The following is a 57,671-nucleotide window of genomic DNA, read 5'->3' as shown; positions in this document are numbered from 1 at the left end:
CGCGCTCGGCCATCCCGCCGCCGACCCTCGGTCGGTGCCGGACGAGCTGGTCGAGCGCGACGCTCGGCCACGGACCCGCACCGGCGTCGACTCGTTCGTCTGGCGTGGCCACGTCGGAGGGCCAGCTCCGAACGGCTCCTGAGCCGCGAGTCCGGCTCCTTCCGGCTTGCACCGATCGCTCGGTGCGGCGGACCCTGGTGCGCTGTGCGCTCGTCCCGGGCCTGGGTCGGCTGGGTGTGGACACGACAGCACCCGCCGGTGGTCACCTCCGTCCACACCGTCGTGGCGTCGTGCCACCGCATCCTTGGTGTGGACATGCCCGGGCGCGATGGCTGGCGCTCCTGTCCACAGCGAGCCCCTCACCCGGCCGCCAGCCGGAAGGTGTGGACGGAAGGGATCGTTCCACCCGCGGTTTTGTCCACACCTCCGGGGCACCCGCGGTTTTGTCCACACCTCCGGGGCGGGGAGACTGCGATGCCAGCATCGGGTCAGCCGGGCGGTCACGACGTTTCGCAAAGGCCATACTCGAGACAGCGCTCTACGGTGACGACACTACTCACAGTGTGCGGGAGGTGGCGCAGTGGACTCAACGACGCGGCTCGGGTCGCTCGCGGTACAACTCAACGTGGAGGCGGAGGGACTTCGCCGCGCCGCCTCGCGGCTGGACGAAGCCACGAAGGTCGCGTTGTCCGAGATCGCCCCCGACCTCGAGAGCTCCACCCTCGAGCTTCGCGCTCGGGCCGATCAGCTCGAGGACTGTGCCGAGCTCCTCCACATGTACATCCGCCAGACCCAGGACAGCGCGTAGGAGGCCCACCCGATGACCTCACGCCCGATGGTCTCGCGCCCGCACCCGCACGTCCCTCGTCCGCCCGGTCGGGAGTCCCGATCTGCGCCCGCCGCCTTCCCGGGGCACGGGTGGCCCGGCTAGGGTGGACGGTCACCAGCCGCGCGGAGGATCCCGTGCGGAATCGCGAGGTCCAGGGAGCAGTATGGAGAGCGACGAGACCCGTCCCACCCCCGCCCGTGCCGAGGATCGCGTGCTCGTGGACGGCATCCCGAGCCAACTGCCCGACTCGGATCCCGACGAGACCGCGGAGTGGCTCGCGTCACTCGAGGCCGTCGTGGAGCACTCCGGCCGAGAGCGTGCGCGTCACCTGCTGATGCAGGTGCTCAAGGCGCAGCACGCCCACGGGGTCGGCGTGCCGATGCTCACGTCCACGGGCTACATCAACACGATCCCGCCCGAGCAGGAGCCGCACTTCCCCGGCGACGAGCACACCGAGCGCCGGATCCGCGCGTTCATCCGCTGGAACGCGGCGGTCATGGTGACCCGCGCGAACCGCCCTGAGATCGGGGTGGGCGGACACATCGCGACCTACGCGAGCGCGGCGAGCCTCTACGAGGTCGGCTTCAACCACTTCTTCCGCGGCAAGGTTGCGCCCGACGGCAGCCGCCGGGCGGGGGACCAGATCTTCTACCAGGGCCACGCCTCCCCGGGGATGTACGCCCGGGCGTACCTCGAGGGTCGGCTCACCGAGGAGCAGCTGGACCTCTTCCGCCAGGAACAGACCCCCGGAGGCCTCGCCAGCTACCCGCATCCCCGCCTCATGCCGGACTTCTGGGAGTTCCCCACCGTGTCGATGGGGTTGGGGGCGATCGGTTCCGTCTACCAGGCGCGGTTGAACCGGTACCTGCTCCATCGCGGCATCGTGGACACCAGCGATAGCCGTGTCTGGGCCTTCCTGGGCGATGGCGAGATGGACGAGCCCGAGTCGATCGGCGGGCTGCTTCCCGCCGCTCGCGAGGGTCTCGACAACCTGACGTGGATCGTGAACTGCAACCTGCAGCGGCTCGACGGGCCCACGCGCGGCAACGGCAAGATCATCCAGGAGCTGGAATCGCTCTTCCGCGGCGCGGGCTGGAACGTCATCAAGGTCATCTGGGGCCGCAAGTGGGACGAGCTGCTCGCGCACGACCACACCGGCGAGCTCGTCGAGAAGATGAATTCGACGCCCGACGGCCAGTTCCAGACGTACGCGGCCTCCGGTGGTCAGTACATCCGTGAGAACTTCTTCGACTCACCCGAACTGGAGCGCATCCTGCAGGAGTCCTCGCTGACCGAGGACGACCTGCCGGTGCTGGACCGCGGCGGCCACGACTACCGCAAGGTCTACACCGCCTTCAAGCGTGCGACGGAGCACACCGGCGCGCCGACCGTCATCCTCGCGAAGACCATCAAGGGCTGGACGCTCGGGCCGGACTTCGAGTCCCGCAACGCCACCCACCAGATGAAGAAGCTCTCGGAGAAGGCGCTCAAGAAGTTCCGGGACCGCCTGTACCTGGACATCAGCGACGAGGAACTCGAGGGTGGTCTTCCGCCGTACTACCACCCCGGGGACGACTCGGAGGAGATGCAGTACCTGCACGAGCGGCGGCGCGAGCTCGGTGGTTACCTGCCCGAGCGTCGGGTGCAGGTGCACGGCCTCGAGCTTCCGTCGCGCGATGTCTACAGCGAACTGAAGCAGGGATCGGGCAAGAACGAGATCGCCACCACGATGGCGTTCGTCCGCCAGGTTCGCGACGTCATGCGCCACGAGGGGATCGGCGACCGGGTCGTCCCGATCATCCCCGACGAGGCGCGCACGTTCGGGATGGACTCGCTCTTCCGCGAGGTGAAGATCTACAACCCGCACGGGCAGATGTACGAGCCCGTCGACCGCGAGATGCTGCTTGCCTACATCGAGGGGCGGGACGGCCAGATCCTCCACGAGGGGATCACCGAGGCCGGCAGCGTCGCCTCGTTCACCGCCGCCGGCTCGAGCTACGCGACCCACGGGGAGTACCTGCTGCCCGTGTACGTCTTCTACTCGATGTTCGGGTTCCAGCGCACGGGAGACTCGCTCTGGCAGGCCGGCGACCAGCGGGCGCGCGGCTTCCTCGCGGGGGCGACCGCCGGACGCACGACCCTCAACGGGGAGGGGCTCCAGCACGAGGACGGTCAGTCGCTCCTGCTGGCTGCGAGCAACCCGGCCGTCGAGGCGTACGACCCCGCGTTCGCCTACGAGATCTCGGTGCTCGTCGAGGACGGCGTGAACCGCATGCTCGGCGACGAGGGGTGGGAGGACCCGCTGGCGCGTCCGAACGGACGCGACGTAATGTACTACCTCACGATGTACAACGAGCCCACCGTCCAACCCCCGATGCCCGAGGGCCTGGACGAGCTCGACATCGTTCGCGGCGTCTACCGCTACGCGGAGGCCCCCGACGATGCCACGCACCGCGTGCAGCTGCTCGCGTCCGGTAGCGCGATGAAGATGGCCCGCGAAGCCGTCGACCTGCTGCGCGACGACTGGGAGGTCGGCGCCGACCTCTGGAGCGTGCCCGGGTGGGTGCCGTTGCACCGGGACGGAGTGCGCGCGGACCGGTGGAACCGCCTGCATCCGCACGAGGAGCGCCAGGTCCCCACCGTCGAGCGCGTCTTCACCGATCCCCCCGGCCCCAAGATCGCGGTGACCGACTTCCAGAAGGCGGTCCCGAACCTGATCGCCCCCTGGATGCCCGGGCGCTTCGTGGTGCTGGGCACCGACGGTTGGGGGCGCAGCGACACCCGCGAGCTGCTCCGGCGTCACTTCCAGATCGACGCGCCGCACATCGCGGTGGCCGCCCTCGCCGAACTCGCCGAGGCAGGGGAGGTCAAGACCGACACGGTCGCCGAGGCGATCGACCGCTACGAGCTCGACCCAGAGGCCGGCTTCGACGTGCCCTAGCGGCTCCGCGAGAGCCGCACCCCGGGTCTACCAGCGGCCCATTCCGGTCCGCCCGGGCCGCTCCCGCCTCCCCGCAGCGTCCGAGGCGACCGGAGCCTCGGGGCGCCCCCCATCGGCAGGCCCGCTCGTGGGGGTCGGTGGGGGCGATCCCTGATCGCCCCCACCCCTCCATCGTGCGATCGTGAGCTCGTCACCGAGGCGCGGCCGATCCCGTCGCGCCACCAGCACACCGACGAGCGAACCGGAGGAAGTCTCGTGCGGGTCACCTTGCTGCTGCTCATCGTCGGCGCCCTCCTCGTGGGTGGCTGCACCGTGCCCAGGGCGTCGCTTGGGCCCGAGGAATCCCACAGCGTGCCCGTCACCGACGTGGACGCCCTGCGGGTCAGCGGGGGAACCACCGTCGAGGTCACGCTCGGTGAGGAACCCTCGCTGGAACTCAGCGGGCCCCGGCGGTCGCTGCGGCGGGTGACGGTCGAGGTGGAGGGCGACCGGCTCTCGATCCGTCCGGGCCGGACGTTCTGGTGGGGCGACGCGGGGCACATCCGGGCGACCCTCACCCTCCCGGACCTCGCCGCCATCGACGCGTCCGGGGCCGCCGAGGTGGACGTCGCAGGCGATCTGGAGGGCCATGGGGTCGACGTGCGGGCGTCCGGAGCCAGCGATGTCCGCGCCGGTGTCACGGCGAGCACGACGCAGGTGCGTGCGGGGGGTGCCTCGAGCATCGCGCTGGTGGGCGAATCGGGGGACCTCGAGGCTCGTGCCAGCGGGTCGAGCACCCTCGATCTCGGCGCGTTCGAGACCGAACGAGCCGCCGTGGAGGCCAGCGGCTCGTCGGACGTCGCGGTGCAGACGCTCGAGGAGCTGGACATCGAGGCCTCCGGCGCCTCCTCGGTCGAGTACGCCGGCGATCCGGGGGTGCGCCAGAACCTGAGCGGCGCCTCCGAGGCGCGGCCCACCGCGAGTCGGTCCGACCGGTAGGCGACCGCGACGCGGTCACGGTCCCGCGAGCGCGGTCGGCCGCGCGAGTGCGGTCGGTCTGCGAGGGTGCCGCCGTCAGACGAGTTCGCGCGGGATGACGAGGTCCCAGGTCTCGGCGAAGACCCGCCGGCCGCTCTCGTAGGCGTCGAGTGTCGCGTGCACGAGGAAGTTCTCCTCGTCGCAGGAGAGGTGGGTGCGCGCGACGGTCTCGGCCGACCAAGGGCCCCGGGAGAGCGCACGTGTGGTCAGTACTTCGCCCTCGACGCTCGTGAAGTCGTCGGCGGTCGAGCGGTACCACTCGTAGGTCTTGCGGCGGACCTCGAGTCCGTGGGCGCGGATCCGCCAAGCCCCCTGGTCCTCGATCACCTCGAGTTGGGAGCGGTCCGCGGCGAGGTCCCGAGTCACCAGCCAGTTGTGCTCGCCCGTCTCCACGGTCTCGGTCTCGAGGGGCGACGTGCCCATGGGCGGTCCGAACTCGACCTCGTCGTCGAGCTGGACAGCCGGACGCTCGGGGAGGAGCAGGGCGCTCTCCTCGGGGTGTACCTGCAGCGTCACGGGGCGAGGCGGTGGCCAGGCGAGCGGCCAGTAGGAGGTCGACAACGCGAGGCGGATCCGATGGCCCTTCGGGACGGCCTGGGCCACGTCGTTCAGCTTGACCGCGACGCGGACCGGAACGCCCGGCTCGAGCGGGCGGGGTGCCTCGTGGCCATCCCGGTGGCACAGGTTCAGCAACCCGTAGGTGATCCGGGTGGCCTTCCCGTCGGGCGCGACGTCGATCAGGCGGACGGCGATCATCGCGACGGGTTGGTCCGGCACCAGGACGAGGTCGGCGACCGCGCGCCCGAGGATCTCCAAGCGCTGGGGGAGGGGTTCGGTGTCGAACACGAGCGCGCCGCCGTCCTCCTCGCGTTGATCGTGGGGCAGGTCCGGGGCTGCCGCGTAGCTGCACCACTTGCCCGCGAACAGGCCGAGGGACAGCGGGGACTGGATCGCGCGTGGCTCGAGGGCGCCGGGCGACTCGCGCGGCTCGAGGATCCGGCCTCTGGTGAGGGGATGTCGGCGGGTCACGATGCGGGGCGTCGGCCAGACCGACTCGGCGACCCAGCGGCCGGGTCGGTGGTCGTAGGTGGCGACCGGGCGAACCGCGTCCTGCATCCACGCGCGCAGCATCGGCTCGTCGTCGATCCCGTTCTCGATCCCCTTGAGCCACCGGTCGAACCACCGGACGACCTCCTGCAGGAACCCGATGGCCGGCCCGGGCGTGCCGAGGTGCGGGTAGACGTGGCTCCACGGACCGATGAGTCCGGCGCGGGGCACGTCGAGGTTCTCGAGGAGGCGGAAGACCGCGTTCGAATAGCCGTCCGCCCACCCGCTGACGGCGAGGACGGGGCAGTCGATCGCGGCGTAGTCCTCGCACACCGAGCCGTGGCGCCAGTACGCGTCGCGGTGCTGGTGGCGCAGCCACGTCTCGAGCCAGAGACCGGACCCCTCCAGACGCTGGTGCCACATCGCGCGCCAGCGGTCACCGACGAGTGCGGGATCGGGTGGCAGGGCGTTGTAGGCGAACATCGTGGAGGCCCACGACAGGTTGTCGCCGAGCAGACAGCCACCCATGTAGTGCACGTCGTCGGCGTACCGGTCGTCGGTCGACGAGCAGGTCACGATCGCCTTGAGTGCTCGCGGGCGACGCGCCGCGAGCTGCAACCCGTTGAACCCGCCCCAGCTGATACCGATCATGCCGACCGAGCCGTCGCACCAGGGCTGCTCGGCGATCCACGCGAGCACGTCCTCGCCGTCGTCGAGTTCGCTCGGCAGGTACTCGTCGGTGAGCACCCCCTCGCTGTCACCCGAGCCGCGCAGGTCCACCCGCAGCGCCGCGTAGCCGTGGCCGGCGAAGTAGGGATGCGTGCGCTCGTCGCGTTTGCGCGTGAAGTCGCGCTTGCGGTAGGGGATGTACTCGAGGATCGCCGGGACGGGATCGTCCTCGGCGCCCTCCGGGATCCACATCCGCGCGGCGAGCCGGGTGCCGTCCCGCAGTGGGATCCAGGTGTGCTCGACGACGCGAGTCTTGTGTGGCAGATCGGTGACGGTCTCCATGCTCGCGGCAGGGCTCCTTGCAACGGGATGTGGTTGCGCCGGTCGGGGGCCACTTGCGCGCCGCCCCGCGCGAGCGGGTGGCGCGGAGGTCCACGTGTCAGTCCGGATCCTGCAAGCCGAAGGCCAGCTCCTCCCGGACCGCGTGCCACCGCGCCAGCAGCTCGCGGTTGCTGCGCGCACCCAGGTAGACCTCGGCGAGTTCGAAGCTGTAGGCGTCCTGGTCCTCGAGGTCGGACAGCTGGGTGCTCTCCTCGACGAGCGCGCTGATCTTCGTGCCGGGGATGCGCTCGATGATGCGCGCGATCTGCTGCTCGCTGGGCACGGCTGTCACCCGCGCATCGCGATACGCACGCAGGAAGAACTTCGCCGCGATGTCGTAGCGACCCTGCCCGCTCTGCATCTCGGGCGGCCGGCCGAGCGCGACGTCGGTCATCACCTGCAGATGGCTCACCCCGTCGACGAGGTCGAACAGGGGGGCGTGGCTCTGCGACAGGCGGGGGTTGATCTCGAGAACGGCGATCGTGTCGCGCCGCGCGTTGTAGAACAGCTCCATGTTGAAGGGGCTGTGGTCGAGGCCGATGGAGGTCATGACCCGCTCGGCGATGTCCACGATGCGGCGCTGTACCGGCGGCGGCAGCGACGACGGGTACTGGTAGCGCGCGAAGGAGCTGCGGTTCGGCGCGCGGACGCTGTCGACGATGCCGTAGACGTGTGGGACGCCGTGCTGGACGTAGCCCTCGACCGTGCAGAGCCGGCCGGAGATGATCTGCTCGGCGATGCAGACCTTCCCGCCGAGCTCGGCCAGGCGCGGGGGTAGGTCGGCGTACTTGAGGACCGACTCGAAGGGTGCGGCCAAGCGGGGCAGTTCCTCGCGGATCACCGGCAGAGCCGCGTAGAGGTCCTGGGGCTGATTGATCCTGAAGCCGAGGTGGCTGCGGAACGCGTTGAGCGGCTTGACCCAGATCGGGGGCTCGAGCCCCGTCGCGGCGAGGGGGTCGTCACCGTAGGGGTCGAGGATCGCATAGCCGGGCACCGCCTCGGGCGCGGCCTCCTCCTGCAGTTGGCGGCTCCAGTACTTGTGGTTGCAGGCCAGGACACCCTCGAGGCTCGGGGTGTGCAGCCCGCGTGGTCGGGCGAGCAGCGGGACGAACTCGGTGGCGGGGAAGTCGATGATGGTCGTGATCGCGTCGATCGACCCCTCGAAGTTGTCGAGCCGTCGTTCCGCCTCCGCGAGCAGCTCGGGGATGGGGAAGTGCTCGACGCCTCGCAGTTCCTCGAAGCTGAGGAGTGGGTGGAACGTGCAGTCGCGGGCCGCGGGCAGCAGCTCGAGCAGCGCTCGGTTGGGCTCGTCAAGCCCGATCACGAAGACGTTGCGCGGCATCGCGTCCTCAGGCGCCGAGAGAGGGGCGGGGCACGGATGAGCGTAGCACCGGCCGGGCTCTTTACCGCCGGGTCGGGAGGCATCTCGTGGGGCGTGCGGTTCCACGCTCGGCGGTACACTCGTCACCACGTATCGAACTGACGTTCCCCCCCTAGGGTGCTCCAGGGTGCCCCCAGGGGCGCCCCAGGCAGGTCAGGCAGGTCAGGCAGGGGCAGTGAACCGATGGGCCGACGAGGTGATGCGCGCGTGGAACCGTTCGTCCATCTCGCTGCGCGTAGTTGCTGGTCGATGCGCGACGGGGTTCTGCGGCCCGATGAGCTCGCCGAGGCCACGGCCGCGCGAGGCATGGCTGCGGTCGGGGTCGCCGATCGTGACGGTCTGCCTGGTGCGGTGCGGTTCGCCCGGGCGTGCGAGCGCACCGGGGTGCGCCCGATCTTCGGCGCCGATCTCGCGCTCGCACCGTACGGGCCCGATCTCGCGGCTTCGGGGGCGTGGCGTGGGCGACGCACGGGACGGCACCGAGCCGAACGGACTTCGTGGCCGCGGTCGGGGCCCTCGTGGCTCGAGGGCGACCCGGCTCGGGTCGTGCTGATCGCTCGTGACGCGATCGGCTATGCCGCACTCTGTCGGCTCGTCTCGGCGCATCACCTCGACAGCGCTCCGGCGATCGGTGCCGGAAGCCTCGGTGGGGGCGCCGGGACCTACGAGCCACGAGCGAGTCCGGCTCATCTGACGACCCATCTCGGGGGCGCGAGGGGGCATCTGTTCGTCCTGTTCGGCAACGAGTCCCCGTGCGCGCGCCTGCTCGATGCGGGGGAGCGTGATGCGGCAGCGCGAGAAGCCCGGTGGTGGGGTGACCTCGTCGGCGCTGACCACGTGCTGGTCGGTGTGACTCACCACCTCGCCCGCGGTGACGACGCGCGGGCGCGGGAACGGTTCGCGCTCGCCGACCGGCTCGGGCTGCGTGCGGTCGCGCACCAGGAGCCCCGTTACCGGGATCCCCGCGATGCGGCGGTGGCGGACACCCTCGACGCGATCCGTCAGCAGGTACCGCTCTCGGCGCGTCATCACCAGCGTCGCAATGCCGAGGGGTACCTGAAGAGCCCCGAGGAGATGGCGGCGGTGTTCGCGGAGCGACCCGATGCGCTGACCGCGACGGCGTGGGTCGCCGAGCGCTGCGAGGTCGATCTGGGGCTCGACCGTCTGCGCGTCCCGGAGCTCGCCGACGATCCGTCCATGGCGGAGCTCGGGGCCCGTTGCCGCGGCGGGCTCGACGCCCGCCGCCCGTGGGAGGACCCCGGTGAGGACGCTCCCCGGACGACGTACTTCGAGCTGCTCGACCGCGAGCTCGCGATGGTCGCCGAGCTCGGTCTCGCCGCGTACTTCCTCACCGTCGCCGAGGTGGTCGACCGGATCCGCGCGAAGGACGTGCTCGTCGCCTGCCGCGGGTCGGCGGCGGGCAGCGTCGTCTGCTACGCGCTCGGGATCAGCGATGTCGATCCGGTACGCCACGATCTCTGTTTCGAGCGGTTCATGAACCCGTACCGGGACGAACTCCCCGACATCGATCTCGACGTCGAGTCGGCGCGTCGGGAGGACGTCTACCGTGATCTGCTCGCGACCTACGGGCCCGAGCGGGTCGTGTGCGTGACCATGGTCGAGACGTTCAAGGCACGGATGGCGGTTCGCGAGGTCGGCAAGGCGATGGGACTGCCCGTCGCCGAGGTCGACCGGATCGCGAAGGCGTTCCCGCACATCCGGGCCCGGGACGTGCGCGCGGCGATCGACCACCTGCCCGAGCTCGCGGGGCGGGGGCTCGACGCGGCGCATCTGCAGCTGTTGTTCGACGTCGTCGAGCGCCTCGACGGGTTGCCCCGCCACCTCGCGCTGCACCCCTCGGGGATCCTGCTCGGGCCCGAGCCGAAGGCCCCGGGATCCGGGGATGGGCGCGGTGGCGTGGGCGCGGGATCCGGGGATGGGCTGCGCGACCTCGTGCCCGTGCAGCCGAGCGCGGCGGGCTTCGCGATGGCGCAGTTCGACAAGGACGATGTCGGGGCATTGGGCCTCTGCAAGCTCGACGTGCTCGCGGTGCGGATGTTGTCGGCCATGGCGCATGCGCGCGAGGAGGTGCGCGTGAGCCGCGGGGTCGATCTCGATCTCGGCGCGTTGCCCGATGGCGACCCGGCGACCTATGAGCTGATCCGCTCGACCGACACGCTCGGGATGTTCCAGATCGAGTCCCCCGGCCAGCGCGAGCTGCTCGGGAGGCTCCAGCCGGAGCAGCTCGAAGATCTCGTCGTCGACATCTCGCTGTTCCGCCCGGGGCCGGTGAAGGGCGACATGGTCGGCCCGTTCCTCATGCGGCGGCTCGGGCAGGCCGAGCCGGTCGTCCCGCATCCCACGCTCGAGCGCGCGCTGGGCGAGACCTTCGGGGTGATCGTCTACCACGAGCAGGTCATGCGCTGTGTCGCGGCGATCACGGGGTGCGACCTGTCGACCGCCGATCTCGTGCGCCGGCGCCTCGGGGATCCCGAGGAGGTGCCGAGGTTGCGAGATTGGGTGCTCGGCTGTGCCGCCGAGCGGGGCATTCCCGAGGGAGTGGCCACGTCGCTGTGGGACGCGCTCGCGCAGTTCGCCTCGTTCGGGTTCTGCAAGGCGCATGCGGCGGCGTTCGCGGTGCCGACCTACCGGTCGGCGTACTTGAAGGCCCACTTCCTGCCCGAGCTCGTTGCGGGGTTGCTCACCCACGACCCGGGGATGTACCCGCGGCGGTTGTTGCTCGAGGACGCACGCCGGTTCGGGGTGGCGGTGCTCCCGGTGGACGTGAACCGCTCCGAGCGCGCCTATCGCGTCGAGCGTGTGCCTGCCGCCCAGGCCTGGGCCGCGCTCGGCGTCGATGCCGGCTCGACCTCGCCGGAGGCGCAGGATGCAGCCCTTCCGCTCGGGTGGATCCGTGCGGACGACGGCATGCCGGTGCCACCCGGGACTCGGCGGATCGGCCGCGATCTCGGCGCCGTGCCCGATGCGCCGGGGGAGCGGTTCGCGATCCGCGTCGGCCTGCAGGACGTCGCGGGCATCGACGACGCGATGATCGACGCGCTGCTGGCGGGTCGACCGTTCACCGGTCTCGCCGACCTGCGGGAGCGCGGCGGGCTCAGCCGCCCGGTCGCCGAAGACCTCGCGCACGTCGGGGCGTTGGACGGGCTCGCGCACCCGGGGGCGTCCCGGCGCGACGTCCTGCTGGAGGTCGCCGAACGGTGGGCGGGGGCACGGAGACGTCGTACCGAGGCCGAGGAGCCCGAGCAGCTCGACCTGCTTGGGCCCGGACCGGCGGCGGGGCTCGGCGACTACCGCCCGAGTGAGCAGGTCCGCGCGGAGCTCGAGGTGCTCGGGCTCGACGTGAGCCGGCACGTCATCCGCTTCTACGAAGGGTTGCTCACGGCGCTCGAGGCCACCCGGGCGGTGGATCTGGTCGACTGTCGTGACCGGCAGCGGGTGCGGATCGCGGGCGTGAAGGTGGCGACCCAGACCCCGCCGGTGCAGTCGGGGCAGCGGGTGATCTTCCTCTCGCTGGACGATGCGACGGGTGTGGGGGACGCGGCGTTCTTCGAGTCCGTGCACGACCGCTGCGCCTCCACCGTCTTTCACTCGTGGTTGCTCGTGGTCGAGGGGATCGTTCGGCGCACCGGTGCGCGGGGGGTGTCGCTGAACGCCGATGCGGCGTGGGACCTGCGAAGGCTCATGCGTGCTTGGCGTGCCGGGAGGCTGGCCGAGGCCGTCGCATCGGGTCGGCGGGGTGACCGCAGCACCTTCGCGGCCGGGGAGGCACGGCCGGTGGACCCCGAGGCGGTGCGCTCTTCCGCGGCTCGGCTGCGGGTCCCGCGCACGAACCCGCACGGCGGGCCCGTCCCGGAGCCGGAGGGGGCGTCGGAGGGGCCCGAGGAGTTCACAGCGCAGCCCCCTCGTCGGTTGTGGCACCGGTCCCCGGGGTCAGCCGGATGAGTTCGTCACGGCCAGAACAGGAACGCGAGCGCGACGAACGTCACCGGTATGTTCGTGATCAGGTGCGCGAGCACGAGCGGCATGAGCCGCCGCTGCCGCAGGTAGATCAGCCCGGCTCCGCCGCCCCAGAGCAGGAAGGCGCTGGCGTAGGCCACGGCGCCCAGGGCGCTCGGCGCGAAGAGGAGGTGCTGGAGGCCGAAACCGATGCTGGGCACGGCGACCGCGAGCCAGGCGCGGCCCGTCGCGGCGTGCAGGCGCGGTTGGACGTACGCGCGGTACTGGAGCTCCTCGACGGGGGCGTTGAGGAACGGGAACACCGCCATCCACACGGTGAACAGCCCGAGCGTGAACGGCCCGAACGCAGTGCTCTCCATCTCGGCCCAGACCCCCACGAACGCCTCCTCGAACACCGAGCCGTCGGCGATCCCGGAGGGGCCGCCCGCGAGGAGCAGGGGAGCGAGGAAGCCGATCGCGAACGCCGCGTAGAGGACCACGAACCAACACAGCCCCCATGCGAGATCGCGGCCGATCCGGGCACGGTCGAAACCCAGCAGGTCACGCAGGCGCGCCTGCTCGCGGCGGAGCAGGTGGACGAGCAGCAGCAGGCAGACGATGTTGACCAGGTTCATCGCGAGCGAGGCGCCGAGTGGCAGGTGGAACCCGTCGGCCTGGCCGCTCGCGGCGAGCAGGCCCCAGACGAGGGCTGCTCCGAGCAGCATCAGGGGCAGGCGCACGAAGGCCATGACCACCGGCCAGCCCACGGTCGCGCCGGGGGTGCGGATGCGGGCGCTCGTCCCCTCAGCCACCGCTCTCCCGCTCTGCTCGGCCGGGTCCCGGTGTCCGGGGCACCGCGTTCGTTCTCCGAGGCCCCGTGTCCCTCGGCCTGCGCGCGGAGGTGCCGGGCCGTTCGCCGGAGTTCATCGGGCCGGAGTTCATCGAGTAGTGGTGTCGGTGAGCATCGCGACGAGTTCGTCGATGCGGTCGACCACGCATCGAGGGCCCGCGGTCTCGAGCCACTCGCGCTCGTGGGCGCCGGTGGCGACCCCCGCGGTCGACAGACCCGCGGCGCGCCCGGCCTCGAGGTCGTCGGTGGTGTCGCCGATCATCCACGAGGTCGGAGACGGCGCGGTCCCGAGGCCGTCCAGCGCCGCGAGGACCACGTCGGGGGCGGGTTTGTCCGGCAGGTCGTCGGTCCCCTGGACGTAGTCGACGAGCTCGCTCACGCCGAGTGCGGCACTGACACGACGCGCCATGTCGGTCCGCTTCGTGGTCGCGACCGCGAGCCGCCAACCGTCTGCCCGCAGGGAGGTGAGCGTCACGCGGACCCCGGGCATCAGTCGGGTCTGGTCGGCACAGTGTCGCCAGTAGAGCATCCGGTAGCGCGCGACGAGTTCGGGGACTTCGCGGGCCGGCACGTACCGTGCGAGCATCTCCGGCAGTGGCCGTCCGATCAGCGCGCGCACCTCCTCGTGGCTCGGGGCGGGCCGTCCGTGTGCGACGAGTGCCGCGCGGAAGGCCGCCGCGATGTCGTCCGCGGAGTCGATCAGGGTCCCGTCGAGGTCGAACACGGCCGCGTGCATGCCGCGCAGGCTACGACGCCTGGGGGGTGGGAACGAACGCGGCTATCCCGCGGTGCGGTTGCCCGCGCCGGCGCGGGCAACCGCACCACCGTTCCGAGGCCCACGATGCGTACCCTGGTGCCGTGACCGGGCAGCGGCCCCCCGAGCCGATCCTGCACCTCGACATGGACGCGTTCTACGCGTCGGTCGAGGCGCTGCGAGAGCCGTCGCTGGCCGGTAAGCCGCTGCTCATCGGCGGCACCGGCGGGCGCGGGGTGGTCGCGAGCGCGTCCTACGAGGCGCGGGTGTACGGCATTCGCTCGGCGATGCCGATGGCGAGCGCGCTGCGGCGCTGCCCCCACGCGATCGTCCGCCCTCCCGACTTCGCGGCGTACACCGACGTCTCGCACCGGCTGATGGAGCTGCTGCGATCGGTCACCCCGCTCGTCGAGCCGCTCTCGCTCGACGAAGCGTTCCTCGACGTGGGCGGCAGCGTGCGCCTGTTCGGGGAGCCCCCGCGGATCGCTGCGGATCTGCGGGAGCGGATCGCCGACGAGCTCCAGCTCCCCGCGAGCGTCGGTGTCGCCCCGAACAAGTTCCTCGCGAAGCTCTGCAGCGAGCACGCGAAGCCCGACGGGCTCAAGCATCTGCCGGTCGACGGGGTGACCGCGTTTCTGGCCGGCCTCGAGGTACGGGAGTTGTGGGGCGTGGGGGAGAAGACGACCGAGCAGTTGCACCGCTACGGGTTGCGCACCGTCGGCGACATCGCTGCGACCGAGCCGGCTACCCTCGCGCGGATCGTCGGGCAGGCCGCGGGCGCGCACCTCTCCGAGATCGCGCGGGGCCACGACCCACGCACGGTCACGCCCGACGAGGCGGCGAAGGGCCTCAGCGCCGAGGAGACCTTCGAGACCGACGTGGACGATCCCGAGATCCTGCGCACCGAGCTCCTGCGACTCGCCGAGAAGGTCGCGCAACGGCTCCGGGGCGGCGGGGTCGCCGGTCGCACCGTGACCCTCAAACTCCGGTTCGCGAACTTCCAGACGCTCACCCGGTCCCGCACCCTGCCCACGCCCACCGATCAGGCGACCGTGCTGCACCGTGAGGCCACCGCGCTGCTCGAGGCGCAGCGGCTCGAGCGGGTGCGTGTCCGGCTCGTCGGCCTGGGCGTCGGGAACCTCGTCGACGGTGGGGCGGCGCAACAGCTCGATCTGCTGGAGAGCGACCGCTGGGAGACGCTCGAGCACGCCGCCGACGACGCGCGGGCCAGGTTCGGGGATACGGCGGTGACGCGAGGGGCGTTGCTCGCTCGCGATCCACGGGCTGGTCCCGGTCCGGACGAGGGGTGGCCCACCCGTGACGACACGCGTGGAGGGTGAGTCGCGTGCGTCTTCTGCGGCGGAGCCGGTCCTCCACGCGCCGTGAGGGTCGCTCGAACACAAGAAACCCCCCACTTCTCGGGCGCGTGGCGCGCCGAGTCGCTACGATCCCGTACACCGGTCGCCACCGAACGGGCCGGGCCCGAGCGAGCGGGCGGGTCGTCCCACTCGATCGGGTGTGGGGGTTAAGCTGAGCGGTCATGATGCGACAGGTCTGCCAGCTGTCCCCGCTGGGGACCCTGATAGCAGAGGCTGACAACAGCAAAGACGGGACGACGCGGAGCCGCCAATGCCACTCTCCGACCGTGAGCAGCAGATCCTGAGCGACATCGAGCAGCGTCTTCGCGCCGACGACCCGAAGTTCGCGAAGACCGTCGGCGAGACGACGGTCTCGACGCAGGTTCGGCGACAGATCAAGCTGGCCCTCGCCGGTTTGATCGTGGGCTTCATCCTGCTGCTGTTCTTCATTGCCAGCCTGTGGTTCGGCGTCGCCGGGTTCGCTCTCATGCTCGGCAGCGCGGTGTACGGAGGACACCAGCTGAAGCGCCTCGGGGCGGACCAGACGAACCGCCTGGGCGGGCAGCTTCGAGGCGGGTTCGACCGCTACATGCGTGACAAGCGCGAGCGGGGCGAGGGCTAGCGCGCCGAACTCCCGGGACACGGCCGGTCTGTCGTTAGTCGGGCCTGTCCCGGTCGAGTCGGCCGGTGAGCCGCCCGAGCGCGCCGCGCGTCACCAGCCACGCCCGATCCCAGGGTTTGGGCGCGAGTTCGTCGGCGATCGTGTCCGCGGCTCGCTCGGCCTGCTCGACGAGGCTCGCCGAGGGCTCGGGCGCGAAGCGCGCGGCGGCCGCAGCGTTCGCGAGCGCGACGCTCGGACCCCACACCCGTCCGTTCTTGACCGCGAGCCGAGCCATCACGTCGCGATCGGTCTCGTGCTCGCGGGCGCGGACCCCGAGGCCGGCTGCGAGGTGCTCGACGCGACGTCTCGCCGCCAGCACCCGGCGGTACGGCGGTGCGGTCGCCCGCAACCGGAGCCGCCAGCCGATCCACGCCGCCCCCACCAACCCCACCCCCGACAGGGCTGCGAGAATGCCCACCCCCGGGCCGCGCGAGGCATCACCCGCGGTTCCCGCCGCCCCGTTCTGCTCCTGTTCCAGCCCCATGTCGTCGGGGAAGTCCGGTTGGTCGTCGGGTTGGCTCGGATCCTGTTGCCCGTCGACGTCCGTCTCGGCGTCGGCCTCGGCGGTGGCCTGATCCTGTGCCACCGTGTCGGTGGGGGCGAGGTCGGTGCGGTCGGGCACGAGGATGTTGCCGTCGTCTCGAGGGGTCGGCTCGAAGTCGATCCAACCCACGCCGGGGAACAGCACCTCGACCCACGCGTGCGCGTTCTCGTTCGTGATCTCCCAGCGGTTCTCCTCGGGATCGGCGAGCGTTCCGGAGGTGAACCCGACCGCGACTCGGGCCGGGATGTCGAGGGTGCGCAACATCACCGCCATCGCCCCGGCGTACTGCTCGCAGTACCCGACCCGGTGGTCGAGGAACGCGGCGAGCGCGTCACCGTCGTGGCCACTCGGTGGCGTCAGGGAGTACTCCCAGGTCTGGAGCTCGTCCTGGATCGCCAACGCCTGTTCCAGGGGGGTGTCCGCGTCCGCGGCCTCGACGATCTCCTCGGCGAGGTCGTACGCCTCCTGCGGAACGTCGTCGGGGAGCTCGGTCAGCTGACCGTCGGGGTCGTAGCCGGCCGCCTCGGCGACGCGGTCGGGATCGGGGTCGGGGATGGTGGCGGTGACCTCGTAGCTGTCCCCCTCGGCGAGGCTCGCGTCGCCGGCGAGCGTGACCGTGCCCGTTCGGGGGTCGAACAGGAAGTCGTCGGCCGGTTCGCCCTCGATCGCGGTGGGCGGAGAGGGAGTCGGAACGAGCCGGTCCACGGGTTGGACGACCTCGACGTCGGCGACGACCTCCTGCCCCCCGACGACCTCCACGTCGTCCAGCGGCGACCCGTCGCCGAGCGGTTGGCCCCCGATGCGGCGACCCTCGGCGGTCCATTGCTCGGCGTCCTGGTACACCTCGAGGCCCGTCGTCCGCAAGTAGACCGGCTGCGGGCTCGTGACCTCGATCACCGTGCCGGTGTCCTGAGCGGTGAGGCTCGGGCGCAACCCCACCATCGGGTTCGCGGTCACCGCGGTGCCACCCGCGCCCGTGAGCTCGTAGAGCGCGGGCTCGTTGTATCCGGGCAGGTTCCCGGACAGGGGCACCCCGGCGACGATCGCGAGCAGCCCCACGGCCAGTCCGGTCACGACCGATCCGCCCGGCCCGCCCGGGGTGGTGCGGCGCGGTGCGGGCGTGGCACGGTCACTGCTGGGGGCGAGCAGCGTGAACAGGGCCGCCACGAGGAACGGCAGGATCCAGGGCGCGGGCGTGCCCGCGAGGCCGGGCTCCGCCGGGACCGAGACGATCGCGAGGGGCACCGAGGCCAGGACGAGCGCGGCCAGGATCCCTCGCAGGGGGTGGCCGCGGACGACCACGGCGTCGTGGACGACGATCGCGATGGCCCAGACCCCGGCCACGATGAGCAGCAGGACGGCGGGCTCGGGGTCGATGGGCGCCGCCTGCTCCTGGATCGAGGCGAGCCCGGCACCGGTGAAGTGCCGGGCGAAGGTCAGCGTGTCGAGTGTCGGTACGACCCCCAGCACGCCGGTCCCCGGGAGCAGGACGGCGGTCGTGAAGCCGATCCAGCCGAGCAGGCTGGCCATGGCACAGCCGAGGCTGCCCGCCCCCAGCTGGTGGGCGGCCCACGCGAGCCCGATGGCGACGAGAACCGCGCCGACCAATGGGCGCAGGGCTCCCCACTCTCCGAACACCCTGCCGAACGGGACGAGCGCCGCGGCGAGCAGGGCGCCCGCCGCCAGCACGCGCCACGCCTCCCCGGTTGCCTTGCCTCGGGCAGGGGGGCCGTGGTCGGCCTCGCGATCCGGCCGCGACCTGCTCGATCGCTCGGGGCGCGACGGCGCGTCCTGCGCGGGAGGTGCGCTCATGAGGCTGCACCCACGGGTCGGCGGCCGCGACGGATCTGGTGCCAGCTCTGTTCGAGCTCGGCCTCGACGTCCGCGATCCGCCAGCGCCCGGAGCCGGCGAGCAGGGCCCGAAGCGCATCGGGCTGGTAGCCCCCGACGAACGCGATGCGGGTCGGGAACGCCCGTCCCACCTGGCGCAGGGCCCGGATGTCGTCGTCCTCGGTCACCGGGAGCCGCCGCCGCGTCCCGACCACCGCGACGAGCACCCCGGCGGTGCCGGCACGGCGGAGACCTTCCAGCGCCACCCGTTGGGCCTCGCCCCGCGCCGGCTCGACCTCGGCAAGGCGGGTGAGGTGTTCGCCGATGCGGGCCGGGGCCGGGGGACGACCGTCGGACGGGAGAACGAGGCGGGTCTCGTACCCGTGCGCCGACAGGGCGGACAGCACGCTGGCCGCGACGATGACCGCGCGTTCGAAGCCGCGGTCGCGACCCGTACCACGGTGCGCGTCGACGCGCGTGTCCAGGAGCACCGTCGCCTGCGCCCGCCAAGGCAGCTCGTTCTGGCGGACCATGAGCCGCCCGCGGCGCGCCGTCGTCGGCCAGTGCACCTGACGCAGGTCGTCGCCGTGCTCGTACTCGCGCATGGTGTACAGCTCATCGCCGGTGTTGAACAGTCGGCGCTGGTTGTGGGTGCCCTGGCCGTGCAGTCCTCCCCGGGGTGGCGGGCCCGCCAGCGGGACGACGGTGGGATAGACGAGCAGCCGGCTCGTGCTTCGGTAGCCGCGGCGTCGCTCGGCAAGGCCCAGTGGATCGCGCAGCCGGAGGGTCAACGGGCCGACCTCCCACCGCCCCCGTTGCGGTGGCGCGAGCTCGTAGCTGATCGTCGTCGTCCGTCCCGAGGGGATGGGGGCGATCGCGAACCGGGCGGGTTCGCCGTCCGCGGGCAGCAGCTGGGCCGGACAGCGATCCTCGACGAGCAGGCGGCTCGTCGGCCAGTTCGCGTCGTTGCGCAGCGCCAGGCGCATCTCCACCGGCTCGTCCGGTTGGGCGCGATCGGGCACGATGTCCCGTTTCACCGCCACTGAGGCCCCGGCCATCGAGACCATGAGGACACTCGCCACGACGGCGAGCGCGCTGGCGGCCGCGACGATGTACAACTCGGGGACGTCGAGCACCCGGCCGACGGCCCACGCCGCCACGCTCCCGCTCAGCAGTAGCAGCCCCCGGGTCGTCGGCATGCTCCTATCTCCGTCCTCGCGGGACCGGCACGCGGGTGACGACGTCGGCGACGATCTCGCTCTCGGTCCGGCCCGCGAGCTCGGCGTCGGGGCCCAGGACGAGGCGGTGGGCCAGGACCGGATCGGCGAGGTCCTTGATGTCGTCCGCGATCACGTACTCGCGGCCGTGGGTCGCGGCGAGGGCGCGGGCACCTCGCATGATCCCGAGGCCGGCGCGCGGGGAGGCGCCCAGATCGATGAGCTCGTGCTCCCGAGTGGCGCGCACGATGTCGACGACGTAGCGCTCGAGGCTCTCGGCCACCTGCACGTGCTTGCAGGCGTCGATGAGGGCATTGACCTCGTGGGTGGTCGTGACCGGTTCGAGGGTGTCGACCGGGTTGCCGGCGCCGTGATTGCGCAGCACCTCGACCTCGGCGTCCGCCGAGGGGTACCCGATGCGCAGCCGGGTCATGAACCGGTCCCGCTGTGCCTCCGGCAGCGGATACGTGCCGTCGAGCTCGATGGGATTCTGGGTCGCGATCACCATGAACGGGGAGGCGAGTTCGTACGTGCGTCCGTCCGTGGTGACCTGCCGTTCCTCCATCGACTCGAGCAGGGCCGACTGGGTCTTCGGCCCCGCCCGGTTGATCTCGTCGCCGAGGACGATGTTCGCGAACACCGCCCCCGGCTTGAACTCGAAAACCCCTTGTTCCTGGTTGTAGATCGTGACACCCGTGATGTCGGAGGGCAGCAGGTCCGGGGTGAACTGGACCCGCTTGACGCTGCAGTTGATCGACCGCCCGAGGGCCTTGGCCAGCAGCGTCTTGCCGACGCCCGGCACGTCCTCGAGCAGTACGTGCCCCTCGGACAGAAGGGTCAGCAGTGCGAGGCGTACGACGTCGCTCTTCCCCTCGATCGCGCGCTCGACGTTGTGCTGGATGGCGGTGAACGTGTCGGCCACCGCGGCGGTGTCGAGGATCGGCCCGGCAGGCTCGGTGGACACGCAGGCTCCCTCCTGGCTTGCCACGTCGGGTGGCGCGGTGTCCCGACCGCGCTGACCGGGCAAGGTGACGACGCACTCCCTCCCACGCCGATGCTATCGCTGCGGCGGGGCATCGTCGCCTGCGCGGGAGCGTGTCCCCGCTCGCTAGCATGCGACCGATGAGCGGTGAGGATCGGCCGGTCGACGGCCCCCGTCGCGGGACGCGGACCCACGAGGCGTTGCGTCACGGCGCGCACGAGGCGTTCGCCGAACTGGGTTGGCAGGGCACGCGCATCCAGGACATCGTGACCCGCGCGGGTGTCAGCCACGGCACCTTCTACAACTACTACCCGAACCGCGCGGCCGCCCTCGACGACCTCGTGCGCAGCAGCCAGGAGGAGTTCGTGGCCCTCGCCGGCGCCCATTGGGGGGACGAGGACGTCCGCGGAGCCCTGGAGCACATCATCGGGGGCTTCCTCGACATCTACCGTCGGGACGCCCCGATCGTGCGGACCTGGTTGCAGGCGGCTCGGGACGACCGCAGCTTCAACGACCTGTACCGGTCCTCCCGAGACCTGTTCGTGGCCCGGGTCGCGGAACAGCTGGAGAGCACGGCCGCCGCCTCCGGGCGCGCCGATCCCGGACCCCCGCCGCGCACGGTGGCCAGTGCGCTCGTCGCGATGGTCGAGCACTTCGCGTACAACTGGACCGTCCTCGGGGAGGACCACGACCCCGACGACGCGCTCCACGCGCTGCTGCTCGTCTGGGGGAGCACGCTGAACACGCTGGCCGGGTTCGACCTCGTGGACCCGCTCGTGCCCCCGGATCCTCGTGGGACCGCGTCGGCGGGGCCGCAGGTGGGGCAGTGATAGCATCGCCCCTGCTGCGGGGCATGGCGCCCGCCACTGGAGAGTCCCCGTAGCGGGAGGACGGTGTGGACGGGGGTGCGCCAGTATCGGTACCCAGCAACGGGAGCCGGACGGCTCCCGCGCAGTCGCTCGTCCTCAACGCCACGATGGAGCCGTTGTGCGTCGTACCGGCGCGACGCGCCCTCGTCCTCGTCATCGCCGACAAGGCGGACGTCCTCCACGAGAACGGGCATCGGTTCCGCTCGGAGCGACTCGATCTGCGAGCCCCCTCCGTGGTGCGGCTGCGCCGCTACGTGCGCACCCCCTACCGGCACCGGGCCGCGTTGAGCCGTCGGGGCGTGTTCATCCGCGACGAGCACACCTGCCAGTACTGCGGGCGCAGCGCCGAGAACGTCGACCACGTGCTGCCGCGGTCCCGGGGCGGCGCCCACGAATGGGAGAACGTGGTCGCCAGTTGCCGACGCTGCAACAGCCGCAAGAAGGACCGCACCCCGGAGGAGGCGGGGATGGCGTTGTCCCGGGCCCCGTTCGCGCCCCGGCCGACGTTCTGGTTGTTGGTGGCGGTGGGCGGCGTGCAGCCCGACTGGGACGACTACCTGCGCGATGCCCTGAGCACTTCGTAGCGGCGCCCCACCCGTCTCCACCCGATCGTATGCAGAAGGTACGGGATCGGATTCCTGCAGCACGACCCCGCTGCGGGCAGCCACGACGCGTCAGATTGCGGCGATCGTGGACGCCGAGTACGCGGCCGCGGCCAGAAGCACCGTCCCAGCCGCTATCCCGGTAACGGCGCTTACAGCCACCTGCAGTGCCCGGGCGACCGGAACCGCCACCAGCCCTGCGGCCGTGACCAGCGCAGCCACGACATGGAGCATGGGATAGTTGAGCACCATCGCCAGCGGGAACAGGTGCAGGCCCACGATGATCGCGATCCAGGGTGGGATCAGGTCCTGCCTGTCCCGTATGGCCAGCACCACCGCCCCGACCGCGGCGATCGCAAACTCGATCGCGACGATGATCCCGTACGTGGGGCCGGTCTGCTCGTCGAACACCGTCCCGTCGGACCAGTAGCGCCAGGTCAGAGCACCGCCTACGACCACCGCGACTATCGACAAGGCCAGGCCCGCGGCGAGCGGTCGCCGCAGTCGCGCGGGCGGCGCCTCGTGCGCCCAGCCGAACCAGACCATCCCGAAGAACCCGAAGATGGCGCAGGTGGCGACGGCATCTCGGACGAACTCTGCGGTCATCGCCAGCACTCCGGCGCCGTGGGGACACGGGCTTGCCCCCGCTCATGTGTCACGGCAGTGCACCACGACATTACCGGTGGCGGCCCATGTTAGAGCGTGCATCCACGGCATGCGCCGCTGGCACCGTCACCCCCGACCGCATGTAGAAGGTAAGGCGGGAGACCCCTCCACTTCTCCCCACCACGGCTCACCACCTGCTCGATTGGCGCGCTCACGGCTGCTATTGCGGGTTCTCGGGGCGTTGCGCACCGACCGTGACGGGCGTTGGGTACCCGCTGCCCTCGACGGTCCCTCCACTTCGCACCACCCTTCTGAACTGGGATCTTGTCGCCTTCGCGCGCTCAAGTTTCGAATTCATGCGCCGATGTGGTTGACGAGTGGAGCAAAGTGGAGCATGGTGGAGCGCACTCCCAGAGATGGGCGCAGTGTGGTCAGCCGCTCACACACCCGTATGGCTGGCACGGACAGCAGGCGCGAGGACGAGGCGCCTAAAGGGGAGGGACGGCGATGTTCCTGGGGGAGTACCAGCACACGCTGGACTCCAAGGGGCGCCTGATCCTGCCCTCCGCGTTCCGGGAGCGACTGCAGGAGGGGGTCGTGCTCACCATCGAGACGGATCGCTGCCTGTCCCTCTACCCCCAGTCGGACTGGGAGCGCATGCTCGAGGGACTGCGGGAGCTGCGGACCACGAGCGAGCGGGAGCGCAAGTACGCGCGCATGCTGCTGTCGTCGGCCCACCCCGACGCGTTGGACCGACAGGGCCGAGTGACGCTGCCGGCTCGCCTCCGCGAGTACGCCGATTTCACCCGCGACGTGACCGTCGTGGGCGCGGACACCCGGATCGAGCTCTGGGACCGTGAGCGATGGGAGAGCTACCGGTCGGAGGCCATGGAGGAGTTCGCGGCCACGGACTCGCCGTTCGAGTTGGGTGGGCTCTAGATGGTGCCGGCACTCGCCATCGACGGCGGCCCCGGCGAGGGGCGAGAGGACGCCGTGCCCGCGGAAGCCCGACCCGGAGGGGATTCGGGCTTGCCGGGGCACCGCCCGGTGCTTCTCGAAAGGGTCGTGGACGCGCTGGCGCATCCCGGCCCCGGGCTCGTGATCGACGCGACGCTCGGAGCGGGCGGCCACGCGGCGGCCCTGCTCGAGCGCTGCGGGTCACTGCGCCTCCTCGGGCTCGACCGCGACGCGGACGCGCTGGCCCTGGCGCGCGAGCGGTTGGCCCCCTACCGCGACCGGGTCGTGCTCCGCCGCGCCCAGTTCGACCGGCTGGGTGAACTCGCCGCCGACGCGCGGGGTCCGGACGAGGCCGTGGTGGGGGTGCTGCTCGATCTCGGGGTGAGCTCGATGCAGCTCGACCGCGCGGACCGCGGGTTCTCGTTGCGGCGCGACGGGCCGCTGGACATGCGGATGGGTTCCGGGGAGGGCACGACCGCCGCCGACCTCCTCGACCGCATCGACGTCGCCGACCTCGTCCGGTTGCTCCGTGAGGGTGGGGAGGACCGGCACGCACGCCGCATCGCCGATGCAATTGTCCGCGCGCGCCCGCTGGCGACCACCCGACAGCTCGCGGAGGTCGTCGCGGCGGCCGTACCAGCGCGGGCGCGGGGTGGGGCGACCCATCCCGCCACCCGTACGTTCCAGGCGCTGCGAATCGCCGTGAACGACGAACTCGGGCAACTGCGGCGGGCGCTGCCGCAAGCGCTGAGCCTGTTGGCACGGCCGTCGGACGACCCCGCGGGGCGCGGGGGTCGGCTCGTGGTGCTCACGTACCACTCGCTCGAGGACCGCCCGGTCAAGCGCCTGCTGGCCGACGCGGCCCGCGGGTGCATCTGCCCCCCGGACCTCCCGGTCTGCGGGTGCGGTCGCGAACCGGCCCTCGTTCGCGAGCCCGCTGGCGGACGCACGCCCACCGAGGACGAGGTGGGCACCAACCCTCGTGCCCGCAGTGCGCGGCTGCGCGTCGGGCACCGCACCGACGCCGCCCTGCCGCCCGAGGTCGTCCCCCCGCTCGACCAGCGTCCTTCCCGAGGGTCCGAGGACCCCACCGACCCCACCAACCCAGTCGACCCGGACGACCCAGTCGACCCGGGCGACCCGGATGATGAGGTGCCCTGATGGCAGCGCTACCTTCCCCCCGACCCTCAGCGCCCCTTCCCGGTCACGATGCGGACGGGCTGCAGCCCGACCAGCGTCCACGACCGGAGGCTCGCCCTTCCCTGCGGGTCCTGGAGCGGCGGCGTGCTCGCGGCAGAGGGCTCACGGCCTTGGCCGCCCTCGCGCTGTTCGGGGTGTTCGCGATCGTCGGTCTGCACGCCATGGCCGCGCAGGCGTCCTTCGAGGCCCAGGCACTGGAGCAGGAGGTCGCGGCGCTGTCCGACGAGGTGGACGAGCGCTCGGCCCGGGTTGCCGCGCTCGAATCGCCGGAGCGGTTGCGGACCATCGCCGAGGAGGAACTCGGCCTCGTGCCCGCCGCCGATCAGCGCTACGTCGAGCTCGACCCGAGGCTGGACTCGTTGCCTGAACGTGGCGTGGTCGACACGAGCGATCCCGATCCGCAGGACGGCTGACCATGGCTCCCGCGGAGCGCGGACTGCGGCGCGCGCTGCAGCGCGCGCGGCCCGGGCGACGCCTGACCCTCGTGCTCGCCGTCTACCTGCTCCTCGCGGGCGCGATCACGATCCGCCTCGTCTCGGTGCAGCTCGTCGACACGGAGGGGTACGCCGAGGACGCCGCGGCCCAGACCCAGCAGGAGATCGAGCTGTCGAGCCGGCGCGGTGCGATCCTCGACCGTGAGGGCCAGCCGCTGGCGATCTCCGTACCGGCGGCGGCGGTCTACGGGGATCCCGCCGCCATCGAGGGGGCCGGCATCGACCCCACGTGGATCGCAGCCGAGCTCGCGCCGCTGCTGGAGCGTCCGACCGGCGAGTTGGTGGACGAGCTCTCGACCGACCGCCGCTTCGTCTACCTCGGGCGGCAGCTCCCCCGCGAGGTGGGCGAGGAGGTCGCCGACCTGGAGCTGCCCGGGGTGGGGGTGCTCGAGGAGCACGACCGCGAATACCCCGCCGGCTCGCTCGCGGCCCAGGCGCTCGGCCACGCCGGGATCGACGGTGACGGTCTCGCCGGCCTCGAGGCCGCCCACGAGGGGGTACTCCAGGGGACGCCGGGCCGCCTGGCCCGCGAGCGTGGGCGCAGCGGGGCCTCGATCACGGCCGCCAACATGGAGCGCGAGGCGGCCGAGCCGGGGGAGGACCTGACGACGACGATCGACCGCGGGCTGCAGGCGGACACGGAGCGGATCCTGGCGGAGACGATCGATGAGTACGGTGCGCAGGGCGCCAGCGCGGTGGTGCTCGCCCCGGGGTCCGGTGAGGTGCTCGCCATGGCATCGACCCCCGGCTACGAGCCCGAGGCGATCGAGGACGCACCCGAGTACGCCCGACGCAACCGACCGCTCACCGACGCGTACGAGCCGGGCAGCGTGCTGAAGGCCCTCACGGTGGCGACGGCGCTCGAGGAGGGCGTCGTCACCGCCGACGAGACGCTCTCGGTCCCCGCGGCGGTCGAGGTCGCCGGCCAGCGCTTCACCGACGTGCAGACCCGTGAGGACCGCGAGGCGGATCTCGGGGAGATCGTCGCGGAGTCGTCGAACGTCGGCGTCATCGAGCTCGCCCAGCAGCTCGGTCCCGAGCGGCTGGCGGCGGGCCTGCAGCGGTTCGGCCTCGGTCAGCCCACCGAGATCGGGTTCCCCGGCGAGTCGGCGGGCTCGCTGCCCGCTCCCGACGACTGGTCCGCGACGAGCCTGCCCACGATCGCGATGGGGCAGGGAGTCTCCGTCTCCCTCACCCAGACCGCGGCGGCGTTCGCCGTTCTGGCCAACGACGGGGAGCGCATGGCGCCGCGGTTGCTCCGCGACGAGCCGGCGGCGCCCGGCGACGCCTCCCGTGTCGACGGGCAGCGCGTGATCAGCCCCGACACCGCCGCCCAGGTGACCGGGCTGCTCGAGGGGGTCGTCGAGGAGGGGACGGGCACTGCGGCGGGGGTGCCGGGCTACGCCGTCGCCGGCAAGACCGGGACGGCACAGAAGCCCTCGACGACCGAGCGCGGCTACGAGGAGGGCGCGTACCTCGCGACGTTCGCGGGCTACGCCCCGGCCGAGGACCCCGCGGTCGTCGTGGCGATCATGGTCGACGAGCCGCAGGACGAGTACTTCGGGGGCGTGGTCGCCGCCCCGGCGTTCGCCGAGATCACGGCGACCGCGCTCGAACGCCTCCGCATCCCCCCGGACGATCCGCGCGCGGCCGAGGAGGAGGAGCCCGCTGATCCCGACCCCGAGGACGCTGCCGACGGACCTCCGGGCATCAGTGGTCCCAGCGACAACGAGTCCGACGATGGGGATGACCCGAGCAACCCGAGTGGGGGCGACGAGGGTTGACGTGGCAGCGGCTGCCGCGGCGGATGCCGACGTCGTCGGCCCTGACCCTGCGCCACGTCGCGCGTTGCGCGGCGCGGTGTGGATAGGATCGGTGCGTCCCCAGCACGCGAGCCGTCCCGTTCCGACCGAGAGGGCCGACCCACCGGTGTCCGCCAAGCTGCCCGCGCTCGCCGAGCTCGCCGCCCGCGTCGGCGGAGAGGTCGTCGGCGACGACCGCGTCACCATCGGTGATCTGACCCACGACAGCCGCCAGGCCGGGCCGGGGACCGCGTTCGCGTGCCGGCCCGGCGCGACCGCCGACGGCCACGAGTTCGCTGGCCGCGCCGTCACACAGGGCACCCCAGCGCTGGTCGTCGAACGGGTCCTCGATCAGCCCGCGCCGCAGCTCCGGGTGCCCTCCGTCGCCGACGCGCTCGGGGAACTCGCGGCCACCGTGCACGGGGACCCTTCCCACGAGCTGCGCGTGCTCGGGATCACCGGGACGAACGGCAAGACGACCACCGCGTACCTTCTGGAGGCCGCTCTCGTGCAGGCGGGCTGCACCCCGGGGCTCGTGGGCACGGTCGAGACACGCGTGCGTGGCCACCCGGTACCCGGGCTGCGCACCACCCCCGAGGCCACCGATCTTCAGCGCCTGCTCCGGCGCATGGCCGATGACGGGGTCGACAGCGTCGCGATGGAGGTCTCCAGTCACGGACTGTCCCTCGGTCGGGTGCGGGGGACTCGGTTCGCGGCAGTGGGGTTCACCAACCTCTCGCAGGACCACTTGGACTTCCATGCCGACATGGAGGCGTACTACCGGGCCAAGGCCGCGCTCTTCGACCCCGCGTACGCCCCCACCGGCGCGGTCTGCGTCGATGACCCGTACGGCCGCCGGCTCGCGGAGGAGGCGACGATCCCGGTCGTGCGGGTGAGCCGCGACGCTCCGGAACAGGTCCGAGCGAGTGGCGTGGAGCTCCGACCGGACGGCACCCGCTTTCGTGCCTGGCTCGGGGAGGCCTCCTTCGACGTCACGTTGCGTCTGCCCGGCCCGTTCAACGTAACGAACGCGCTGCTGGCGCTGGCCATCGCTGACGGTGCCGGGGTCGATCCCGCCGCCGCGGCCCTCGGGATCGCCGGCATCACCGGGGTCGCCGGCCGCATGGAGCGAGTGGACGAGGGGCAGCCGTTCAGCGTGCTCGTGGACTACGCCCACACCCCGGACTCGGTCGCCGGGGTGCTCGAGGCCGCCCGGGCGTTCGCTCCCGGCACGGTCATCGGGGTGCTGGGTTGCGGGGGCGATCGGGACCGCGCGAAACGGCCGCTCATGGGGCGCGCCCTGGTCGCCGGGAGCGACTACGCGATCCTCACCAGCGACAATCCCCGCAGCGAGGACCCGCGAGCGATCCTGGAGGCCATGGCCGAGGGGGCGCGGGAGGTGGCGGGTCACGCGTGGGAGATCGAACCGGATCGGCGTGCCGCCATCGCGAAGGCGCTCGAGCACGCGGGGCCCGGGGACGTGGTCGTGATCGCCGGCAAGGGTCACGAGGTCGGCCAGGAGGTGGAGGGGGTCGTCGCCCCGTTCGACGACCGTGCGGTCGCGCGCGAGATCCTCGCGGGGGAGAGCCCCTCATGTGAGGAGCGATCAGGGGAGGGGCAATGATCCCGCTGTCGCTGGCCGCGGTGGCCGACGTGGTCGGTGGCGAGTTGCGCGCCGACACGACCCCGGACGGGATCGTGCGCAGCGTGTCGATCGACTCGCGCTCGGTCGAGACGGGAGCCCTGTTCGTCCCGCTGTCGGGAGAGCGCACCGACGGTCACCGTTTCATCGAGGACGCGCTCGCCCGTGGTGCGACGGGCTACCTCGTGGCGGCCGACCGGCCGGAGGCGGGCGTCGGGCCGCCGGGCGCCATCGTCGTCGACGAGCCCCAGGACGCGCTGCTCGGGCTCGGACGGTGGGTGCGGGACGAGGTCGCCCCGGTCGTCATCGCGATCACCGGCTCGACGGGGAAGACGTCGACGAAGGATCTCATCGCCGCGGCGTGTCGCGAGGTGCGGCCGACCGTGGCGAACCCGGGCTCGTACAACAACGAGCTGGGGGTGCCATTGACCTGTTGTGCGCTCGAGGCCGACAGCGAGGTCCTGGTGGCCGAGATCGGCGCGCGCGGCCTCGGCCACATCGCGAAGCTGGCCGCGGTGCTGCGGCCGGACGTGGCGGTGGTCACGAGCGTCGGCGCGGCACACCTCGAGTTGCTCGGCGATCTCGCGACCGTCGCGCGGGCAAAGGGCGAGCTGGTCGAGTCGCTGGGTCCCGAGGGCGTGGCGATCCTGAACGCCGACGACGAACGCGTGGCGGCCATGCGCGACCGCAGCCCCGGAGCGGTCGTGACCTACGCCGGCGGCGGGGCGGCGAGTGCCGACGGTCTCGACGCGACGGACGGGACGGGGAGTCCGGGCGCGTCAGCCGATTGGCGCGCGGTCGACGTGCGACTGGATGAACGAGCGTGTCCCTCGTTCACGGCCCGGTTCGACGACAGCGAGGTCGAGGTCCACGTTCCCGCCAGCGGGCGTCACCACGTCGGCAACGCCCTGGCCGCACTCGCCGCGGCACACGCGGCCGGCGTCGACCCGTCGATCGGCGCGGCCGGTCTCGCGTCCGCGCGCCTGTCGCCGTGGCGTTCCGAACTCACCGGTGGGGACGGTCGACCGCTGGTCCTCAACGACGCGTACAACGCGAACCCGACCTCGATGCGCGCCGCGCTGGAGACGCTCGCGGCGCTGCCGGGGGAGCACCGATGGGCCGTGCTGGGCCTCATGGCCGAGCTCGGCGAGGGCGAGCGCGCCGCACACGAGGAGATCGGCCACCGCTGCGCCACGCTGGGACTCGACGGCCTCGTCGTCGTTGGCGCGGACGCCGCGGCCATCGCCGCCGGCGCGGAGCAGGCGGGCTTCGCGGGCGAGGGTGGGGTCACGCTGGTGCCCGACCCGGATGCCGCGCGCGAGGTGCTGGAGCGAGTGCTCGACGCCCACGACGCGGTCCTCGTGAAGGCCAGTCGAGCCGTGGGGCTCGAGCGCCTCGCCGCGGATCTCGTGGGGGAAGGCGCGGGCCCGTGATCGCGATCCTCGTCGCCGGTGGTCTCGCGCTCGTTCTGTCCCTGCTCGGCACGCCGCTCGTCATCCGGTTCTTCCGAGCGCGCGGGTATGGACAGTACATCCGTGACGACGGGCCCCAGGCACACCACTCGAAGCGTGGCACCCCGACCATGGGTGGGACCGCCCTCATCATCTCCGCGGTGATCGCCTATCTCGTGGCGGCGCACGGATTCGGGCCCGGTCTGTCCGCCGGGGGGTTGCTCACGATCGGCGCGTTCGCCGGCATGGGTGCGGTCGGCTTCATCGACGACTACATCAAGCTCCGCCGCAATCGCAACCTGGGGCTCTCGTCCACGGCGAAGTTCGTCGGCCAGGCGCTGGTCGCGGTCGGCTTCGCGCTCGGTGCGGAATGGGTCGCCGACAGCTCGACGCGGCTGTCGGTCATCGGGCAGACGGGCCTGGAGTTCGGCATCTTCTTCGTCGTGTGGATTTTCGTGGTGCTCGCGGCCACGTCGAACGCGGTCAACCTCACCGACGGGCTCGACGGCTTGGCCGCCGGCACCAGCGCGTTCATCTTCGCGGCGTTCGCCTTCATCGCGTACTGGATCTTCCGCAACGGCGAGGGCGAGATGCTGAACGGCGAGCTCGCCTACACGGGTCTCTACTCGCTCGAGGCGTGGCTGCACGCGGACTCGGTGGCCATCGCCGCCGCGGCCGCGTGCGGCGCGGCCCTCGGCTTCCTGTGGTGGAACGCCCCCCCAGCCCAGATCTTCATGGGGGACACGGGATCGCTCGCGATCGGTGGAGGGCTCGCCGCCATGGCCGTTCTCACCGAGACGGAGGTCCTGCTCATCGTCCTCGCCGGCCTCTACGTGCTCGAGACGCTCTCGGTGATCGTGCAGGTCGGCAGCTACAAGCTCACGGGCAAGCGGGTGTTCCGCATGGCCCCACTGCACCACCATTTCGAGCTGTTGGGCTGGCAGGAGACCACGGTCATCGTGCGGTTCTGGATGATCGGTGGTCTGTTCGTCGCGATCGGGATCGGCTGGTTCTACACCGACTACCTGGGCCGACTGGGGCTGCTGTGATGGGTGCGACCACTGCCGCCGAGCGTGACCCGGACCCCCGGAACGCGCGGGTGCTCGTCGCGGGCCTCGGTGCCTCGGGGCTGGCCGCGGCGCGCGCCCTGGCACGGGCGGGGGCGTCGGTGCGGGCGATCGATGCGGCCTCGTCACCGCACGCGCGCCGCGCGGCCGAGGAGCTCGGTCCACTCGGCGTGGACGTGCATCTCGGGGTCGGGTTCGAGGACCCCGCCCTGCTCGGCGACGCCGAGCTCGTGGTCGCGAGCCCCGGAATCCCGGAACACAACCCGTTGCTGGCCTCCGCCCTGGCCGAGGGGCGCCCGGTGTGGAGCGAACCCGAGCTCGCGTGGCGCCTCGCCGGTGGTCGGTCGCGGCTGGTGGCCGTGACCGGCACGAACGGCAAGACGACCACCACCGAGCTGCTGGGCACCCTGCTCGCGGCCCCGACCGGCGGCAACATCGGCACCCCGCTCGTCGATCTGCTCGCGGCCGCCGAACCGCCCGAGGTGGTCGCCGTCGAGCTGTCGAGCTTCCAGCTGCGCTTCTGCTCGACGTTGCGACCGGACGTCGCGGTGCTGCTGAACATCGCACCCGACCATCTCGACTGGCACCCCGACGTAGCCGCCTACACCGCCGCCAAGGCGCAGCTCTGGGCCGAGCAAGGATCGGGGGACGTGCTGGTGCTCGGGGACGACGAGGGTGCGCGCGAGGCGTGTGCCGCTCACCCGCCGGCCGGCCGGCTGGTCACCAGCGGTATCGGTCCGCCGGAGCCGGGCGGCGTCGGGATCGAGGACGGCCTGCTCGTCGCCCGGGTCGGCCGCGCCGGCGAACCCGCCGAGGCAACGGAGATCCTGCCGGTCGGGCACCTGGCGCTCCGGGGACCCCACAACCTCGCCAATGCGGCCGCGGCGGTCGGCGCGGCGGTCGCGGCGGGGGCGGATCCTGGCGAGCTCGCCGAGCCGCTGGCCGCGTACCAGCCGGGTGCCCATCGCCTCACGCTCGTGACCGAGCGCGCAGGGATCGCCTGGATCGACGACTCGAAGGCCACGAACCCGCACGCCGCGGCGGCCGCGCTTGCCAGCCGCGGCGAGGGACGGCGCATCGTGTGGATCGGGGGAGGGCTCGCGAAGGGGCTCGACCTCACGGTGCTCGAGCCCACGGTCGCGCGCTACGTCAAGCACGCCCTCGCGATCGGTGCCAGCGCGGCCGAGATCGTGTCCGTGGCCGGGACCGTCGGTGTGCCCGTCGAGCACACCGGTACCGTCGAGGCCGCCGTCGCCCGTGCCGCCGCCATCGCGGAGCCGGGCGACACGGTCCTGCTCGCGCCCGCCTGTGCGTCGATGGATCAGTTCGCGGACTACGCTGCGCGCGGCGATGCGTTCGCCGCCGCGGTCCACACGCTCGACGGTCGTGACGCCGAGGTCGGCCGTGAGTGAACGGTCCCCGCGCACGCTGCTCGCCCGCCCCCCACTGCGCGCCGGGCGGGCCACGCCGCAGGCGGCCCTGCTCCTCGCCTGCGTCGTCACCCTGCTCGTCCTCGGGCTGCTCATGAGCTTCTCGGCCTCGTTCGTCCGCGCCACCGCGGAGCTCGGCGACCCCTTCGGGATCGCCCGTCGCCAGGTGCTGTGGGCGCTGGTCGGCGTCGGGATCGGCTGGCTGCTCGCCCGTGCCGACCACCGGATCCTCGCCCGGTGGTCCGGCCCGCTCGTGGCCGGAGCCCTGGTGCTCTGCCTCCTCCTGTTCATCCCCGGACTCGGGCTGGAGGGCGGCGGCGCGCGTCGGTGGCTGGCGATCGGCCCGGTGACGATGCAGCCGAGCGAGGTCCTGAAGCTCGCCGTGCCGCTGTACCTGGCAACCGTGCTGGGACGACGGGCCGACCGGGTGCGCGCAGGGGATGTGCACGCGCTGCTCATGCCCGCCCTGCCGTTGCTCGTCGTCGCGTTCGCGCTCGTCGTGGTCCAGCCCGACCTGGAGACGGCTGGACTGGTCGCCGGTATCGGCGGCGTCGTGCTCCTGGTCGCGGGGTTGCCCGCGCGGCTGGCGGTCCTCGGGGGATCCGCGGTCGTCGCCGCCGCCGTGACCTTCATCGCCGGCGTGGGGTGGCGTCGCGACCGCGTGGACGCGTGGCTCGACCCCGCCGCGGACGCCGGGAACCTCGGCTACCAGAGCGTCCAGGGCTACCTGGCCCTCGCCAGCGGAGGCCTGACCGGCACGGGCCTCGGCGAGAGCCGCGCGAAGTGGCTGTACCTGCCCAACGCGGACACCGACTTCATCTTCGCGATCATCGGGGAGGAGCTCGGGTTCCTCGGCGCGCTGCTCGTCGTGGCGCTCTACAGTGGGCTGGCCATCGCCGGCATCCGCACCGCGAGGGCGGCCCCGGACACGTACGGCCGCCTCCTCGCGACCGGCATCACGGCTTGGCTGCTGATGCAGGCGTCGATGAACATCGGCTCGGTCGTGGGGCTCCTGCCCGTGACCGGCGTCACGCTCCCGCTCGTGAGCGTCGGCGGCACGTCCCTCGTCGTCACCCTGGCCGGCTGTGGCGTCCTGCTGTCCGTGGCCCGCGCCGCGCGACCCCCCGAGCCCGAGCCCGGAAGCGACGGCCGCGCGTCGGGTTCGGCCCCGGCCTCGCCGCGGGACACCGGCTCCGTCCGCCGCGCCCGCCGCACCACACCCGACCGTGCTCGCGACCCGAGGACCGCCCGCCACCATGACGACCACTGACACACCCACCCTCGCGCCCGGCGTCCACGTTCACCTGGTGGGGATCGGGGGCGCCGGCATGAGCGCTCTGGCCACGCTGCTCATCGAGCGCGGACACCCGGTGAGCGGGAGCGATCTGCGGGGTGGCCGTGCCACGTCCGCGCTACAGGCACTCGGCGCGACCGTGCACGTCGGCCACGATGCGCAGCACCTCGCCGGCGCGGATGTCGTGGCCGCGTCGACCGCGGTCCCAGAGGAGAACCCCGAGCTCGTGGCTGCACGGCGCACGGGGATTCCCGTGCTGCGCCGTGCCGAGCTGCTGGCGGCGCTCATCGAGGGCTTCAGCGGGATCCTCGTGGCGGGTACGCACGGCAAGACCACGACGACCTCGATGCTGACCGTGGTGCTCCAGGCCGCCGGTCTCGACCCCTCGTTCGCCATCGGTGGCCGGCTGAACGAAGCGGGCACGAGCGCCCACCACGGGACCGGCGAACTGTTCGTGGCCGAGGCCGACGAGTCGGACTCCTCGTTCCTCGCGTTCCGCCCCGACTGTGCCGTCGTGACGAACGTCGACCTCGACCACCACGACCACTTCGCCGACCTCGCCGCGGTCGACACGGCCTTCGAGGGGTTCCTCGCCAACCGTCGCGCCGGCGCCCCGGTGGTGCTCTGTGCCGACGACGAGGGCGCACGACGGCTCGCGGCGAGGGCCGATCCGCCGGTGCTCACCTACGGCCGGCACGAGGACGCGGACCTGCGCATCGTCGACGAGGCCCTCGGCGCCGCCGGCTCCAGGTTCTCCCTGCTGGCCGAGGACCGGGACCTCGGCGGCTTCGATCTGCGCGTCCCCGGCGCCCACAATGTCGAGAACGCAGCCGCCGCGGTGGCGGTCGCCAGATGGGCCGGAGCCGAGCTCGACGCGGTACGGCGGGGCCTGGCGCGCTTCGCGGGCGCCCAGCGACGCTTCCAGCACCTCGGTGAGGCCGCCGGGGTCCAGGTGGTGGACGACTACGCACACCACCCGACCGAGCTCGCGGCGACGTTGCAGGCCGCGCAGCAGACCAGCCCCGCCGGCCGGGTGATCGCCCTCTTCCAGCCGCACCGCTACTCGCGGACCGCCGCGCTCGGGCCCGACCTGGGAGCGGCGCTGGCCCGGGCCGATCGGGCGATGGTCACCGACGTGTACGCGGCGGGGGAGACGCCGGTCGCTGGCGTCACGGGGCAGCTCGTGGCCGAGTCCGCGGAGGCCGCTGGCGTCTCGGTCGCCTACACGCCCACGACGTCCGAGCTCATCGAGCAGGTCCTCGCCGAGGTGGAGCCCGGCGATCTCGTCGTGACGATGGGTGCCGGGGACGTCACCGAGGTCGGCCCGCAGCTGTTGGATCGTCTCCGCGGTCGCAGCGGCCTGCCGCCGGTGTCGCGTCAAGCCGCGCCGCGCAGGCCCTCCACGGCTGACGACGAGGAGGCCCAGGGGCCATGAGCGGCCCGGCTGCGCCGCCCCGTGCTCCCGCCGATGTTCACGGTGTCGGGCACACCGGGATGGATCCCGCCATCCGTGCCCGCCGCGCTGCGGTGCACGCGGCCGCCCGTCGCCGCCGGGCCCGGTGGATCGGCAGCACGCTGGCGGTGGTGGCCATCGTCCTGGCGGCGGCAGCCGTCGCGGCCTCGCCCCTGTTCGACGTCGAGCGAGTGGCGGTGCACGGTGCCGGCGAGGACCGGGCCGACGAGGTGCGGGCACGGGCGGGGATCGAGCCGGGCGACAACCTCGTGCTCGCCGATGTGGGCGAGGCTCGCGCTGCGACCGAGGCGCTGCCGTGGGTGGCCGAGGCCGACGTCTCGCGCGTTCCGCCCGGGGAGGTCCGGATCACGGTCGCCGCACGGGAGCCGCTGGCCGTGGTGCGCCTCGAGGACCGGTCGTGGCTCGTCGACGACCGCGGCGTCGTGCTCACGGGCGGGGGCCGCGACGACCTGGTGCACATCGACGCTCCCGGCGCCGACGTCCCGTCGCCGGGCGGGGAGATCGGCGAGCCCGCGGTGATCAACGCGATCGCGTTCCACGCGCGGCTGCCGTCCGACATCGCGGACCGCATCACCGCCTACGAGGCGCACGACGTGCTCGAGCTGCGCGCGCGTCTGGAGGCTGACGGGGGAACGGTGTGGGCTCGGGTCGGGCGGGCGGAGGACGTCCCCCACAAGGCCGGCGTGCTGGCGGGGCTGCTGCGGGAGCTGCCGAGGGAGGTCCACGACGCTGCCGAGGTCGACGTGCGGGTACCCGACAGCCCGGTGCTCGTGCCGGCCGACGACGGCGAGGGGGACACGTGAGCGGTGGGCTGACAACCGGCTGGCTCCTGTCCGGACTCGGCCGAAGGGGGCGGGGCGCCTGCTTGACCCCGGGGGGTGGGCTGCGTACCGTGCCGACCCGTGAACAGGTTTACAGAACACTCACCCTCTACCTCAGGGTGAGGGTTCGCGACGAGGCGCGGCGGCCGTCCGCGACCCGGGCTCGCAACCGGGTTGTGGACGTTCGCTCACCCGCGACCCCGAGCCAGGGGGCCGGGACGTCCCCCGTCTGCGCGGCGCAGGCAGCACCAACCGCCGCTCCTTCCCCGGCACCACGCGACGGTGCCTGTGTAGCGCGGATACGGGTACTGGCCAGTGAACAAGGCGACGTGAAGGAGAACCGGTGACGGCACCGCAGAACTATCTCGCGGTCATCAAAGTAGCCGGGGTCGGAGGCGGCGGCGTCAATGCCGTCAACCGGATGATCGAGTCGGGGCTACGCGGCGTCGAGTTCATCGCGGTCAATACCGACGCGCAGGCGCTGTTGATGTCCGATGCAGACACCAAGCTCGATATCGGCCGAGAGCTGACCCGGGGCCTTGGCGCCGGGGGCGACCCGGAGATGGGCCGGAAGGCCGCCGAGGAGCACCGCGACGAGATCGAGGAGGTCCTCAAGGGCGCCGACATGGTCTTCGTGACCGCGGGCGAGGGTGGTGGTACCGGCACCGGGGGTGCCCCCGTGATCGCGGAGGTCGCGAAGGGCATGGGGGCGCTGACCATCGGCGTGGTCACCCGCCCGTTCAGCTTCGAGGGGCGCCGCCGCAGCGTCCAGGCCGAGAAGGGGGTGCAGGACCTTCGTGAAGCGGTCGACACCCTGATCGTGATCCCGAACGACCGACTGCTCGAGATCAGCGACCAGAACACCTCCATGCTCGAGGCCTTCCGACTCGCGGACGACATCCTGCTGCAGGGCGTCGCCGGAATCACCGACCTGATCACCACGCCGGGCTTGATCAATACCGATTTCGCCGACGTCAACACGATCATGCGGGATGCCGGCAGCGCGCTCATGGGCATCGGCAGGGCCCGGGGCGAGGACCGCGCGGTGGAGGCGGCACGCATGGCGGTGTCCAGCCCGCTGCTCGAGGCATCCATCGAGGGGGCGCACGGTGTCCTGCTGACGATTTCGGGTGGCAGCGATCTCGGACTGCACGAGGTGAACTCGGCCGCCGAGATCATCTCCCATGCCGCCGACCCCGAGGCGAACATCATCTTCGGTACGGTGATCGACGACGCGGTCGGTGACGAGGTCAAGATCACCGTCATCGCCACCGGCTTCGAGCGCGAAGGGATGCTCTCCCCGCCACCGGTCGGGCGACCTCGCCGCGAGGCCGCGAGCGAGTCCGCGGAGCGCGACGACACGCGGGTCGGTCTCGAGGAGCTCGAGGAGGACGACGAGGCGGTGTTCCGCCCGTCCGAGAACGGCGAGACGCGCGAGCAGGGACACGACGCCAGCGACCGGGAGGGTGAGCGCCGACAGATCGTGCTCGAGGACGACGACGACGATCTCGACATCCCGAGCTTCCTGAAGCGGTGACCGACGTCGGTGGCTGGCCGGTCGTGGACGTCCGCGCGTTCGGCTTGGAGAGCGACCCCCGGACGCTGCTCGCGTTCAGCGGGCGCACCTCGGACGTGCCCGGTGGGGGGAACGTCTCCCTCGCGGTCGGCAACGGGCGGCCCGCCGCCGCACGTGCCGCGTTGTTGGCCTCCCTCGGCCTGGACCCGGGGGCGGCCGTCTTCATGGAGCAGGTGCACGGGGCCGGTGTCGCGGTCGTCGGCCGCGGGGACGTGGGCCGAGGGGTGATCCGGCACGACCAAGCGGTGCCGGGGGTGGACGCGCTCGTGACCCTCGACACCGACGTCGCGCTCGTCGTCCAGGTGGCGGACTGTGTCCCCGTGCTGTTGGCCGATCCGGGGCGAGGCGTGGCTGCGGTCCACGCGGGACGGCGCGGGATCGAGGCGGGGGTCATCGATGCGACCCTCGACGCGCTCGCGCCGCCGGAGGCCGATCGCGTCGCGGCCGTCGTGGGACCGGCCATCGGTGGATGCTGCTACGAGGTTCCCGCCTCGCTCGCCGACGAGATCGCCGGCGTCGTTCCCGCTGCGGTCGCCACGACGACCTGGGGCACCCCCGCCCTCGACCTGCCGGCCGCGGCCCGGGCGCAGCTGGCGGCGCGAGGGGTGACGAGCGTCGCGGGCTACGGGAGCTGTACCCGGTGCGAGAGCGACCGTTGGTTCAGCCATCGCGTGGCGCCCGGTGAGGGCCGCCAAGCCGCCGCGATCACCCGGCGCTCGGTGTCGCCTGTCGGGGACGGACGGCACGGCTCCCTAGACTGGGACGCATGAGTGCTTCCGCTGAGTCGCCTGCCTCCGGTGGCGCGCCGCGCGACCCGGCGGCCGAGGACCTCGACGGCACGGACGGGCCGGACGGCCGCGCCTCGCGGCTCGAGGCCGTGCGGTCACGGGTGGTCGAGGCTGCACGGCGCGTCGGGCGGTCGCCGAGCGCGATCACCCTCGTCGCGGTCAGCAAGGCGTTCGGTGCTGATGCCGTCCGCGAGGTCCGGGCCGCGGGCCACGTGGACTTCGGCGAGAGCCGTGCCCAGGAGCTCGCCGCGAAGGCCGACGAGCTCGGCCCGGGGATCCGTTGGCACTTCGTGGGGCGCTTGCAGACGAACAAGGTCAAGGAGGTGGTGGGGCGGGCGAGCCTCATCCACTCGGTGGACCGGGAGCGACTCGCGCGCGGAATCTCGGAGCGTGCCCGCGCCCTCGACCGGGTGCAGCCGGTGCTCGTCCAAGTCAACGTCGGCGACGATCCCGCCAAGGCGGGGGTCGCGCCGCACGAGCTGCGCGAGACCGTCGCCAGGGTGCGCGAGATGACCGGGCTGGCGTGCCAGGGGCTGATGACGATCCCGCCGCTCGAGGCGGATCCACGGCCGTTGTTCGCACGGCTCCGGGAGCTCCGTGACGAGGTGAAGGGGTCGTTCCCCGAGGTGCAGCACCTGTCCATGGGGATGACGGGGGACTACGAGACCGCGGTGGAGGAAGGGGCGACGATCGTGCGTGTCGGGGAGGCGATCTTCGGCCCGCGGCCCGGCGCCGCGTAGGCTTGGACCCATCGACCCGGCGCGGGTGGGTGGCGAACGAGACGAACAGGGGCGAGCGATGTCAGGGATGGTCAAGCGCACCCTCGCGTACCTCGGCCTCGTCGAGGAGTACGAGGACGAGTACGCCCGGGACGTGTACCCGGACGACCGGTACGCGTCGCGGGAGCCCGCTCGCGCGGGCGCGCCGAGGCGCGATCTCGCGCACACCGACCGCGTCGATCGGTTCGAGGACGCAGGCCGGGGCGAGGGTGGCGACGCGGCGAACGTTCGACGGCTCGCACCCCCGCCCGCTGATCGTGACGCGCGGACCGCCGCGCCGCGCGGGCAGCATGCCGCTGATCCCGACCCCGAGCTGACCGCCGGGCAGGTGCACGTCACGAGCCCGACGACGTTCAACGACGTCGAGGAGGTGGGGGAGCGGTTCCGCAACGGCATCCCCGTGATCATGAACCTCGCCAGCGCCAGTGAGAGCGTCGCAAAGCGCATGCTCGACTTCGCGTCCGGGCTCATCTTCGGCCTCGACGGGCGGATCGAGCGCGTCGGCGACCGGGTGTTCCTGTTGACGCCGTCGGGACTGCAGGTCTCGAGCGAGGAACGCCGCCGCCTCGGGGAACGCGGGTTCTTCAACCAGGCATGAGCACGCGCGTCGGCCCGAGGCCACCCCGACGCCACCGACCAACGGGAGACGAGCACCACGATGGGCCAGGGCATCAATCCCTTCGGGATCTTCTGCACCGCGCTGACGATCTACTACATCATCCTGCTGGTGCGGATCATCCTGTCGTGGGTCCCGTCGTTGCCGGACGCGCTGCGACCCGTCGCGGACTTCGTCTACCTGCTCACCGATCCCGTGCTGCGTCCGGTGCGGGGCCTCCTCCCGCCGCTGCGCATCGGCGGGGTCGGGCTCGACCTCTCGCCGATCATCGTGTTCATCGTGATCTCGTGGATCATCCAACCCATCGTCTGCCGCCTGACCGGAGGAGGCCTCTTCTGATGGATCGCCCAGCGGTCGGGGCCGACGAGAGGGCCAACGCACTGTCCGAGGGGAGCGCTGACCAAGCATGAGCCTGACCTCACGCGACGTCCTGAACACCGAGTTCCCCGAGAAGCGCAAGGGCTACGACGGCGAGGAGGTCGATCGCTTCCTCGACCGCGTCGCAGCCCGGATGGCCGAGCTCGAGCAGGAGCGCGACAACCTCCGCGCGCGCGTCGACGAGCTCGAGCGCGCCCAGGCCGAACAGCCGGCCGCGGAGTCGACCGCCGAGGCGCAGGCCGGGGTCGCCGACGCCAGCGAGCAGTCCCGCCTCATCGAACGAGCCCTCGTCCGGGCAGAGCAGATCGCCGACCAAACCATCGCCGACGCGGAGGAGGAGGCCGAGCGTCTGCGCCAGGAAGCGCGCACGGAGGCCGATCAGGTGCTCGAGCGGGCACGGCACGAGGCCGACCAGCTGCGCCAGCGCGTCGAGGAGGAGGTCGCCCGTGAGCGCGCCGCCACCCGCGAGGGGGTCGAGCGGGTCCGACGCGCGATCGCGGAACTGCGGCAGTTCCGCGACGACTACCGCGACCAGGTGCGAGCCGTCGTCGCGGAGCAACTGACGGCACTCGACCGAGCCGGCGACGTCCCCGATCTGCCCGAGTCCATCGAGCAGTTGGGGGATCTGCACGTCGGCGGCGACTCCCGGGGTGGGGATCGGGAGCGAACCCCCGACGATCCGCCGGAGCCGCCGTCGGAGGCGGCCGAACGCACGCCGTCCGGGGCGCCCGACGAGGGCGCCCAGCTGTCACCGCAGGAGGCCAGCGCGCTGTCCGCGGAGCTGTGGGGGCCACCCACCGGGCTGGAAGAGCCCGACGACCAGCAGCGGTAGGTCGTGCTGGCCACGAGTCTCGTGCTCGTCGCGGTCGGGGGCGCGGTCCTGGTGGCCGGCATCGTGTTCGCGTCCGCGGACCTGGTCGTGCTATCGGTGGCGGCGGCCCTCGCAGCGGGCGGCTTGCTCGCCCTGGGTGTCGCGCGTCACCGACCGGGGCTCCGCGCTTCGGCGCCCGTGTGGTCCGGTGCCAGCGAGCGGCCCGAGCGACCCCAGGAGCCGGCCCAGGCCCTCGGGGTCGAGGGACGTTCATCGGACGCGCCGTCGCCGACCGGGCCCGCGGGGTCGCGGCCGTCGTCGGATCCCGAGCAGGGGGCCCGGTCGCGTGGCGGTCAGTCGCCCGATGCCGGGCCGGGGACCTGAGCCCACGCCGATCGCTCGGCGGCGCGCTCCAGCGGGTGGGCCCGGTATCCGTACACGAGGAGCAGCAACAGGTAGGCGGGGCCGAAGAGCGGGCCGAGACGTTCGGCCTGACGCACGTGGACGCGCTCGTGCGCGAGCAGACGCGGCTCCGGCGGGCGGACGGCCACCACAACGTGTCCGAGGGTCATCGCGGAGAAGCCACGGTGAGCGAGGATCTGTCCGAGGGCCCCACGTGCGGACTCGACGACCACGAGATCGCCGTGGGGCCGCCAACGGCCGCGAGTGCTGGCCCCCGCCAGCAACCCGGCCACGGTGAGTGGCGCCGCCCAGGCGCGGGCGGCGAAGCGGCTCGATCGGGTGAGCGGAGGGGAGGGGTCCCACCGCGCGAGACGGGCGAGCATGTCGGGCTCGTGCTCCAGCGGTAGCAGGGACGGGGCGTCCCGACGACCGCGTCGCCCGACCGTGGTCACCACGGCGGCCGCGGCGAGCGCGAGCGCGAGCGCTGCGCGAGGAGCCCGGGCTGCGCTCATGCCTCGACGCGGAGGCGGACGGCCAGCTCGCGATCCCCGATGCTGACCGCCTCGGAGCCGGTGAGCTCGTCCGGGTCTCGGACATCGAGGCGACTGGCGAGCACCTCCCCCGCAACCTCCTCGCGGTGCGTCGCGATGGCGTCGGTGAGGACGTCGTCGGCTCCCAGCTCCAGTGAGATCCGCGCGTCCAGCGCCAGGTCGTGGTGCTTGCGCAGCTCGTTCAGGGCGCGGACGACCTCGCGAGCGAGTCCGGCACGCCGCAGCTCCTCGTCGAGCTCGAGGTCGAGCGCCACCGAGTAGCCCGCGTCGCTGGCGACCTGGAATCCGGTCTGCGACTCCTCGATCACCTGGACCTGCTCCTCGGTCACGGTGACCATCTCGCCATCGACGGCGACCCGCGCCTCACCACGCTCGGTCAGCGACTCGGCCACCGTGTCGGGGTCGGCGTCCGTGATCGCCTCGGCCACGACGGGGGTGCGTTGGCCGAAGGCCGGACCGAGGGCACGGTAGTTCGCTTTCAGTCGCCGGGTGATCGCCGCGGTCTCGTCGCTGGGCAGCTCGAGCTCGCGGACGTTCAACTCGTCGGCGACGATGTCGGCGACGAGGGGCCACCGTTCACGCTCGGCCGCCGGTAGCGACACGAGCGCGCGGCGCAGGGGTTGGCGCACGCCCACCCCGGCGTCCTCGCGGGCCTTGCGGCCCAGCGCCGTGACGTGACGCGCGGTGGCCATCGCCGCGCGCAGCTCCTCGTCCTCGGCCGCCGGGTCGGGCGTCGGGAACGCCTCCAGGTGGACGCTGTCGCGAGGCTCACGGCCATCGATCGGCGCCGCGGGCGCGCTTGCCAGCTGCTCGTAGAGCTCCTCCGCCAGGAACGGGGTGAACGGGGCGAGCAGCCGGGCGAGCTCGGTGAGGCAGGTGTGCAGCGTGGCGAACGCCGCCTGCTTGTCGGCGTCGCTGGCGGTACCGGCCGGAGCCCAGAAGCGCCGGCGAGTGCGCCGGACGTACCAGTTCGACAGGTCGTCGATGAACTCCTGAAGCCGACGGCCGGCGGTGGTCGCGTCGTAAGCGGCCAGACGGTCGTCGACGACCCGGACGACGTCGGCGAGCTCGGCCAGGACCCAGCGGTCCATCGCCGGCCGCTCGGAGACGGGTGGTGGATCCGCGTCCGCCGGACTCCAGCCGTCGAGCCGCGCGTAGGTGGTGAAGAAGTAGAACGTGTTCCAGAGGGTCAGCATGACCTTGCGGACGACGCCGTCGACGATCTCGTAGCCGACCCGCCGCGTGACCCAAGGACTGCCGTCGGTCAGCATGAGCCACCGCACCGCGTCCGCGCCCTTCGTGCCGATCAGCTCCCAGGGGTCGATGACGTTGCCGAGACGCTTCGACATCTTGCGACCCTGCTCGTCGACGATGTGGCCGAGGCAGAGCACGGTGCGGTAGCTGTTGCGGTCGAACAGCAGCGTCGACACGGCCATGAGCGAGTAGAACCAGCCCCGTGTCTGGTCGATGGCCTCGCAGATGTAGTCGGCGGGGAAGTGGTCCGCGAACGCCTCGTGGCTACCGGTCGCGTGCGGGTAGCCGAACTGGGCGAACGGCATCGCCCCGGAGTCGTACCAGGCGTCGATCACCTCGGGGACCCGCCCGGCGGTCCCGTCGCCGCACTCCTCGCAGGGGAACGTCACCTCGTCCACGAAGGGTCGGTGCGGATCCATCGTCGAGAGGTCACGGCCCGCGCGCTCGCCGAGCTCGGCCAGACTGCCGACGGCGGTCACGTGGTCGCAGGCGTCGCACACCCAGAGCGGCAGCGGCGTGCCCCAGTAGCGCTCGCGCGACAGCGACCAGTCGACGTTGTTGGCCAGCCAGTCACCGAAGCGCCCGTCGCGGATGTGCTCGGGGTGCCAGTCGACACCGGCGTTGACCTCGAGCAGGCGGTCGCGGATCCGGGTCGTCGCGATGTACCACGACGGCTTCGCGGTGTAGAGCAGTGGCGTGTCGCAGCGCCAGCAGAAGGGATAGGTGTGGGTGTAAGTGCCGCTGGCCACCAGCAGCCCGCGGGCGTCGAGGTCCGCGGTGATCGCCGGGTCCGCGTCCTTCACGAACTGGCCGGCGAACGGCGTGATCCCGGAGGTGAACCGACCCTCGTCGTCGACCGGGTTGACCACCGGCACGTCGAGGGCGGTGGCCGCCTCGAGGTCGTCGGCCCCGAACGCCGGCGCGAGGTGGACGAGTCCGGTGCCCTCCTCGGTGGTCACGAAGTCGGCGGTGGTGACGGTGCGCCAGTCGCTTCCGCTCTCGCCCTCCTGGTATCCCGTGCCCGGCCCGACGAGCTCGAAGGGGCCCTGGTAGGCGGCGCCCGCCAGCTCGTCGATACCGACGTCACGCACCACGTGGACGTCCTCACCGAGCACGCGCTCGACCAGGTCGGCCGCCAGCACCACTCGGCCGTGCGCACCCGCGTCGGCCAGCACGTAGCGGACGTCCGGTCCGACGGCCACGGCCGTGTTCGAGATCAGCGTCCACGGCGTGGTCGTCCAGACCAGCAGCGCGGCGCCTTCCTCGGCCAGCGGGCCGGTGCGCACCGGCAGCCGGACGTGGACCGACGGGTCGTCGGTCTGCGCGTACCCCTGCGCCACCTCGTGATCGCTGAGGGCGGTGCCGCACCGCGGGCACCAGGGCACCACGCGGTGACCGCGGTAGATGAACCCCTCGTCCCAGAGCCGACGGAGCGACCACCAGACGCTCTCGACGTAGTCGGCGTTCATGGTCCAGTACGCTTCCTCCATGTCGACCCAGAACGCGATCCGCTCCGTGAGGGCGTTCCACTCCTCGACGTAGCGCTGCACCGACTCGCGGCAGCGAGCGTTGAAGGTCGCGACGCCGTAGTCCTCGATGTCCTGCTTGCGGGTGAACCCGAGTTCCTTCTCGACCTCGAGCTCGACGGGGATGCCGTGACAGTCCCACCCGGCCTTGCGGGGCACCCGGTACCCCTTCATCTGCCGATAGCGCGGGAAGAGGTCCTTGAAGACCCGTGCCTCGATGTGGTGGACCCCGGGGGCGCCGTTCGCGGTCGGGGGGCCCTCATTGAACCGGAACGGGGGACCCTGCGGGTTGGCGTCCAGGGCCCGGTTCACCACGTCCCGGGCCGCCCAGCGCTTCTGGACGCGTTCCTCGAGGGCCGGGAAGTCCGGCTGCTGGGGGACGGCAGCGAAACCCACGAGCTCCTCCATGGCGGTGGTCGGACAGCGGTCGGCGGCACGGGCGGGGTGGCCGAGGGCCGCGTTCTTCGGCGGCGCCCCACGGATCGTAGCGATCCGCGGCAGAGGTCTCGCGCCACGCGGCAACACTCGATGTGGGTGCGATCCCCGACCGAGGGCTACACTGCCGGCCATGTCCGCCAGCGACGAGGACGAGGTCCTCGACCTTGCAGCCCAACGGGCCCGACTCGAGCAGGATCGCGAGAGTCGGCTGGCCCAGGTGGAACGCCTGTCCATGGAGGCGGCGGACGAGGCGTGGCACCAGCCGAAGCCCGACGAGACCGACCAGGGCAGCGAAGCGGTCGAACGTGAACGGTTGCGATCGCTCGCGGACCGGGCGCGAGCCGATCTGCGAGCCATCGACGAGGCCTTGGAGCGGATCGACGAGGGCAACTACGGGACCTGCGTGGACTGCGGTGACGCGATCGCCCCCGCGCGCTTGCAGGCGCGGCCCGAGGCGTTGACGTGCGTGTCCTGCCAGCAACGTCGACGCCAGGCGTCGTGAGCGCGACCCAGGCGGACGGGGCCGGGATGGTAGGCCCCGACGACGCAGTACCGCCGCCGGCGGCGGACGACGAGCACGGGGCTCCCACGAGGACAATGGGCGAGCACGGAGCTCCACCGCCGCGGCGGCGCGCGCTACCCGGACGGTTGGTGTGGGTCGTCGCGATCGCGGTCACCGGGATCTGGCTGCTGCTCGACCAGGCGACGAAGGTGCTGGCCGTCTGGTACCTCAGCGACGGTCCGATCGAACTCGGGGGCGAGTTCTCCCTCGTCCTGGTGCGGAATCCGAACGCTGCGTTCGGCATCCCCGGCTTCCCTGGCATGTTCTTGCTCGTCACGGTCGTCGTGCTCGCGATCATCGCTCGCCTGCTCACCCGGACCGATCGCCTCTCCCTCGCCCTCGCGTACGGGCTCGTGGCGGGTGGCGCGGCGGGCAACGCGCTCGACCGCCTCGCCCGTGACCCGGACTTCCCGCCCCAGCCGGCCCCGGGCATGCCCGGACGCCTGGAGGGGGCCGAGATCCTCGAGTTCCTGTCGGCCTACGTCCCCGAGGGAGCGGTCGTGGACTTCCTGAGCGTCGGCTGGTGGCCGGTGTTCAACGTTGCCGACGTCGGGATCACCGTGGGCGCGGCCTGCATCGTCGTCCTCATGATCCTGGTGGACCGGGAGGAGCAGCGGGCGGAAGCCGAACGGGCCGGGCACGACTCGGTTCGCCCCGAGACCACGACCCCGCGTCGCTAGCCAGCCGTGGACAGCGGTCCCGAGCGTCACGGCGCTGGTGTCGTGGCCGAGTGGGCCGTCGACGATGCCGAAGCGGGGGGTCGCCTCGACGCCGTGGTGGCCTCACGGCTCGGCTGGTCGCGCGGGCAGGCCCAGGCACGCATCGCCACAGGGCGGGTCATGGTCGATGGTCGACCGGCCGCCAAGTCCGATCGGGTCGTGGCCGGTACGCGGGTGGTCGTCGCCGAAGCTCCCGCACCCGATCCCGTGCCCGCCCCCGAAGGGGTGCCCGTCCGCTATCGCGACGCGCACCTGGCGGTGGTGGCGAAGCCGCCGGGCCTCGTGGTGCATCCGGGCGCCGGGGTACGTTCGGGAACGCTCGTGCATGCGCTCGAGGCGATGGGCATCCCGCTGGCGCCCGCCGAGGATCCGGAGCGACCGGGTATCGTGCATCGGCTCGATCGCGGGACCAGCGGCTTGCTGGTCGTCGCCTGCGACGCCGAGGCCCTCGAGGGCCTCGCGGAGCAGTTGCGGCGCCGAGAGGTTCGCCGCCGTTACTGGGTGCTGGTGGACGGGCAGCCCGATCCGCCCTCGGCGACCGTGGAGGCCCCGCTGGGACGGGATCCGCGCCAACGGTCGCGCTACGCCGTCGACCCGGGTGGGCGACCCGCGGTGACCCACTACGACGTCGTCGAGTCCCTGGGCGAGGCCGCGCGCCTCGACGTTCGTCTGGAGACGGGCCGGACACACCAGGTGCGGGTCCACCTCTCGACGATCGGCCATCCGGTGTGTGGTGACCGCACCTACGGGGCGGACCCCGCGCGTGCCGACGCGTTGGGGCTGGGCCGTCCCGCGCTGCACGCCGCCGGTCTCGGGTTCACCCATCCCGTCACCGGGGAGTGGCTCGCCTTCGAGGAGCCGCTCCCCGACGACCTCGAGAGCGCGCTCGGGGTGTTGCGCGACCGTGCTGGCACGCAGGAGTAGCATGGCGGCGGTACCCGAACGGCAGGAGAGTCGATGTCCGCGGTCAACGCGTTGCGCCAGGTCCTCGTGTTCACGGCGATCATCGCGGCGCTCGTCGCCGCGGGCGGCGGGCGCTGGTACGTCGTCGCGATCCTCGTGCCCGGGCTCGCCGCGCACTTCGGGATGTCCCTGTGGCTGCGGCGCGAGCGCCACCGGCTCGAGGGCGGGCCGTCCGTGGCCGGGGGACAGCCGCCCGGCTCCTGAGCGTTCCGGGGCACCACCACTGCCCGCACGATGTGCCGATGACGAACCGACGGTCCCGGCGGGGGTTGTAGGAGAGGAGCCGCGATGTCGAGTGTCGCCGCCCCCGAGGCGCCGCCTCCGCGGGGAGGCGAGCCCGGTCGACGCCGGTTCGGCAGGTTCGTCGGCCACCTCATCACCGTGGGTCTGGCGGTCGTGCACGTTCTGCTCGGCATCGCCGCCGCGGCCGCAGCCGAGGTTGACGGGACGCCCGGCCGGGCACTGGCGTTGGTCGCGGCGATGTTGTTCTCCGGGGTCGTGGCGGTCGCCAGCAGTCGCGTGGTCGAAGGGCGACGGACCTGGTCACCCTGGCTGGCACTGGCGCTGCCCGCACCCGGCTATCTCGTGCTGGGGCTGCTCGGCGTGGTCCCGATCTGACCGAGCCAGCGAACCGCGGCGGGGGGCGCGGGTGACAACGGTTTACACCCCCCGGGCTTTGCCCCTTCGATGGAGCCGACTAGGCTCCGGCCGGCCAGCCGACGAGGAGACCGTACGCGATGACCTGGGGCTTCGATACCCGCCAGATCCATGCCGGCACCGAACCCGACCCCACGACCGGGGCTCGGGCCGTGCCCATCTACCAGACCACGAGCTACGTCTTCCGCGACACGCAGCACGCCGCGGATCTGTTCAGCCTCGCCGAGCCGGGCAACATCTACACGCGGATCATGAATCCCACCCAGGACGCGTTCGAGCAACGCGTCGCCGACCTCGAGGGGGGCGTGGGGGCGCTGGCGACCGCCAGCGGCCAATCCGCTCAGACGCTCGCGATCCTCAACCTCACGGAGGGCGGCGGGCACGTCGTCAGCTCGGCGTCGCTCTACGGCGGGACCTACAACCTCTTCCACTACACGCTGCCGAAGATGGGTCTCGAGACGACGTTCGTCGACGATCCCGACGATCCCGAGGAGTGGCGGGGCGCGATCCGGTCCGACACCAAGGCGTTGTACACGGAGACGATCGGCAATCCCAAGGGCGACGTCCCCGATCTCGCCGCGATCGCCGGGATCGCACACGACTCGGGCGTGCCGCTCATCGTCGACAACACGCTCGCCAGCCCCTACCTGTGTCGCCCGATCGATCACGGCGCCGACATCGTCGTGCACTCCGCGACGAAGTTCATCGGCGGGCACGGCACCTCGATCGGGGGGATCATCGTCGACGCGGGCAGCTTCGACTTCTCCCAGAACGACCGGTTCCCGGGCTTCACGACCCCCGACCCCAGTTACAACGGGCTCGTGTACTGGGACGCCCTCGGTCCCGGCGCGTACATCGCGAAGGCGCGTGTGCAGCTCATGCGCGACCTGGGTCCGGCCGTGAGCCCTCAGAACGCGTTCCTGTTCCTGCAGGGGCTCGAGACCCTGAGCCTGCGGATGCAGCGCCACAGCGACAACGCCCAGCGGATCGCCGAATGGCTCGAGGGCCGTGACGAGGTCGAGTGGGTCATCTACCCGGGTCTCACGTCGAGCCCGTGGTACGAGCGAGCGCAGCACTATCTGCCCCGCGGGCAGAGCGCGATCCTGTCCTTCGGGATCGCCGGTGGGACCGAGGCGGGTCGCAAGTTCGTCGAGGGGGTCGAGCTGTTCAGCCACCTCGCGAACGTCGGTGACGTGCGCAGCCTCATCATCCAACCCGCGACGACGACGCACGCGCAACTTTCCGAGGCGGAGCAGCGCGCGGCCGGGGTCTCGCCCGAACTCGTGCGCCTGTCGGTGGGGCTGGAGACCGCCGAGGACCTGATCGACGACCTCGACGCAGGGTTCCGGGCCGCGAAGGCGTGACCACCGATCCCGCGGACGCGAGCGGCGACCGGGCGCGTGGCGCGACGCCCGCGAGCGGTGCGTGGGGCCCCGGGGACCCGGTGGGTCGCCGGCGGTTCGCACGCACCTTCGACCGGTCGCCGCTCGCGCTCGAGGCCGGTGGCGCGCTCGGGCCCATCGACGTCGCCTACGAGACGTGGGGCGAGCTCGCACCGGACGGCGACAATGCCGTGCTCGTCTGCCACGCGCTCACCGGGGACAGCCACGTCCTCGGGCCCCCTGAGCCCGGCCACCCCGAGCCGGGATGGTGGGACGGCGTCGTGGGGCCCGGTGCGGGTATCGACACCGACCGGTGGTTCGTCGTGTGCGCGAACGTTCTGGGCGGCTGCCAGGGGACGACGGGGCCCGCGAGCGAGGCCCCCGACGGGCACCCGTACGGCTCGCGTTGGCCGCGCACGACGATCCGGGACCAGGTCGAGGTCGAGGCCGCCCTCGCTCGGCACCTCGGTATCGAGGCCTGGGCGGCGGTGGTGGGCGGCTCCATGGGGGGCATGCGCGCCCTCGAATGGGCGGTGACGCACCCCGACCGGGTGCGACGCGCGGTCGTCATCGGATGTGGCGCGCAGAGCTCGGCCGAGCAGATCGCGCTGTCTGAGATCCAGATCCGCGCGATTCGCCTGGATCCGGGGTTCCGGGGTGGCGACTACTACGACGCCCCGGCCGGGCCAGGACCCCACGAGGGCCTGGGCGTGGCTCGTCGGCTGGGGCAGGTGACCTACCGCAGCGAACGCGAGCTGGCCGAGCGGTTCGGTCGCGCTCCGCAGGATGGAGAAGACCCCCTCGCGGGAGGACGGTACGCCGTCGAGAGCTACCTCGACCATCAGGCCGACAAGCTCGCGCGTCGGTTCGACGCGAACACCTACGTCGCCCTGTCCGAGGCCATGAACCACCACGACGTCGGGCGCGGGCGAGGGGGCACGGACGCGGCACTCGCGCGCGCCCGCGTGCCCGTGACCGTCGTCGGCATCGACTCCGATCGGCTCTACCCGCCGCACCAACAGCGTGACCTCGTCACGCGACTGCCTGATGCCGAGCTCGCCTGGATCTCCTCGTTGGTGGGCCACGACGGGTTCCTCGTCGAGACCGAGCAGGTCGGCGAGGTGCTCGCTCGCGCGCTGTGCCCCTGACCCGGCGCCGTTCGCGAAGCACGCGTCGGTTACCCTTCCCGCATGGTCGAATGGATCGCGCTCGACGGGGACGACACGCTGTGGCACTCGCAGGACGGCTTCGAGGAGGTCGAGGCCCTGTTCCGCGAGATCGTCGCCGAGTACGTCGACCCCGACACGGCTCGCGCTGAGCTCTACGCCACCGAGGCCGCCAACATGAGCGCGCTCGGCTACGGCGCGAAGGCGTTCACGATCTCGCTCGTCGAGACGGCCCTGCGGCTCTCGCGGGGCAGCATACCGGCCACCGAGCTGGACCGGCTCCTCGACGCCGGCAAGGGGCTGTTGACACGGCCGACTCGCCTGCTCGACGGCGCCGCCGGGGCGGTCGAGGAACTCGCCGGGCGCTATCGGCTGCTCCTCGTCACGAAGGGCGACCTGGTCCACCAGGAGCGCAAGGTGGCCGAGTCCGGCCTGGCGGAGCACCTCGACCGGATCGCGATCGTCTCGGAGAAGGACCACGACACGTACCGGCAGCTCCTCGCCGAGGAGGGTGCGCCCGCGCAACGGTTCCTGATGGCGGGGAACTCCCTGCGCAGCGACGTTCTTCCGGTGCTCGAGGTGGGTGCGTGGGCGGCCTACGTCCCGTATGCCTGGACCTGGGTGCACGAGCAGGTCCCCGATGGTGCGCCCGACGGCGTGCCGGTCTTGTCCTCCCTCGCTGAGCTCCCGGGGTTGGTCGCCGAGCTCGCCGCGGCCTGATCCGCGCGTCCGATCCGGCTCCCCGGCGGCAGCGGATCCGGTCCCGGTGCCCCGACGATGGGGCGAAACCAACGGGGCCTCGTCCCGCGGGTCCACGGACGGCGGTAAACGCTCCATCTCCCTGATCACGTTCATGTTGACAATCGCCGTATGCTCGGATATCAAGCACTCGAATAGAGAATGAGAACGCTCTCACACGCTGCCGTCCTGGACCCACCGCCACGCAGCGCCAACGCCGGATCCGCTCGGTGCCCCGCCGTCCGCAGCCCGTCACGAAGCAAGGAACCCCCCATGACGCTCGAGTTCCCACCCGGATTCGTCTGGGGCGTGGCGACCTCCGCCTACCAGATCGAAGGAGCGGTGGACGAGGACGGCCGCGGGCCGTCCATCTGGGACACGCTCAGCCACACGCCCGGCGCCGTCCGCCGCGGCGAGAACGGCGACATCGCCGTCGACCACTACCACCGCGTGGAGGAGGACCTCGATCTGATCGCCACGCTGGGCGTTGGGGCCTACCGGTTCTCGCTCGCGTGGCCTCGCATCCAACCGGACGGGCGGGGTGCCGTGAACGAGCGAGGGCTCGACTTCTACCGGCGCCTCGTCGACGGGCTCCTCGAGCGCGGCATCACCCCGGTCGCGACCTTGTACCACTGGGATCTGCCCCAGGCGCTGGAGAACGCGGGGGGCTGGCCGGCCCGTGACACCGCCCACCGATTCGCCGAGTACGCGTCGAAGGTGGGTGACGCCCTCGGTGACCGGATCGGGTACTGGATCACGATCAACGAGCCCTGGTGCGCGGCGTTCCTCGGGTATTCGCTCGGGCAGCACGCGCCGGGGCGGGCCGAGCCCTCCGCCGCCGTCGCAGCGGCTCACCATCTGTTGCTGGGACACGGCGAGGCCGTGGACGCGTTGCGGGCGACGGCGCCCGAGGCCACCCTGATGCTCGCCCTCAACTTCGAGCCCACCGGCCCCGCGACGAACTCGGACGCGGATCGGGATGCCGCCCGACGGGCCGACGGTCTCTACAACCGGCTGTTCATGGACGCGGTGCTCGGGGGCGCGTACCCCGAGGACGTCTTGGAGGATCTGACGGTCGTGTCCGACCTGGCCCACATTCGGGACGGGGACCTGGACGTGATCTCGCGTCCGGTCGATGCCCTGGGGGTCAACTACTACACGACCACGCTGGTGCGCGCGGGGGACGCGCCCGCCGAGGCGGCACCGACCCAGTGGCCGGGCTCCGCGCACGTCGTGGCCCACGAGCCCGAGCAGGCGACGACCGCGATGGGCTGGCGGATCGACCCCGACGGGTTGGAGCGCCTGCTGCGCCGGATCTCGTCGGCGTACCCCCGAACGCCGCTCTACGTCACCGAGAACGGGGCCGCGTTCGACGACGAGGTCGGCCCTGACGGGATCGTGGACGACGTCGACCGCATCGCCTACCTCGAGGGGCACCTGCGTGCCGTGCGTCGGGCCCTCGACCACCGGGTCGACGTGCACGGCTACTTCGTGTGGACGCTCATGGACAACTTCGAATGGGCGTCGGGCTACGACATGCGCTTCGGGCTGATCCGGGTGAACGGACCGTCGCGGGAGCGGGTCCCCAAGCGCAGCTTCGGGTGGTACCGGGACATGCTCCGCGCGAACGCGCTGGTCGGGTAGGCGCATGGATCGGGGAGCCGGTGGACGCGGTAGCCTGGCTGCGATGGCAGCCCGACCCCGTCGCGTTCTCGTCCGATGAGCCGCGGGAACGCTCGTTCCATGCACGGCGGCAACCAGGCCACCCTCGAACAGGTCGCTGCATTGGCCGGCGTGTCGCGAGCGACCGTCTCCCGGGTGATCAACGGCAATCCCCGCGTCAGCGAAGGTACCCGCACCGCGGTCGAGCGTGCCGTGTCCCAGCTGTCCTACCGGCCGAATCGCGCGGCTCGCAGCCTGGTGACCCGGCGCACCTACTCGGTGGCGCTGGTGGTCACCGAGCCGAACACGAAGTTCTTCAACGATCCCTTCTTCGCGCGGCTCGTTCACGGGGCGACGCAGACGCTGGCGTCGACCGACTACCAGCTCGTCCTGTTCACCCCGCCGGCCCCCGGCAGCCGCGAACGCCTCGACGACTACCTCACGGCGGGCCACGTGGACGGTGCCTTGCTGACCTCGTTGCACGGGGACGATCCACTGCCGTGGCGGCTGCATGACGCCGGAATCCCCACGGTGATCGGAGGGCGCGCCCCGCGGGGCCTTCCCATCAGCAGCGTGGACGCCGACAACCGGGGTGGGGCGCGGACCGCGGTGCGCCACCTCGTCGAGCTCGGCCGACGGCGGATCGCCACCGTGACCGGGCCGCGCGACATGCCGGCGGGCCTCGACCGCCTCGAGGGCTACCGGGACGCACTCGCCGAAGCCGAGCTCGCCGCCTCCACCGACCTCATCGTGGAGGGGGACTTCACGCGCGAGGGCGGCGCCGAGGCCACGGCGAGGCTGCTCGATCGTCGGACGGACGTCGACGCCCTGTTCGCGGCCTCCGACCTCGCCGCCCTCGGAGCGCTGCGCTCACTGCACGCGGCAGGCATCCGGGTCCCTGACGATGTTGCCTTGGTGGGCTTCGACGATTCCGAGCTCGCCCCGTCCGCGGAACCGCCCCTCACCACCGTGCACCAGCCCATCGAGGAGCTCGGCCGGCAGGCGACCGCACTGCTGTTGGGGGCGCTGGACGATCCCGACTACGAGCCGGAGCACATCGTGCTCGACACCGAGCTCGTCCGCCGCGACAGCGCCTGACCGCGGGCCGCCCCCCGTGACGGCCCGCGGCGTTCTCGGCACGTCCGCTGCCGCCGGCTGCGCCGCAGCGCGCGCCGCCCAGCGGGCATCAACCCTTGAGGCTGCCTGCGGTGAGGCCGCGGATGAAGTAGCGCTGCAGGCTGAAGAACACGATGAGGGGCACGATCATCGTCACGAAGGCGCCGGAAGTGAGCAGGTGCCAGTCCTGGCCGCGGCTACCCAGCAGGCCCTGTAGACGCACGGTCACCACCTCGACGTCGGCCGCCGAGCCGAGGAAGACCAACGCGACGAGCAGGTCGTTCCACACCCACAGGAACTGCAGTATGGAGAAGGCCGCAAGGGCGGGGAACGAGAGGGGGATGATCAGGCGCCAGAAGATCTGGAAGTGGCTCGCCCCGTCCACCTTGGCGGATTCGATGAGCTCACGGGGCAGCCCGGCCATGTAGTTCCGGAGGATGTAGACCGCCAACGGCATCCCGAATCCGGTGTGCGCCAACCAGACCGACAGGAAGTCACCCTGGATACCGAGGGTGTTGAACAGCCGGAAGATCGGCACGAATGCCACGAAGATCGGTACGACCAGGAGGGCGACCACGACGATGAAGAGGAAGTTCCGGCCTGGAAAGCGCATCCACGCGAACGCGTAGGCCGCGAAGGCGGCCGCGAGGATCGGGACGGCCGTGGCGGGGACGGTGACCGTCAGCGAGTTGAGGAACGCGTTGCCCATGCCCTGGGCGACGATCACGTCCACGTAGTTCTGGGTCGTCCAGGCGGTAGGGTCGAAAACGTCCCCCAGGGCGGTCCACCAACCGGTCGTGGTGATGTCGTCCACCGGGCGGAACGAGGTGACGAGGAGACCGAGGGCCGGCAGCATCCACAGCGCGCACAGCACCAGGAGGACGACGCGGGTGGACCAGCCCGCACGTCGCACGTCGGTCGGGTTCCGGTGCCGGCGGTCCGCGGTGGGACGGGCCTCGCGTGGCGGTGGGGGCGCAGTGGTCCGGCTCATCGCAGCGCCTCCTCTTGGCGGAGCCGACGGATGTTGGCGATCATGATCGGGATGACCGCGATGATGAGGAGCACCACCAACACCGCGGCTCGGCCCTGATGGCGGACCTGGAACAACTCGAAGTAGAACTGGTTCGCGATGACGTTGGTGTTGAATCGCCCCTGGGTGAGCGCGAAGACGACGTCGAAGATCTTCATCACGAGGATCATGACCGTCGTGGTGACGACGAAGATGGTGGACTTGATCTGGGGGATGACCACCCGCCAGTAGATCTGTCCCTCGCTCGCGCCGTCGATACGGGCCGCCTCGACCGTCTCGTCCGGGACACCCTTGATCGCCGCTGACAACAGCACCATCGCGAAGCCGGACTGCAGCCAGATCATGATGACGGTCAGCAGCAGCGTGTTGAGCCTGAGGTCCGAGGTTCCGAGCCAATGGATCGGTTCGAATCCCATCGCTTCGACGATCGCGTTGAGCAGGCCGATCTGGGGCCTGCCCGGAGGTCGCCACTCGTAGACGAAGCGCCAGATGACCCCGGCGCCGATGAAGCTGATGGCCATCGGCAGGAAGATCAGCGCTTTCGTGACCCGCTCCCACGTCGAGCTGAGCCGATCGGTCATGATCGCGACGGCGAGGCCGATCGAGACCGCCACCGTGGGGACCACCACGATCCAGATCGCGTTGTTGAGCAGCAACGACCAGACCGAACCGTCGCCGAGGAGTTGCCGATAGTTGGCGAGGCCGACGAACTCCTCGGCATTGGACCCGTGGAAGCTGTCGCGGATCGTCAGCAGGGCGGGAAAGACCAGGAACGTCGCGACGATCACGATCGCGGGACCGATGAAGACGTACGGTTTCAGGCGGTTCTCCCACGCGGGGGGGAGGGCCTCGACGACCTTGTTCAGCAGCCAGTAGAAGGCGAGCGCACCGAGCAGGCCGACCGCGATCGCGAAGATCGCACCTCCGAACTGGCCCATCGGGGACTCCGATCGCTCACGGGAATGACGGGGTCCGGCCGACCGGCCGGACCCCGTCCACGAAAGCCCTCACGGGGAGACGCTACTCGGGGAAGGACTCGTCGATGCCCTCGACGGCGCTGTCGAGGTCCGTCTCGCCAGCGATCCAATCGACGATCTCGGTCCAGAAGGCGCCGGTCCCGACCTCGGCCGGCATGTCGTCGGACGGGTCGAAGCGTGCGAACGAGGCTTCGGTGAGGAACTCACCCTGCCGCTGCTCGATGTCGGTGGGGTAGAGGCTCGTGTCGAAGCCCTCGTGTGCCGAGAGGAAACCACCGGCCTCCGCCCATGGCTCGCCGGCCTCCGCCGTGGCCATGTGCTGCACGAGTTCCTCGGCCGCAGGGTTGTCGGTGAAGAGGCTGGCGATGTCCCCCGCGGTGAGCGCCGGGTTGCCGTGCTCCTCATCGATCGGCGGGAAGGGGAAGAAGTCGACGTGTTCCTCGGGGTTCTCCTGGACCTCCTCGGGGAAGAAGCCCTGGATGAACTGCGCCTGCCGGTGCATGTAGCACGCCGGCGGGTCCTCGAACATCGGTTCCGACGAGTCGCCGAAGTTGGTCGTGACCATCCCGGTGTTGCCACCCAGCACGTACTCGTCACTGAACCCGCCCGTGATGTCCTCGAAGTGCTCGAAGGCCCCTCGGACCTCGTCCGAGGCGAACTCGAGCTCGCCCTCGACCCACGCGTCGGTGGCCTCGAGCCCGGCCGTGCGCAACATGATGTCCTCGACCCAGTCGGTGGCGGGCCAGCCCGTCGCGCCGGAGCTCTCGATGCCGATGCACCAGGGCACGTTGCCGTCGTCGACCATCTGCGCGGTGAGATCCTCGAGCTCGTCCCACGTCTCGGGGGCCGAGTAGCCGGCCTCCTCGAACTCGGGGACCGGGTACCACACGAGGCTCTTGAGGTTGAGCCGGTACATAAGTCCGACCACCTCGTCCTCGTACGTGCCGTCGTCCAGCGTGCCCTCGATGAGGGAGTCCTCGACCGCGTCGAGATCGAGGACCTCGTCGAGGTCGCGCATGTCCCCGGCGTCGGCCATGTCGCGCATGAGCCCCGGCTGGGGAAACAGGGCGATGTCGGGCGGATTCCCGCCCTCGACCCGGGTGTTGATGAGGGTCTCGAAGTCGTCGGAGCCCTCGTGCTCGACCTCGACGCCGTGCTCCTCGGCCCAGGGCTCGATGGTCGAGAGGAAGTTCGCCTGCTCCTCGTCATCGGCGAACGGGGTCATGATCGACACGGCCTCGCCCTCGATCCCGGTGTCCTCCTCGGGCTCGTCGTCGACGGCGTCCTCGTCGGGTTCCTCGTCGTCGGGTTCCTCGTCCTCGGGTTCCTCGACGTCCTCGTCGTCGGGGCCCTCGTCGGTGACGTCCTCGGCGTCGTCCGCGCAGGCAGCGATGGCCAGCGCCACGGCGACGAGCAGAATCCACAGGCGGCTGTGGGCGAGCAGTGATCTCAC

Annotated in this window: 50 protein-coding genes (1 of these 50 running past the window's edge); 37 read left to right on the top strand and 13 right to left on the bottom strand. The window is 71.9% G+C overall.

All coding sequences use genetic code 11. From position 1 onward, the window contains the following. The 4 genes from ER308_RS00250 to ER308_RS00235 all read left to right on the top strand — a co-directional run. Positions 1-142, top strand: partial view of a nitroreductase family protein gene (locus ER308_RS00250; protein WP_131153153.1) — the 3' end only. It extends 524 nt beyond the left edge of the window; only the last 142 of its 666 coding nucleotides appear in the window; its start codon lies beyond the left edge, outside the window; the stop codon is at positions 140-142. Between the two features lie 438 nt (positions 143-580). Continuing rightward, positions 581-808, top strand: a complete 228-nt coding sequence (locus tag ER308_RS00245) for a hypothetical protein (RefSeq protein WP_131153152.1) — start codon at positions 581-583, stop codon at positions 806-808. A gap of 184 nt (positions 809-992) precedes the next feature. After that, a complete protein-coding gene (aceE, locus tag ER308_RS00240) occupies positions 993-3,770 on the top strand; it encodes a pyruvate dehydrogenase (acetyl-transferring), homodimeric type (RefSeq protein ID WP_131153151.1) in 2,778 nt (925 codons plus the stop codon). A 255-nt stretch (positions 3,771-4,025) separates the two neighbouring features. Next, positions 4,026-4,748, top strand: coding sequence for a head GIN domain-containing protein (locus ER308_RS00235; RefSeq protein ID WP_165491690.1), 723 nt, complete (start codon positions 4,026-4,028; stop codon positions 4,746-4,748). A 75-nt stretch (positions 4,749-4,823) separates the two neighbouring features. Here the strand turns inward: ER308_RS00235 and ER308_RS00230 are convergent, their stop codons facing one another. Both ER308_RS00230 and ER308_RS00225 read right to left on the bottom strand, forming a co-directional pair. Further along, on the bottom strand, positions 4,824-6,845 hold the full coding sequence (locus ER308_RS00230) for a CocE/NonD family hydrolase (protein ID WP_131153149.1): 2,022 nt from the start codon (positions 6,843-6,845) through the stop codon (positions 4,824-4,826). 97 nt (positions 6,846-6,942) lie between these two features. Continuing rightward, on the bottom strand, positions 6,943-8,226 hold the full coding sequence (locus tag ER308_RS00225) for an ATP-grasp domain-containing protein (protein ID WP_131153148.1): 1,284 nt from the start codon (positions 8,224-8,226) through the stop codon (positions 6,943-6,945). Positions 8,227-8,472: 246 nt separating this feature from the next. Here ER308_RS00225 and ER308_RS00220 point away from each other — a divergent pair, with 246 nt between their 5' ends. After that, positions 8,473-12,228 carry a DNA polymerase III subunit alpha gene (locus ER308_RS00220; RefSeq protein ID WP_205745795.1) on the top strand — a complete coding sequence of 1,252 codons (3,756 nt, stop codon included), beginning with the start codon at positions 8,473-8,475 and terminating at the stop codon, positions 12,226-12,228. 5 nt (positions 12,229-12,233) lie between these two features. On the opposite strand, the gene ER308_RS00215 is transcribed toward ER308_RS00220, so the two are convergent. Together ER308_RS00215 and ER308_RS00210 are read right to left on the bottom strand one after the other, a co-directional pair. Beyond that, positions 12,234-13,034 carry a CPBP family intramembrane glutamic endopeptidase gene (locus ER308_RS00215; RefSeq protein ID WP_131153146.1) on the bottom strand — a complete coding sequence of 267 codons (801 nt, stop codon included), beginning with the start codon at positions 13,032-13,034 and terminating at the stop codon, positions 12,234-12,236. A gap of 126 nt (positions 13,035-13,160) precedes the next feature. Beyond that, positions 13,161-13,808: an HAD family hydrolase gene (locus ER308_RS00210; RefSeq protein WP_131153145.1), complete on the bottom strand. Its 648-nt coding sequence runs from the start codon at positions 13,806-13,808 to the stop codon at positions 13,161-13,163. A 122-nt stretch (positions 13,809-13,930) separates the two neighbouring features. Here ER308_RS00210 and ER308_RS00205 point away from each other — a divergent pair, with 122 nt between their 5' ends. Beyond that, positions 13,931-15,166, top strand: a complete 1,236-nt coding sequence (locus ER308_RS00205; RefSeq protein WP_131153144.1) for a DNA polymerase IV — start codon at positions 13,931-13,933, stop codon at positions 15,164-15,166. 289 nt (positions 15,167-15,455) lie between these two features. Beyond that, entirely contained in the window at positions 15,456-15,806 is a 351-nt protein-coding gene (locus ER308_RS00200) for a DUF3040 domain-containing protein (RefSeq protein ID WP_131153143.1), read from the top strand. Positions 15,807-15,840: 34 nt separating this feature from the next. On the opposite strand, the gene ER308_RS00195 is transcribed toward ER308_RS00200, so the two are convergent. The 3 genes from ER308_RS00195 to ER308_RS00185 are packed head-to-tail and all read right to left on the bottom strand — an operon-like array spanning position 15,841 to position 20,400. Beyond that, a complete protein-coding gene (locus ER308_RS00195; protein ID WP_131153142.1) occupies positions 15,841-18,201 on the bottom strand; it encodes a transglutaminase TgpA family protein in 2,361 nt (786 codons plus the stop codon). Then, entirely contained in the window at positions 18,198-19,418 is a 1,221-nt protein-coding gene (locus ER308_RS00190; RefSeq protein WP_131153141.1) for a DUF58 domain-containing protein, read from the bottom strand. Before ER308_RS00190 ends, ER308_RS00195 begins: the two co-directional genes overlap by 4 nt. A gap of 4 nt (positions 19,419-19,422) precedes the next feature. Next, positions 19,423-20,400, bottom strand: coding sequence for an AAA family ATPase (locus ER308_RS00185; protein WP_240731891.1), 978 nt, complete (start codon positions 20,398-20,400; stop codon positions 19,423-19,425). A 158-nt stretch (positions 20,401-20,558) separates the two neighbouring features. On the opposite strand from ER308_RS00185, the gene ER308_RS00180 reads away from it, so the two are divergent. Continuing rightward, on the top strand, positions 20,559-21,248 hold the full coding sequence (locus ER308_RS00180; RefSeq protein ID WP_165491689.1) for a TetR/AcrR family transcriptional regulator: 690 nt from the start codon (positions 20,559-20,561) through the stop codon (positions 21,246-21,248). 146 nt (positions 21,249-21,394) lie between these two features. Then, positions 21,395-21,871 carry an HNH endonuclease gene (locus ER308_RS00175; protein WP_131153139.1) on the top strand — a complete coding sequence of 159 codons (477 nt, stop codon included), beginning with the start codon at positions 21,395-21,397 and terminating at the stop codon, positions 21,869-21,871. Between the two features lie 90 nt (positions 21,872-21,961). Here ER308_RS00175 and ER308_RS00170 read toward each other — a convergent pair whose 3' ends face one another. Next, positions 21,962-22,495, bottom strand: a complete 534-nt coding sequence (locus tag ER308_RS00170) for a hypothetical protein (RefSeq protein ID WP_131156822.1) — start codon at positions 22,493-22,495, stop codon at positions 21,962-21,964. A gap of 507 nt (positions 22,496-23,002) precedes the next feature. Here ER308_RS00170 and mraZ point away from each other — a divergent pair. The 18 genes from mraZ to ER308_RS00080 all read left to right on the top strand — a co-directional run bounded on the left by mraZ (position 23,003) and on the right by ER308_RS00080 (position 41,459). Further along, positions 23,003-23,434 carry a division/cell wall cluster transcriptional repressor MraZ gene (gene mraZ / locus ER308_RS00165; RefSeq protein WP_131153138.1) on the top strand — a complete coding sequence of 144 codons (432 nt, stop codon included), beginning with the start codon at positions 23,003-23,005 and terminating at the stop codon, positions 23,432-23,434. Continuing rightward, entirely contained in the window at positions 23,435-24,613 is a 1,179-nt protein-coding gene (gene rsmH / locus ER308_RS00160) for a 16S rRNA (cytosine(1402)-N(4))-methyltransferase RsmH (RefSeq protein WP_131153137.1), read from the top strand. After that, positions 24,613-25,065 carry an FtsB/FtsL family cell division protein gene (locus ER308_RS00155; RefSeq protein ID WP_131153136.1) on the top strand — a complete coding sequence of 151 codons (453 nt, stop codon included), beginning with the start codon at positions 24,613-24,615 and terminating at the stop codon, positions 25,063-25,065. Before rsmH ends, ER308_RS00155 begins: the two co-directional genes overlap by 1 nt. A gap of 2 nt (positions 25,066-25,067) precedes the next feature. Further along, positions 25,068-26,930, top strand: coding sequence for a peptidoglycan D,D-transpeptidase FtsI family protein (locus tag ER308_RS00150; RefSeq protein ID WP_131153135.1), 1,863 nt, complete (start codon positions 25,068-25,070; stop codon positions 26,928-26,930). A gap of 145 nt (positions 26,931-27,075) precedes the next feature. Then, entirely contained in the window at positions 27,076-28,572 is a 1,497-nt protein-coding gene (locus ER308_RS00145) for a UDP-N-acetylmuramoyl-L-alanyl-D-glutamate--2,6-diaminopimelate ligase (protein WP_205745793.1), read from the top strand. After that, a complete protein-coding gene (locus ER308_RS00140; protein ID WP_131153133.1) occupies positions 28,569-30,023 on the top strand; it encodes a UDP-N-acetylmuramoyl-tripeptide--D-alanyl-D-alanine ligase in 1,455 nt (484 codons plus the stop codon). Before ER308_RS00145 ends, ER308_RS00140 begins: the two co-directional genes overlap by 4 nt. Then, positions 30,020-31,090 carry a phospho-N-acetylmuramoyl-pentapeptide-transferase gene (gene mraY, locus ER308_RS00135; RefSeq protein ID WP_131153132.1) on the top strand — a complete coding sequence of 357 codons (1,071 nt, stop codon included), beginning with the start codon at positions 30,020-30,022 and terminating at the stop codon, positions 31,088-31,090. The genes ER308_RS00140 and mraY overlap by 4 nt, the downstream gene beginning before the upstream one ends. Further along, positions 31,090-32,520: a UDP-N-acetylmuramoyl-L-alanine--D-glutamate ligase gene (gene murD / locus ER308_RS00130; protein ID WP_131153131.1), complete on the top strand. Its 1,431-nt coding sequence runs from the start codon at positions 31,090-31,092 to the stop codon at positions 32,518-32,520. The genes mraY and murD overlap by 1 nt, the downstream gene beginning before the upstream one ends. After that, complete coding sequence (ftsW, locus tag ER308_RS00125; RefSeq protein ID WP_165491688.1) at positions 32,513-33,808, top strand: putative lipid II flippase FtsW; 1,296 nt, start codon at positions 32,513-32,515, stop codon at positions 33,806-33,808. The genes murD and ftsW overlap by 8 nt, the downstream gene beginning before the upstream one ends. Next, complete coding sequence (gene murC / locus ER308_RS00120) at positions 33,795-35,267, top strand: UDP-N-acetylmuramate--L-alanine ligase (protein ID WP_131153129.1); 1,473 nt, start codon at positions 33,795-33,797, stop codon at positions 35,265-35,267. The genes ftsW and murC overlap by 14 nt, the downstream gene beginning before the upstream one ends. After that, complete coding sequence (locus ER308_RS00115; RefSeq protein ID WP_131153128.1) at positions 35,264-36,109, top strand: cell division protein FtsQ/DivIB; 846 nt, start codon at positions 35,264-35,266, stop codon at positions 36,107-36,109. Before murC ends, ER308_RS00115 begins: the two co-directional genes overlap by 4 nt. Positions 36,110-36,470: 361 nt before the next feature. Then, on the top strand, positions 36,471-37,664 hold the full coding sequence (gene ftsZ / locus ER308_RS00110; protein WP_131153127.1) for a cell division protein FtsZ: 1,194 nt from the start codon (positions 36,471-36,473) through the stop codon (positions 37,662-37,664). Continuing rightward, positions 37,661-38,473, top strand: a complete 813-nt coding sequence (locus ER308_RS00105) for a purine nucleoside phosphorylase YfiH/LACC1 family protein (RefSeq protein ID WP_205745792.1) — start codon at positions 37,661-37,663, stop codon at positions 38,471-38,473. The genes ftsZ and ER308_RS00105 overlap by 4 nt, the downstream gene beginning before the upstream one ends. Continuing rightward, positions 38,470-39,231, top strand: a complete 762-nt coding sequence (locus ER308_RS00100) for a YggS family pyridoxal phosphate-dependent enzyme (RefSeq protein WP_131153126.1) — start codon at positions 38,470-38,472, stop codon at positions 39,229-39,231. The genes ER308_RS00105 and ER308_RS00100 overlap by 4 nt, the downstream gene beginning before the upstream one ends. Positions 39,232-39,289: 58 nt before the next feature. After that, positions 39,290-39,868 carry a cell division protein SepF gene (locus tag ER308_RS00095; RefSeq protein ID WP_131153125.1) on the top strand — a complete coding sequence of 193 codons (579 nt, stop codon included), beginning with the start codon at positions 39,290-39,292 and terminating at the stop codon, positions 39,866-39,868. 60 nt (positions 39,869-39,928) lie between these two features. Continuing rightward, complete coding sequence (locus tag ER308_RS00090; RefSeq protein ID WP_131153124.1) at positions 39,929-40,225, top strand: YggT family protein; 297 nt, start codon at positions 39,929-39,931, stop codon at positions 40,223-40,225. Positions 40,226-40,292: 67 nt separating this feature from the next. Further along, on the top strand, positions 40,293-41,096 hold the full coding sequence (locus tag ER308_RS00085) for a DivIVA domain-containing protein (protein WP_131153123.1): 804 nt from the start codon (positions 40,293-40,295) through the stop codon (positions 41,094-41,096). Positions 41,097-41,099: 3 nt separating this feature from the next. Continuing rightward, positions 41,100-41,459 (top strand): hypothetical protein, encoded by a 360-nt coding sequence (locus tag ER308_RS00080; RefSeq protein ID WP_131153122.1) that lies wholly within the window; start codon positions 41,100-41,102, stop codon positions 41,457-41,459. On the opposite strand, the gene ER308_RS00075 is transcribed toward ER308_RS00080, so the two are convergent. Both ER308_RS00075 and ileS read right to left on the bottom strand, forming a co-directional pair. Continuing rightward, on the bottom strand, positions 41,429-41,989 hold the full coding sequence (locus tag ER308_RS00075; protein ID WP_131153121.1) for a hypothetical protein: 561 nt from the start codon (positions 41,987-41,989) through the stop codon (positions 41,429-41,431). The two genes, ER308_RS00080 and ER308_RS00075, sit on opposite strands and share 31 nt — an antisense overlap. Further along, positions 41,986-45,216, bottom strand: coding sequence for an isoleucine--tRNA ligase (ileS, locus tag ER308_RS00070; RefSeq protein WP_131153120.1), 3,231 nt, complete (start codon positions 45,214-45,216; stop codon positions 41,986-41,988). Before ileS ends, ER308_RS00075 begins: the two co-directional genes overlap by 4 nt. Before the next feature lie 160 nt (positions 45,217-45,376). Here ileS and ER308_RS00065 point away from each other — a divergent pair, with 160 nt between their 5' ends. From ER308_RS00065 to ER308_RS00020, 10 genes are all read left to right on the top strand, one after another. After that, a complete protein-coding gene (locus tag ER308_RS00065; RefSeq protein WP_165491687.1) occupies positions 45,377-45,748 on the top strand; it encodes a TraR/DksA family transcriptional regulator in 372 nt (123 codons plus the stop codon). A gap of 149 nt (positions 45,749-45,897) precedes the next feature. Further along, positions 45,898-46,488 (top strand): signal peptidase II, encoded by a 591-nt coding sequence (locus tag ER308_RS00060; protein ID WP_165491686.1) that lies wholly within the window; start codon positions 45,898-45,900, stop codon positions 46,486-46,488. A 6-nt stretch (positions 46,489-46,494) separates the two neighbouring features. Continuing rightward, positions 46,495-47,451, top strand: a complete 957-nt coding sequence (locus ER308_RS00055) for an RluA family pseudouridine synthase (RefSeq protein WP_205745791.1) — start codon at positions 46,495-46,497, stop codon at positions 47,449-47,451. A gap of 33 nt (positions 47,452-47,484) precedes the next feature. Beyond that, on the top strand, positions 47,485-47,694 hold the full coding sequence (locus ER308_RS00050; protein WP_131153117.1) for a hypothetical protein: 210 nt from the start codon (positions 47,485-47,487) through the stop codon (positions 47,692-47,694). 84 nt (positions 47,695-47,778) lie between these two features. Then, positions 47,779-48,108: a hypothetical protein gene (locus ER308_RS00045; RefSeq protein ID WP_131153116.1), complete on the top strand. Its 330-nt coding sequence runs from the start codon at positions 47,779-47,781 to the stop codon at positions 48,106-48,108. A 119-nt stretch (positions 48,109-48,227) separates the two neighbouring features. Continuing rightward, positions 48,228-49,511, top strand: coding sequence for a bifunctional o-acetylhomoserine/o-acetylserine sulfhydrylase (locus ER308_RS00040; RefSeq protein ID WP_131153115.1), 1,284 nt, complete (start codon positions 48,228-48,230; stop codon positions 49,509-49,511). After that, positions 49,508-50,677 (top strand): homoserine O-acetyltransferase MetX, encoded by a 1,170-nt coding sequence (gene metX, locus ER308_RS00035; RefSeq protein WP_131153114.1) that lies wholly within the window; start codon positions 49,508-49,510, stop codon positions 50,675-50,677. Before ER308_RS00040 ends, metX begins: the two co-directional genes overlap by 4 nt. 42 nt (positions 50,678-50,719) lie before the next feature. Next, entirely contained in the window at positions 50,720-51,415 is a 696-nt protein-coding gene (locus ER308_RS00030) for an HAD family hydrolase (RefSeq protein WP_131153113.1), read from the top strand. Positions 51,416-51,706: 291 nt separating this feature from the next. After that, positions 51,707-53,077, top strand: coding sequence for a GH1 family beta-glucosidase (locus tag ER308_RS00025; RefSeq protein ID WP_131153112.1), 1,371 nt, complete (start codon positions 51,707-51,709; stop codon positions 53,075-53,077). Between the two features lie 99 nt (positions 53,078-53,176). After that, positions 53,177-54,193, top strand: a complete 1,017-nt coding sequence (locus ER308_RS00020; protein WP_131153111.1) for a LacI family DNA-binding transcriptional regulator — start codon at positions 53,177-53,179, stop codon at positions 54,191-54,193. 88 nt (positions 54,194-54,281) lie between these two features. Here the strand turns inward: ER308_RS00020 and ER308_RS00015 are convergent, their stop codons facing one another. The 3 genes from ER308_RS00015 to ER308_RS00005 all read right to left on the bottom strand — a co-directional run bounded on the left by ER308_RS00015 (position 54,282) and on the right by ER308_RS00005 (position 57,671). After that, positions 54,282-55,202, bottom strand: coding sequence for a carbohydrate ABC transporter permease (locus ER308_RS00015; RefSeq protein ID WP_131153110.1), 921 nt, complete (start codon positions 55,200-55,202; stop codon positions 54,282-54,284). Beyond that, entirely contained in the window at positions 55,199-56,179 is a 981-nt protein-coding gene (locus ER308_RS00010; RefSeq protein WP_131153109.1) for a carbohydrate ABC transporter permease, read from the bottom strand. Before ER308_RS00010 ends, ER308_RS00015 begins: the two co-directional genes overlap by 4 nt. Positions 56,180-56,261: 82 nt before the next feature. Next, a complete protein-coding gene (locus ER308_RS00005) occupies positions 56,262-57,671 on the bottom strand; it encodes an ABC transporter substrate-binding protein (RefSeq protein ID WP_205745790.1) in 1,410 nt (469 codons plus the stop codon).

It is taken from the genome of Egibacter rhizosphaerae (genome assembly GCF_004322855.1).
Lineage (GTDB): Bacteria > Actinomycetota > Nitriliruptoria > Euzebyales > Egibacteraceae > Egibacter > Egibacter rhizosphaerae.
The sequence above is the reverse complement of the archived record's forward strand: the minus strand, read 5'-3'. Positions and strand labels throughout refer to the sequence as shown.

Coding starts and splice junctions, on each gene's coding strand:
- aceE (WP_131153151.1), top strand. CDS start 993: ATGGAGAGCGACGAGACCCGTCCCACCCCCGCCCGTGCCGAGGATCGC.
- ER308_RS00230 (WP_131153149.1), bottom strand. CDS start 6,845: ATGGAGACCGTCACCGATCTGCCACACAAGACTCGCGTCGTCGAGCAC.
- ER308_RS00225 (WP_131153148.1), bottom strand. CDS start 8,226: ATGCCGCGCAACGTCTTCGTGATCGGGCTTGACGAGCCCAACCGAGCG.
- ER308_RS00210 (WP_131153145.1), bottom strand. CDS start 13,808: ATGCACGCGGCCGTGTTCGACCTCGACGGGACCCTGATCGACTCCGCG.
- ER308_RS00200 (WP_131153143.1), top strand. CDS start 15,456: ATGCCACTCTCCGACCGTGAGCAGCAGATCCTGAGCGACATCGAGCAG.
- ER308_RS00195 (WP_131153142.1), bottom strand. CDS start 18,201: ATGAGCGCACCTCCCGCGCAGGACGCGCCGTCGCGCCCCGAGCGATCG.
- ER308_RS00190 (WP_131153141.1), bottom strand. CDS start 19,418: ATGCCGACGACCCGGGGGCTGCTACTGCTGAGCGGGAGCGTGGCGGCG.
- ER308_RS00180 (WP_165491689.1), top strand. CDS start 20,559: ATGAGCGGTGAGGATCGGCCGGTCGACGGCCCCCGTCGCGGGACGCGG.
- ER308_RS00175 (WP_131153139.1), top strand. CDS start 21,395: ATGGAGCCGTTGTGCGTCGTACCGGCGCGACGCGCCCTCGTCCTCGTC.
- ER308_RS00170 (WP_131156822.1), bottom strand. CDS start 22,495: ATGACCGCAGAGTTCGTCCGAGATGCCGTCGCCACCTGCGCCATCTTC.
- mraZ (WP_131153138.1), top strand. CDS start 23,003: ATGTTCCTGGGGGAGTACCAGCACACGCTGGACTCCAAGGGGCGCCTG.
- rsmH (WP_131153137.1), top strand. CDS start 23,435: ATGGTGCCGGCACTCGCCATCGACGGCGGCCCCGGCGAGGGGCGAGAG.
- ER308_RS00155 (WP_131153136.1), top strand. CDS start 24,613: ATGGCAGCGCTACCTTCCCCCCGACCCTCAGCGCCCCTTCCCGGTCAC.
- ER308_RS00150 (WP_131153135.1), top strand. CDS start 25,068: ATGGCTCCCGCGGAGCGCGGACTGCGGCGCGCGCTGCAGCGCGCGCGG.
- ER308_RS00140 (WP_131153133.1), top strand. CDS start 28,569: ATGATCCCGCTGTCGCTGGCCGCGGTGGCCGACGTGGTCGGTGGCGAG.
- murD (WP_131153131.1), top strand. CDS start 31,090: ATGGGTGCGACCACTGCCGCCGAGCGTGACCCGGACCCCCGGAACGCG.
- murC (WP_131153129.1), top strand. CDS start 33,795: ATGACGACCACTGACACACCCACCCTCGCGCCCGGCGTCCACGTTCAC.
- ER308_RS00115 (WP_131153128.1), top strand. CDS start 35,264: ATGAGCGGCCCGGCTGCGCCGCCCCGTGCTCCCGCCGATGTTCACGGT.
- ER308_RS00100 (WP_131153126.1), top strand. CDS start 38,470: ATGAGTGCTTCCGCTGAGTCGCCTGCCTCCGGTGGCGCGCCGCGCGAC.
- ER308_RS00095 (WP_131153125.1), top strand. CDS start 39,290: ATGTCAGGGATGGTCAAGCGCACCCTCGCGTACCTCGGCCTCGTCGAG.
- ER308_RS00090 (WP_131153124.1), top strand. CDS start 39,929: ATGGGCCAGGGCATCAATCCCTTCGGGATCTTCTGCACCGCGCTGACG.
- ER308_RS00085 (WP_131153123.1), top strand. CDS start 40,293: ATGAGCCTGACCTCACGCGACGTCCTGAACACCGAGTTCCCCGAGAAG.
- ER308_RS00075 (WP_131153121.1), bottom strand. CDS start 41,989: ATGAGCGCAGCCCGGGCTCCTCGCGCAGCGCTCGCGCTCGCGCTCGCC.
- ileS (WP_131153120.1), bottom strand. CDS start 45,216: ATGGAGGAGCTCGTGGGTTTCGCTGCCGTCCCCCAGCAGCCGGACTTC.
- ER308_RS00065 (WP_165491687.1), top strand. CDS start 45,377: ATGTCCGCCAGCGACGAGGACGAGGTCCTCGACCTTGCAGCCCAACGG.
- ER308_RS00050 (WP_131153117.1), top strand. CDS start 47,485: ATGTCCGCGGTCAACGCGTTGCGCCAGGTCCTCGTGTTCACGGCGATC.
- ER308_RS00045 (WP_131153116.1), top strand. CDS start 47,779: ATGTCGAGTGTCGCCGCCCCCGAGGCGCCGCCTCCGCGGGGAGGCGAG.
- ER308_RS00040 (WP_131153115.1), top strand. CDS start 48,228: ATGACCTGGGGCTTCGATACCCGCCAGATCCATGCCGGCACCGAACCC.
- ER308_RS00030 (WP_131153113.1), top strand. CDS start 50,720: ATGGTCGAATGGATCGCGCTCGACGGGGACGACACGCTGTGGCACTCG.
- ER308_RS00025 (WP_131153112.1), top strand. CDS start 51,707: ATGACGCTCGAGTTCCCACCCGGATTCGTCTGGGGCGTGGCGACCTCC.
- ER308_RS00020 (WP_131153111.1), top strand. CDS start 53,177: ATGCACGGCGGCAACCAGGCCACCCTCGAACAGGTCGCTGCATTGGCC.
- ER308_RS00015 (WP_131153110.1), bottom strand. CDS start 55,202: ATGAGCCGGACCACTGCGCCCCCACCGCCACGCGAGGCCCGTCCCACC.
- ER308_RS00010 (WP_131153109.1), bottom strand. CDS start 56,179: ATGGGCCAGTTCGGAGGTGCGATCTTCGCGATCGCGGTCGGCCTGCTC.